The sequence below is a fragment of the Curtobacterium subtropicum genome, assembly GCF_030362975.1.
Classification (GTDB): domain Bacteria; phylum Actinomycetota; class Actinomycetes; order Actinomycetales; family Microbacteriaceae; genus Curtobacterium; species Curtobacterium subtropicum.
The window spans coordinates 1-57671 of sequence record NZ_JAUCMM010000009.1; the positions used below are offsets into that span (position 1 = coordinate 1).

Sequence of the window (57671 nt, forward strand, 5' to 3'; positions counted from 1 at the left end):
CGGGGGGGGCCCCGCTCGGACAGGCCGAGCGGGCACGACGGTGCACTGGTCCTGGGTCTGCGGTCAGGACTCCTCGGACACCGGCGGGACGAACCACGGCGGGAACACCGCGACGCGCGGGCCGGTGACGCGGTGCTCGGCGAGCAGGGACTTGACCTGCTGCCGGACGCGGTCGTTCGGCACGCCGATGACGGCGACCGACGAGAACGGCACGCGGGGCCCGGCGAGCAGCTCGAGACCGTGCATCTCCGGGTCGGTGAAGTCCGTGCGGCGGATCAGGTTCGTCGCCGCCTCGGGTCCGACCGCGAAGCGCACGTCGTCGGCCTCGGCGTCCTGGTCGGCGACGATCACCGATGCACCGAAGGCGGACACCGGCACGACGAGGACGACGTACTCCGTGGCACGCGTGCGACGGGCGGCGTCCGACCAACGGGAGCCCTCGGCCCCGCGCCGGAGTTCGTCCCAGCGCGTGGCGTCGGGCGAGAGCGTGAACGAGACGTGACCGGACACCGGGCCACCGTCCGGCGCAGTCGCCTCGGCGCGCGCGGCACGCGTCTCGGCGGAGCTGACGTCGACGGCCGGGGTGGCCGTGTCGGCGGCGAGGATCGCACCCTCGGCGACGATCGACGGCAGGTTGTCGACGTGGGTGGCGTGGTGTGCCCGGAGCGACGCGAAGACACGGGGCTCGGGCAGTTCGGGAGCGGCCGGCGAGCGGAGCGACGAGGAGCCGCGCGCGGGAGCCGGGGTGGAGCGGAGGTCGGTGGTGATGCGGGTCCGACGGGGGGTCGGTGTGGTGGGGACGGCAGGCACCTCGGCCTGTCGGGGGGAGCAGATGTCGCAGAGTTCGGTGGGGAAACCGTGGATGCACTCGTCGGTCACGACTGGGAGGGGTCCTTCCGTGCCCGGGTGGGGGAGGTCGGGCACGGTGTCCAACCGTACGTCATGAACCGCCCCCGTCCGTCACTGTCGGTAGAGCAGGGCGCGTACCTCGGACTCGGCCGCGTGCAGGCGCTCGGGGTCGATGGTCTCGCCGTGCTGGTAGGCGTCGAGCAGCCGCGGGTCGATGTAGCTCTGCCGGCACACCGTCGGGGTGTTGCCGAGCTCCTCGCTGGCGGCCTTGACGGCGTGCGAGACGGCCTTCTTGCGCTTCGCCTCGCTCGGCTGCGGGCCGGTGCGTGCCAGGTCGACCGCGGCGGCCACGGTGCCGTGCAGGGTCCGGAAGTCCTTCGCGGTGAACTCGTCGCCGGCGCGCTCCTTCACGTACTCGTTGATGTCCTCCGCCGCGAGGGGCTCCCAGTCGGCACCGCGTTCGGCACGGAACGACAGCAGTCGGGCGGTCGGGCCACGTCGCTTCATCCCGGCGATGACCCGCGCCAGGTCGTGGTCGTGGATGGTGGACGACCACTCCTGCCCGCTCTTGCCCGGGAAGTCGAGCTCGATGTCGTCGCCGGACACGTGGGCGTGCGCGCAGAGCAGCGTCGACAGGCCGCGGCTGCCGTGCTCGGTCGCGTAGCGCTCGGACCCGACACGGAGCGAACCCTGGTCGAGCATCCGGAAGGCCGCGGCGAGAGCACGTCGCCGATCGGGCTCAGGCCGTCGGAGGTCCTGTGTCACCATCCGACGGGCGGACGGCAGCGACTCGGCGAGTGCGAGCGCGCGATCGTACTTGATCCGGTCCATCCGCTCACGCCAGCCCGGGTGGTACATGTACTGCCGCCGGCCGGCCCCGTCGATCCCCGTCGCCAGGATGTGCCCGTTGTCGTACGGCGAGATCCAGACGTCGTCCCACGCCGGCGGGATGACGAGTTCGTCCAGGCGCTTGCGGACGTCCTTGTCGGTCACCGTCGCGCCGTCCGGGTCGCGGTACGAGAAGCCCTTGCCGCTGCGGACACGGTGGTACCCACGACCGTTGGTCGCGGAGCGGCGGAGACGGGTCACCCGGACGATGTTGCCCGTCACTGCCTGGGACCGGTCACCGGGAGACGATCCGAGGCCGCGCCGGAGGAGCGGACCGGGGCCACGCCGGGAACGACGAAGCGGGGCCGGGCCCGAAGGCCCGACCCCGCTGACGCAGTGTCTTCCGGAGAACCGGGAGTTACTTGACAATCTCCTCGACCGTACCGGCGCCGACCGTGCGGCCACCCTCACGGATGGCGAAGCGGAGGCCGGCCTCCATGGCGATCGGCTGGATCAGCTCGACCGACATGGCGACGGTGTCGCCGGGCATGACCATCTCGGTGCCCTCGGGCAGCGTGATGACGCCGGTGACGTCCGTGGTGCGGAAGTAGAACTGCGGACGGTAGTTCGCGTAGAACGGGTTGTGACGACCGCCCTCTTCCTTGGTCAGGATGTACGCGTTCGCCTTGAACTCGGTGTGCGGCGTGACCGAACCCGGCTTCACGACGACCTGGCCGCGCTCGACGTCCTCGCGCTTGAGGCCACGGATGAGGAGACCGGTGTTGTCGCCCGCCTCAGCCTTGTCCAGCAGCTTGCGGAACATCTCGATGCCCGTGACCGTGGTCTTCTGCGTCGGGCGGATGCCGACGATCTCGACCTCGGAGTTGAGGTCCAGCGTGCCACGCTCGACACGACCGGTGACGACGGTGCCACGACCGGTGATCGTGAAGACGTCCTCGATCGGCATGAGGAACGGCTGGTCGGTGGCGCGCACCGGGTCCGGGACGTTCTCGTCGACGGCGGACATCAGGTCCTGGACGGACTTGACCCACTTCTCGTCGCCCTCGAGCGCCTTGAGCGCCGAGACCTGCACGACGGGGGCGTCCTCGTCGAACTCCTGCGAGCCGAGGAGCTCACGGACCTCGAGCTCGACGAGCTCCAGGATCTCCTCGTCGTCCACCATGTCGGACTTGTTCAGCGCGACGACGATGTAGGGGACGCCGACCTGGCGGGCGAGCAGCACGTGCTCACGCGTCTGGGGCATCGGGCCGTCGGTGGCGGCGACCACGAGGATCGCGCCGTCCATCTGCGCCGCACCGGTGATCATGTTCTTGACGTAGTCGGCGTGACCCGGAGCGTCGACGTGCGCGTAGTGGCGCTTGTCGGTCTGGTACTCGACGTGCGAGATGTTGATCGTGATGCCGCGGTCGCGCTCCTCGGGAGCGCTGTCGATCTGAGCGAAGTCACGGGCCTCGTTGAGGTCCGGGTACTGGTCGTGCAGAACCTTGGTGATCGCCGCCGTGAGCGTGGTCTTGCCGTGGTCGACGTGACCGATGGTTCCGATGTTGACGTGCGGCTTGGTCCGCTCGAACTTGGCCTTGGCCACTGTGGGTCCTCCTCAGGACTCGGAGAGCATGCCCCCGGTTCGGTGAACCGTTGGCGTGCAGGGTGTGTGTCTAACTGTACTTGGTGACGAGGGGCCCGTCGCCGGGCACCCTCGCCTGTGGAGAGAACGCCGGAGCGTTACTCTCCGCTGTTCTTCGCGATGATCTCCTCGGCGACCTTGGCCGGGACCTGGCTGTAGGTCTCGAAGGTCATCGAGTAGACCGCACGACCAGAGGTCTTGGACCGGAGGTCCCCGACGTAGCCGAACATCTCGGACAGCGGAACGCTCGCGCGGACCACCTTGACGCCCGAGGCGTCCTCCATCGAGGCGATCTGGCCACGACGGGAGTTCAGGTCACCGATGACGTCGCCCATGTACTCCTCAGGAGTACGGACCTCGACGGCCATGATCGGCTCGAGGATGGCGGGGCCGGCCTTGCGGGCGGCCTCCTTGTAGGCGATGGAACCGGCGATCTTGAACGCCATCTCGGACGAGTCGACGTCGTGCGCCGCGCCGTCCTTGAGGATGGCCTTCACACCGACGGTCGGGTACCCGGCGAGGATGCCGACCTGCATGGCGTCCTGGATACCGGCGTCGACCGACGGGATGTACTCACGCGGGACGCGACCACCGGTGACGGCGTTCTCGAACTCGTAGACCTTCTCGGCCGTGACTTCCATCGGCTCGAGGGCGATCTGCACCTTCGCGAACTGGCCGGAACCACCGGTCTGCTTCTTGTGCGTGTAGTCGTAGCGCTCGACGACCTTGGTCAGGGTCTCGCGGTAGGCCACCTGCGGCTTGCCGACCGACGCCTCGACCTTGAACTCGCGCTTCATGCGGTCGACGAGGATGTCGAGGTGGAGCTCGCCCATGCCCTTGATCGTCGTCTGACCGGTCTCGGCGTTGAGCTCGACGCGGAACGTCGGGTCCTCTTCCGCGAGCTTCTGGATGGCCGTGGAGAGCTTCTCCTGGTCGGCCTTCGTGTTCGGCTCGATGGCGACCTCGATCACCGGCTCCGGGAACGTCATCGACTCGAGGACGACCTGGTCGGTCGGGTCGCAGAGCGTGTCACCGGTGGTGGTGTCCTTGAGGCCGATCACCGCGTAGATGTGGCCCGCGGTCACGTTGTCGACCGGGTTCTCCTTGTTGGAGTGCATCTGGAAGATCTTGCCGATGCGCTCCTTCTTGCCCTTGGTCGAGTTGATGACCTGGGCACCGGACTCGATCGAGCCGGAGTACACGCGGACGTAGGTCAGACGACCGAAGAAGGGGTGCACCGCGACCTTGAACGCCAGGGCCGAGAACGGCTCGGTGGCGTCGGGCTTGCGGATGATCTCCTTCTCCTCGTCCTTGACGTCGTGGCCGATCATCGGCGGCACGTCGAGCGGGGACGGGAGGTAGTCGATGACCGCGTCGAGCATCGGCTGGACGCCGCGGTTCTTGAAGGCCGAGCCGCACAGGACCGGGTAGACCTCGGAGGCGATCGTGAGCTTGCGGATCGCGCCCTTGATCTCGTCCTTGGTCAGCTCCTCGCCGCCGAAGAACTTCTCGAGCAGGGCGTCATCGGTCTCGGCGACGCGCTCGATCAGCTTCGCGCGGTACTCCTCGGCACGGTCCTTGAGGTCAGCCGGGATCTCCTGGACCTCGTACTGGGCGCCCATGGTCACGTCACCCTTGGCGTCGCCGGGCCAGACCTTGGCGTGCATCTCGATGAGGTCGATGACGCCGACGAAGTCGTTCTCGGCACCGATCGGGAGCTGGAGCACGAGCGGCTCCGCACCCAGGCGGTTGATGATCGTGTCGACGGTGAAGTAGAAGTCCGCGCCGAGCTTGTCCATCTTGTTGACGAAGCAGATGCGGGGGACGTCGTACTTGTCCGCCTGACGCCACACGGTCTCGGACTGGGGCTCGACGCCCTCCTTGCCGTCGAAGACGGCGACGGCACCGTCGAGGACGCGGAGCGAACGCTCCACCTCGACCGTGAAGTCCACGTGACCGGGGGTGTCGATGATGTTGATCTGGTTGTTGTCCCAGAAGCAGGTCGTCGCGGCCGACGTGATCGTGATGCCGCGCTCCTGCTCCTGCGCCATCCAGTCCATCGTGGCAGCGCCGTCGTGGACCTCACCGATCTTGTGCGTGATGCCCGTGTAGAACAGGATGCGCTCGGTCGTCGTGGTCTTGCCGGCATCGATGTGCGCCATGATGCCGATGTTGCGGACCTTGTTCAGGTCGGTGAGCACGTCCTGTGCCACAGGTTCCTCCGGAAGAGTTGTAGGAGAGGTTGGCGCCCGGGCGGGCGTCGGCGGTGCGTGACCACCGACGCCCGATCGGAGCCGGGACTACCGAGCCGGGATTACCAGCGGTAGTGGGCGAAGGCCTTGTTCGACTCGGCCATCTTGTGGGTGTCCTCACGGCGCTTGACCGCGGCACCGAGACCGTTCGACGCGTCGAGGATCTCGTTCATGAGACGCTCGGTCATCGTCTTCTCGCGACGGGCCTTGGCGTACGAGGTGAGCCAGCGGAGCGCGAGGGTGTTCGCGCGGTGCGGCTTGACCTCGACCGGGACCTGGTAGGTCGAGCCACCGACGCGGCGGCTGCGGACCTCGAGGGTCGGACGGACGTTGTCGAGCGCCTTCTTCAGCGTCGCGACGGCGTCCTGCTGGTTCTTGGCGGAGACGCCCTCGAGTGCATCGTAGACGATGCGCTCGGCGAGGCCCTTCTTGCCGTCCAGGAGGATCTTGTTGACGAGCTGCGAGACGATCGGCGCGCCGTACACCGGGTCGGCGACGACGGGACGCTTCGGGGCGGGACCCTTACGAGGCATCTATCTCAACCCTTCTTCGCGCCGTAGCGGCTGCGGGCCTGCTTACGGTTCTTGACGGCCTGGGTGTCCAGGGCACCGCGGATGATCTTGTAGCGCACACCGGGGAGGTCCTTCACGCGACCGCCGCGGACGAGCACCATCGAGTGCTCCTGCAGGTTGTGGCCCTCACCGGGGATGTAGGCCGTGACCTCGGTGCCGTTCGAGAGCTTCACACGAGCGACCTTGCGCAGGGCCGAGTTCGGCTTCTTGGGGGTGGTGGTGTAGACGCGGGTGCAGACACCACGCTGCTGGGGGTTCGCCTTCAGTGCCGGCGCCTTGGTCTTGACGACCTTGGGCGTACGACCCTTGCGAACGAGCTGCTGGATGGTAGGCAACTGTTCTCCTGGTTCTTCGCTCGTGCTCTGGCCGACGCCTTCCGTCGGCTTCCTCATCCCACGCTGATCACCGCCTGACGGCGGAGGGAGGTCGTGGGATGGATGACCCGGTACGGTCTCGTCGAGGTCGACGAGGGTGACCCGGGATTTCGGGCGCGCCCGAGGGCGCACACCCGGTAGAGACTACCCGCGTCACACGGCGAAATCAATCCGGGCGCGTCGCGCCCGGAGCAGGCCGACGCCGGTGTGGCGAGGCGGGCCCCCGGACCGTCGACCGCCCGGCCGGAGCGGTCCGCGGTGGTGGGACGGGCCTCCAGGCCGGCGACCTGGGCGCGCGTCCGTGTCAGGAGCCGGTGTCGGACGAACCGTTGCCGATGGCGGACTCGAACGTCGCTCCGGCGTCGGAGAAGCCGGAGACGTAGCCGCTCGCGTTGACGTTCATCGGCCCCGCCGAGGCCGTGCCGACGCCGCCCGGCCCGGAGATGTCGGCAGTGAACGTGGCGCGACCGAGACTCGTCGTCGAGACCGCCCACCCGCGCGACAGCCACCCGCCGACCGTCACCTGCGGACGCTGCTCGAGTGTCCACTTCTGGTTCGTGTACGTATAGGCGGGGTCCTCGCCGTAGGCGTAGAAGCTGCAGCCCGCGGGGGCCGGGTCGGTGGAGGCGATGCAGCCGTCGACCCAGCGGTCGACCGCCTGCTGCGCCGCCTGCTCACCGTCGTCCGTGAGCTCCGTCGTCATGGAGACCGGGGCCGAGCTGGTCCCGTCGAAGCCGGAGATGCGGGCGGTCGCACCCGCTGCCGTGAACCACTTGCCGCCGTCGACCGTCACGGCGTACGAGCCAGGGAGTGCGATCAGGTCGGCGATGCCGTCGTCGGACGTCCGGACGCGCTGACCCGCGACCTCGACCGGCGTGCCGCCCGGGCCGCGTACCGAGACCTGTACGCGTCCGAGGTCGGGAGCCTGGAGCTCCCACACGGGGAAGACCCCCCAGTCGGTCCCCGTGCGGTCGAGCGTGAAGGTGGACGCGACGTCCCGGCCGCCCTGCCGCAGGTAGGCGCGCACGGTCGCGGTGTCACCGTCGGTGCGCGTCGCCGCGATGCGGTAGCCGGTGACGCGGTCGGTGGCCTTCGCGTAGGCGGCGTCGGTCAGCAGGACGTCCGCGTCGTCGTGGTCGACACCCGCCAGGCGCAGTGCGTCGTCCACGTGGCCGGCCGTCAGGTCGTCGAGGAAGGCGCGCACCGGCCGGTCGGCCGAGTGCGAGGAGGACTGGACCGCGTACCCGACGACGCCCGTGGCGAGCAGCAGCACCGTGGCCGCACCGCCGGCGATGATGCCCACCAGTGCACCGCGACGCATGCGGCGACGCGGACGGGATGCAGCCGGGACGGTGACGGCCACCGGCGGCTCCTGCGTGCCGCGGAGCGTGTCGACGTGCGGGACCCGTGCCCACCCGTCCGGCTGGTTGTCGGTCATGCGTCCCCCGTCGTGCCTGTGCCTGCTCCGGGATCCTACCGCCGGGCGGTGTCACCCGACCGGGCTGTGGACGGCGAAGGACCTTTGCCCGAGCGGGTCGGGGACGATCCGCTCGCGAGCGACCGGACTCAGCGCCGGTCACCCTCCCCGCCGGGAGCTGCGTCCGCGGAACGCTGGCGAGCCTGGTGGCGGGCGGCGGACACCCCGCCGAGGACGCAGAGCAGCGCGACGACCACCGAGCCGACCACGAACGGACTCAGCGCGGAGCCCGCGGGGAAGACGAGCAGCTCCGTGCCGTCACCACGCGACATCGAGTAGCCCACCGCCCCCGTCGCGAGCATCGCCAAGTAGGTGCCGGCAGCGGCGACGAGTCCGGTGACGCCGGGGTTTCCCTCGCGGATGCCCGCGGCCGTCGCGAGGAACACGACCGCGGCCGCCGCGACCACCATCGTCGGTCCGAGGTAGGGGCTCGCGTCCGGCTGCGGGATCGCCTCGACGTCCGCGAGGAGGGCTTCGAAGCCCATCACCGCGATGACGAGCGCGATGAAGAGGACCGACGTCATCGTCGCGATCAGCCACCGGGACATGGCTCGATCGTACTGCCGGGCACCCTGGATGACGGGCCCGGCGTCGCCGCGTCAGCGGGCGGTGTGCTCCTGGGCGCGCTCGAGCTCGTGCAGCTGCTCGGGCTGCCGCTGGTCGTGCTGCCGCTGGTCGTGCTGCTGCTGCTCGTCCCGCTGCTCGTGCTGCTGCTGCTCGTGCTGCTGCGCGGCCGCGACGAGCGCGAGCGCGATCGTCGCGGTGATGACCGGGACGGACTCGGTCATGGGGGCGACGGGCGTCGACACGGTGTCGTCCTGGAGGCGCGGCTCGGCACGCTCGCCCTCCCCCGGCTCCGCCTCGGGCCGGCTCTCGGCCGGCGCCGCCTCGTGGTCGCGCAGCGCCGGCCCGACGACCGGCAGGACGGCGGTCGTCGTCGGGGGCTCGACGTGCAGGACGGCGACCGTCGGGGACTCGGGGACTCCCCGTCGGGCGGCCCGGCGCGCGCGGCCCATGCGCACCAGGACCACGACGGCGATGACGGCCCAGACGCCGTTCACGATCGTCGACGGGACCGCGTGGTGCGCAGCGACGTTGATGGCGACGGACAGCCCGCCGACCAGGTTGAGGGACTGGTAGAGCGGCCCGTTCGGGATCTTGCCCAGCGAGAACAGCAGGTAACCTGCGAGAACGGTTACTGCTCCGAACCAACCGAGGAACTCCACGATTCCGACAAACACGCGCGACTCCGGGCACGACGAGGAACGGCCGTCCTGAGGCGACCGTCCGAGAGGGGTGTGAGCAGCCGCGAGTGCGGCGTCGGGAGCATCGTAGGCACACCGACGGGTGTCGCGGAAGCGGGTGCGGCGTGGCGTGTCGCACCCACTTCGTGGGGGGCTCTGCGGAGGGGCGTCAGCCGTTCGTCGAGGCGCTCGACGAGGACGCTGCCGCGGCCTGTTCGGCTTGCGTCGAGGCGGCGTCCTTGAACACGTAGATCGTCCCGCTGAAGGTCCACGTCGGCGCCGCTGATCCGGCCGCTGCGTCGGACGACGAGGCCTCGGCGAGCGACGAGGAGATCGAGTCGACCAGGAACAGGCGAGGGTCTGACTGGACCCCCTTCACGAAGGCGAGCGCTTCGGAGAACTCGCCGTCGACCGACACCGAGACCGGGATCACCGAGAAGTTCGTCGCGGTGATGCTGCCGTTCGTGGTCACGCCTGGCGACTTCGGCACAGAGGGCGTCGCAGTCGGGGATGGGGACGCCGACGGGGAGGCCGACGCGGCATCGGTGGACGTACCGGCGTCGGTGGCCGTACCGGCGTCGGTACTCGACGACGCGGGCGGCGCGTACTCCATCGCATCGCCGACGGTGATGGAGGCGATCTTGACACCGCTCGCCTCGGCCGTCGCATTGAGTTCTGTGATGAACGGAGCCACCGCGGCGGAATCGGGGACCGAGGCCTGCAAAGCCGCCAGGTCGGACTGCATCGTGGGGAGCGTCTCCGCCTGCTCCCGCAACCGCTCCAGCTCCTCACGGGTCGTGCGGTTCGTCTGCTCGACGGAAGCCTGCTCCGCGCTGGCGGCTGTCGCCCGGTCGAGCTGCGGCTGGACGCCGAGGAAGAACGCCCCGACCACGACCACGACGGCTGCCACGGACGCGAGCATCAGCATCAGTTTGTTCCTGCTCACGACTTGCCCTTCAGGTCGTACTCGCCGCTGAACGCGTCATCGTCGAGGTGGATGGTCATGTCGACCGTGTAGACGTTCGTCGCGGCGTCGAGGGTCACCGAGTTCGCATTCGCGTCGACGAAGGCCGGGATGCCCTTCAGCGAGTCGAGCCATGCCGGGACGGACGGCAGCGTGGTGCTCGCGGCATCGATCGTGAGGGTCGCGATGCGCTGCCCCTGGAGCGGACTCGTCCCCTGCGGGTAGGCCTCGAGCGGGGTGGCGGAATCGACCTGGACTCCGGTGATCGTCACGCCGGACGGGAGCAGGTCCTGGATCCGCTGCAACGTCGGCTGCCACTCGACCTCGGTCGACCCGCCGACGGCCTGCGCCGCACGGAGGAGCTCCGACTGCTTCTCGATCGCGCGGACGTCACGGAACTGCTGTTGTTGGAGCAAGAGGGCTCCCGTTTCCTGCCGTGCCTGCTCCAGTTGTGCATCGGCCTGCGCCGCGAGCATCGACACCAGGACGACTGCGGTGGCGGCGGCGATCGCCAGGATCAGGACGGCCAGCCAAGCGCGCCGCACGACGGCGCGTTCACGACGATCGACGTGCACCTCGGTGGGCAGGAGGTCGACGGACGGGACGCCACCGACCACGAGCGATCCGCCCGCGGTCTTCCCCTGACGTTTCGTCCGCTGCGCGGTCTCGGCGGCGATGCGGCTCTCCCGTGTCGCGGCACCACGTCGCTTCGGCAGTTCGAGGATCTTGGTCATGCTGCGCTGCTCCCGTTGGCGAGGCCCCAGGCTACGGCGACGGCACTGCCGCGCGAGGTGACGTCTTCTCGACGGATGAACCGGCTCATGGCGGCGTCGGACATCGCATCGCCCAGGACGACGGGGATCCGGGTGTGGCCCTGCAGGGCTTCTGCGAAGCCCGGGAGACTTGCACCACCGCCGGCGATGACCAGACTCGTGATCACCGACCCCTCGCGGGTGCTCGTGAAGTAGTTGACGGTGTTGCGGAGGCTCGTCAGCAGCTCGCTTGCGAGTTCCTGGATGACCGATGCTGCGCGGAGGTCGTCTGCGGTCTGCGCGCGATCACCGAGGCCGATCCACCGCTTCACTGCCTCGGCCTGCTCGACCGGGATGTCCAGGGCGGTAGCCAGCGACTGCGTCAGTCCGTCCCCTCCGGTGGGGATGATCCGGACGAACTGGGGCACACCGTCCGTCGCGATGACCACCGTCGTCGTGTTCGCTCCGATCTCGGCGAGCACGTGCGTCCCCGGGTACTTGGCGGCCGGCAGGTAGACGCGGGAGAGCGCGAACGGGATGAGGTCCACGCCGACCGGGTTCAAGCCAGCCAACTGGACTGCACGCACGTTGGCGAGGACCGCGTCCTTCACCGCGGCGATGAGGAGACCGTGGACGAGCGGTCCGTCCGGTCCGTCGGTCTCCGAGACCGGGTAGAAGTCCAGGATCGCGTCACCGACCGGGACCGGGAGCATGTCCTGGACCTGGAAGGGCAGTGATTCGCGGATCTGCGCGAGCGGAGCGCGAGGCACCGTGAGGTCGCGTGACAGCACCCGCTGGTTGCCCACGCCGAGCACGACGTCCTTGGACCGGAACCGGCCGAGCTTCCAGAGCTCTCGGAGGCTGGCGGCGACCGTGTTCGGCTCGAGCACCTCGCCTCGCTTGGTGGACCCCGAGACGAGGGAGACCTCCGCGATGCGCTGGATCGTCGCCGCCGGCTTGTCGGGGTTCACCACCTCCACTGCCCGGATGCTCTCCCCGCCGATGTCGACGCCGACCACACTCTTGACCATGTCAGGTCCTTCCTCAGGCCAGGCCTGTGAACTGGAGGTACCCGCCGAGGACGGCCTCGCCGGCGAACACGCCGATCCAGGCACCAACGAGCATCCACGGGCCGAAGGGGATGCCGGTTCGACGCTTCGCGCGCCCGGTCGTCAGGAGACCGATCGCGAACGTACCGCCCAGGACGAAGGCGCCGAAAGCTCCCACTGTGAGGGGTCCCCATCCGAGGTACGCGAGGACGAAGCCGAGGACTCCAGCGAGCTTGACGTCCCCGAGCCCCATCCCACCGGGAACCGCGAGTGCGAGCAGGAGGTACCCGCCGCCGAGCCCGACGAGACCGACCAGCGCTCTGCCCAGGGCCGGCCAGTCACCGTCGAGCGCACTGGCCGCGACGAGGAGCGCCCCGATCACGGGGTAGGCCGGCAGGACGAGTGCGTTCGGGAGTCGGTGGACGTCGAGGTCGATGAGTGCGAGGGCCACGGAGATCGACACGAGGTAGAGCAGGGCTCCGAGGACCAGGACGGCGGCAACGACGAGACGCGGTGCCGCAGCGGACACCACGGTCGGTCCGAACCGCACCACCACCGCGACGAAGAGGAGCGCCGTGACCAGTTCCACGAGCGGGTACCGCACGGAGATGGGCAGGGCGCAGTCTCGACAGCGGCCCCGGAGCAGGAGCCAGGAGAGCACCGGCACGTTGTCGCGGGCACGGATCGGGTGGCCGCACCTCGGACAGGTGCTCGCGGGCGCCGCGACGGACACCCCGGCAGGCACCCGGTGGACGACGACGTTGAGGAACGATCCGATCGCGAGCCCGATCGTCCCGCCGACCGTGGTCATGAGGGCGAGGACCGTCACAGCGCCCTGCCGTTCGGGTCGTAGGCCGGTGCGACCTCGATCTGCGAGGTCACCTTGTACGTCGTGACCACGGGCTGTGGGAAGAACGGAGGCGTGTAGCTCGTGAGGCTCGAGTCGTACCCGTACGCCTTCAGGTACCCGTTGTTCCCCTTGCCGACCGCGCCGCGGTACCGCTGGGCGATCGACCCGTTCAGGGTCAGGGTCCCTCGATCGCCGCCGTACGCGTAGTTCTGGACGGTGAAGGTGCCCTGGTTGGAGAGGATCGCGCCGGACACCGTTCGGTCGTCGGTGAGGAACGGGTAGCTCGTGCCGCCCGAGACGTACATCGGGTTCCACACCATCACGGCTTCCTGCCCGACGATGCCGGCGACGGTCGACGCCGCGCGGTTCGTCGTGTACTGGAGGTCGCCGGTGATGTAGACGTAGTTCTCGGCGACGAGTGTGATCGACGCATCGACCTTGCCGGACACGAAGAGGTCACCGTTCGAACAGCCGTACGCCGTGCTGAACGCGATCGAGTTGCCCTGCGCGTCCCTCGGCTTCGACTCCGAGTACGTTCCCGAGTAGCCGGGGATGGAACCGCGGAACGGGAAGCCCAGCCCGTTGTCCGTCACCGACGGCGTCTTCATGCACGCAGAGGGGGCGTTCGACGTCGTGTACCTCGAGAAGTAGTAGTTCGGGTTGGTCGAGCTGCCGCTGCCTGCACTGGCGGGCTCGTCCTGGACGTAGACGAGGTTGTTGGCCAGCAGGCTCGTGCTGACGGTCGCCCCTGCGCCCTGGAGGTCGGAGATGGCACCGCACTTGGACGGTGCTGATCCGTACGGCGACGTCCTCTGCAGGTTCGTCGCGAGTGTCAGCGGCGAGCGGATCTTCATCTGACCGTTGCCGAGGAACGTGATCTGTGTCGGCCCGGTGTAGAGGCACCCGGTACCCGGCGAGGTGCCGGTGACCGTGGAGTCGTCGGAGTACATGCGATCGCGACCGGCGCTGACTGTCGACGGCGGCGTGTACGAACCGACAACCTCGGGCTGGTAGCCGCTGTAGTACTTGAACGACGGCGTTCGCGTCGGGCTGCAGACGCGGTTGCTCCAACCCTGCGCCGACTGGACCGTGTTCATGAACGTTCCGCCGCAGATGAGCATCATGTCGTTCGAGCGGATCGGACCGTTCAACACGTCGCCGTCCTGGAACTGGATGCGACTGCAGGCAGAGCCGCCGTTCGACGGCCTCGCGGTGAAGTCCGCGTTCTGGTACACGTTCGTGCAGGTCTCCCCGGTGATGTCGGGGTCGCCGGACTCGAAGTCGGTCCAGTAGAGGTAGTTCGAGAAGCCGTCCGGCTTCACGTTGGCGACGAGCGTCCGCGTCGTGCTCCCGGCCCTACCGGTCACCTGGACGCGCACGATGCCCTGCTGCCCGTAGATGCTGTTGTCCACGGCGTACCGGTACGACGAGGCCCCGCCCGAACCCGACGAGTCCGGCACCACCACCCAGCTGGTGAAGGCGGCGTTGCCGCCGGTGCCCTTCGGGAAGGTGTCTCCGGTGCTGAACGGTTGACCGGCGTCGCCGTACTTCGTCGCGTAGGTGTTGTCGGCGTTGACCCGCGACTGGTACTCGGCGAGACCGGCGTACGCGGCTGCCATTGCGTTCGCGTAGTCGCGATCCGAGGACGTCTTCGTCGCGCCCGTGGTCGCGATGCCCATCATCGTCGCCGCCAGGATCAGGACGATCATGCCGATGCCGAGCACAGCGACGAGCGCGACCCCTCGGTCGTCGTCCGCCGCGCGGAGTGCGTTCAGTGTCCGCCGCACGATCAGCTCCGGAGGTTGGGCATGCCCACGGTGCTCGTGAGCGTGACGTTGTTGGCTGCCGACGGTCTGGTCGCGTCGCGCTCACCCACCGTGAGCCCGATCGACACCGAGGTGACGGCTTGGAGGTCCGTGGCGCTGAGGCCGTTCGCCGTCGGCGTCAGGACCACGTTCGCAGCGTTGCGGTAGGTGAACAGCGTCGTGGGGACGACCGACTCCGCGAGCCTCAGCGTCGACGTCGGCGTGTTCGGGAGGGTCGGTGTGCTCGCACGCGGGAAGTCGAAGTAGCTGCGCGTGATGTCGGTCGGCGTGCCGTTCCACTTCGTCTCGGTGATCGTGCCGCTCGTGGGATCGAGCGTGAACTGCACCTCGACCGGTTGCACGTCGACCGTCGAGTTCAGGTTGATGTAGGCGAAGAAGCGGACGGACGTCGCCGACGCGTACTGGAACGCGTACTGCGTGTTCACCCCGCTGGCCACGGGGTTGTTGGACGCCACACGGAACATGCGCTGCATCTCGCGCATCGCCGTCGAGGCAACGCGGGTGTTCGAGTCGACCCCGGTCGCGGTGCTCGAAGCACGTGAGACCGATGCGAAGAACGCCCCGACCATCGCGAGCACGAGCGTCGTGACGCTGAGCACGACGATGAGCTCCGCGAGGGAGACGCCGCGATCGTCCTGGTGCAGCCGCCGCAACACGCGCATCACGGTGCGCGCCTCGGGTCGAGCAGGACCTTGTTCCCCGAGACCGACACGCCGACTGCAGGCGACACGGTGGGGGCCCCGCCCGAGTACGAGATCGTGATGACCCCGCCCAGGATCCGCGTCACGGAGCCGGACTGCAGCGTGTAGGTGCCGTACGGCAGCGCGATGGTGACCGTGCCGCCGGCGGGGAGGCCGCTGAAGGTGTAGCTCGCGGCCGTCGCGCAGCCCGGATCCCCCGAGTTCGGTGTCGGCGCGGTCGTCGTCGCGGTGAGCGCGTTGTCACCGTTCCCCGCGAGCTTCACGGTGAGGATCTGCACCGGCGCCCTGACGGCGTTCGTCCCCACGAGGGGTTGTCCGACGCCCCGCGGGGCGACCGACGCACCGTTGGCCGTCGTCCAGTTCTCCGGATCGGTGCTCGCACAGGCGGCGGGGGTGCCGGCAACGGCCTTGTACCCGTCCGTGAACGGGAACACCTGCGCGGTCGTGCCGGCTGCGTACGGTCCGAAGTCAGCGGTCTTCCGACGGAGCGAAACGGGCGCGGACGACGGCGCGGTGAACGCCGTCGTGCTGGCGTTCGGGTCGATCCACTGGGGGGCGACGGTCAGCGCATCGTCGTAGTTGAACGTCGCCGAGGACGTCTGGTTGGCCTGGACGCGCACGGTGGTCGAGGGGGTCCCGGTCTGCGCGCCGAGCGATCCCGAGGACGTACCGTCGTCGATGTTGCCGGACTTCGACAGCGTCACGTCGTAGGACCCGGGCTTGACGTTGAGGGCGTACGTGCACCCGGTCACGTCGGTCGCCGCGATCGTCGACGTGATGGCAGTGGCCCCGTTCGGGTTCGTGCGGTTCGGGCTGATGCCGACGCTGACGCCGGAGTTCCCGCTGCCGTCCACCCGGGATACGGCGACGATGATCGTCCCGAGGTTCGGAGCGGTGACCGACGTGGGCGGAGCGACGAGGCTGTTCATCGAGACGGACTGTCCGTCGCCGCGCCCGCCCGCCGTCCAGCTGACGGTCATCGACACCCGCTTGTACGCCAGCGGGCCACCGCCGGCGCCGCAGGCGTTGGCGGCTCCCGCGGTGGCGACCCAACGCGCTGTCTGCGTGATCGAGTAGTCGACTCCGCCCACCGTCCGCTGTGACGTACCGTCCACCACACCGAAGAGGTTGGTCGAGGTCCGCGCACGGTCGATGGCGTCCTGCGCCAGGTTGATGGCGACCTCGCGCGAGCGGGACCCGTGCGCGAGGTAGAGCGAGCTCGCGATCCCCATCGCGACACCGGCGGCGATCATCGCGAACACCGTCATGGCGACGAGCACCTCGATGATCGAGAACCCGTCGTCACGGTTGCGTGCCTCGTCGACGAGTGTCGAGAGTCGCTGCACGAGATCACCTCCGTGAGACAGCTGGTTCCGGCAGTGAGCCGGACCCGCCCCGTTCGAGGCGAGCCCGGCACGTGTTGGTGGACTACGGGGTCACGGACGGGCAGGCGCCGTCCTTCGCGCCGCCGTCCTGGTCCACGTAGAACTGCTTGGTGGAGTTGCTCGTGACCTGGATGCAGAACGTGCCGTTGGTCGCGTTCGAACGGACGAGCGACGGAGCGGCGCCCTTACCGGACTCGTAGGTTCCGCTCGGGCTGTACCCACTGAGGTTGCTGAGGTTTGCGGGGAAGGCATTGTTCGCCGTGTACGCGGCGATGACCGCCGTCTTCGCGTTCTGGATGTCCGACTTCGCCGATGCGTCCTTCGCGTTGTTCTGCACGTTCAGGTACACCGGGATGGCGATCGCGGCGAGGATGCCGATGATGATCACGACGACCAGGAGTTCGATGAGCGTGAAGCCCTTCTCCTTGTCCTCGAGGAGGCCCTTGCGGCGAGCGTCGAGCTTGCCCATGAGAGCGAAGTACATGGTGGATTCCATTCTTCTGGGGAATGCGATGGGGATGTGCCGCAGAGTGCTCCGCCGCCGCTGGCAAGCGTATTGACGGCCTTTTCCGGGCATAATCCCGAGAACGGGGGTGATCTGCGTTGCGAAATGCCCCCAGTACCGGGGGTGCGGGATTCCTGACGAACCCCCGAACGGAGGGCGTGCGCCGTCGAGTTACTTGACGAGCGAGGTGATCTCGAAGATCGGGAGGTACAGCGCGACGATCATCCCGCCCACAACGACGCCGAGGAATGCGATCAACAGCGGTTCGATCAATGCCGTGAGGGATTCCGTCGTCGCTTCGACCTCGTTGTCGTAGAAGATCGAGATCTTCTCGAGCATGACCTCGAGCGATCCGGCGTCCTCGCCGACCGCCACCATCTGCGAGACCATCTTCGGGAAGACCGTTTCGCGATCGAGCGGCACCGCGATCGATTCACCTTTCCTGACCGATTCGGAAACGCGGCCGAGAGCGCGCTCCACGACGAAGTTGTTCGACACTTCGCCCGCGATCTGGAGCGCTTGCAGGATCGGGACGCCGGCGCCGATCATGTTCGACAGGTTCCGGGCGAACCGTGCGATGACGATCTTCCGGTTCAACTGCCCGAAGACCGGCAGCCTGAGCTTCACCGGGTCGATGAGCCCCCGCACACGGTCCGTGTTCTTGTTGGCCCGCCACCAGAGCCAGATCGCGATCGCGCCGACCAGCAGCACCGGGCCGACGTAGACCATTGCGTGTGACGCGTAGACGAGCACCATGGTCGGCAGCGGGAGGTGCCCCCCGAGCGACGAGAACATCTTCTGGAAGATCGGCACGATGAAGATCAGCATGACCACGACGGCCAGCAGCGACATCACGAGCACCACGACCGGGTAGGTCATGGCCGACCTGATCGTCGACCGGAGCTTGTGCTCCTTCTCGAAGTTCGTCGCGATCGAGTCCATCGCCTGGTCCAGGAACCCGCCCGTCTCGCCGGCTCGGATCATGTTGATCATGATCGGCGGGAAGTCGACCGGGTACTTCGCCACGGCGTCGGAGAACGAGACGCCCCGCTCGACGTCGTCACGGACCTTGCCGAGGATGTCCCTGAGCTTCTTGTTGTCCGTCTGGTCGGCCAGGATCGTGAGTGCACGCAGCAGCGAGAGCCCGGACGACAGCATGGTCGAGGCCTGGCGCGACATGATCGCCAGGTCCTTGAGCCCGACGCCCTTCTCGAACCCCGGGATCTTGATCTCGGTCTGCAGCCCGGTGCCCGGCTTCGCCTCGGTGATCGCGATCGGCGAGACGCCCATCGTCCGGAGCCGCTGCACGACGGCCCCCTCGGACGCTGCGTCGAGCCGACCCTTGACGAGCTTGCCGGCGCCGTCGCGGCCCCGGTAGTCGAACGCGAGTGACATCAGTGGCCTCCGGAGTACTTGTCGCCGAAGTCGATCTCGGAGGCGGCGATCGCCGCGGCGGACGAGTCGGACGGCGACTCGACGCGCTGCACGAGCCGGTCGAAGCCGTCCTCGTCGTGCACCTTCTCCATCGCCGCGGCCCGGGTGACGGTACCGACGTTGACGAGCTCGGCGAGGTCCTGGTCCATCGTGTGCATCCCGGCGTCGCGGCCGGCCTGCATCGCCGAGGTGATCTGGTACGTCTTGCCCTCGCGCACCAGGTTCGCGATCGCGGGCGTCGTCTTCATGATCTCGGTGGCGACGACGCGGCCTGATCCGTTCGCCTTCGGCACGAGGGTCTGGCAGACGACCCCTTCGAGGGTCGCCGCCAGCTGGGTGCGGATCTGCCCCTGCTGGTGCGGCGGGAACACGTCGATGACGCGGTCGATCGTGCCGGGAGCGCTCTGCGTGTGCAGGGTCGCGAAGACCAGGTGGCCGGTCTCGGCGGCGGTCAGGGCGACGGAGATGGTCTCGAGGTCGCGGAGCTCACCGATCAGGATGACGTCGGGGTCCTGCCGCAGCACGTGCTTCAGCGCGGCGGCGAACGAGTGCGTGTCGGCACCGACCTCGCGCTGGTTGATGATCGCCTTCTTGTGCTCGTGCATGAACTCGATCGGGTCCTCGACCGTCACGATGTGGTCGGCACGGGTCTCGTTGACCAGGTCGATGAGCGCAGCGAGGGTCGTCGACTTGCCGGAGCCGGTCGGCCCGGTCACGAGCACGAGTCCGCGGGGCAGCTTCGCGAACTCCCCGACGTGCGCGGGGATGCCGAGCTGCTTGAGCGTCTTGATCTTCGTCGGGATGATGCGGAACGCCGCGCCCCAGTTGCCGCGCTGCTGGTAGTAGTTCACGCGGAAGCGGAACTCCGGCGAGAGCGAGTACGCGAAGTCGAGCTCCTGCTCGTGGTCGAACTGGCCGGCCTGCTCGGGCGTGAGCAGCGTCTTCAGCGCGGCGATGACCTTGTTGCGCGCCCACGGCCCCCCGGGCACCGCGGGACGCAGCGACCCGTCGACCCGCACGGTGGGTGGGGCGTCCGCGGTGACGTGGAGGTCGGACGCTCCCTGGTACACGACCTGCGACAGAGCCGTGATGAGGTCGGCGTCGGCGACCTCGCGAGCGTGGCGCGTGAAGCCGATCTCGGGGTGTGACGCGGGATCGACCCCGGGCCCGGGGACAGCGGTGCCGGTGATCGTGCGACCGGGCACCCCCGGGGAGACGGTCTGGAGGCTCGTGGTCGCCACCGCGGGCGCCACCGGCAGGTGCTCGGTCACCGCATCCGCGTACCCGTACGCCGCGGTCGACGGCGGGACCGCCGCAGGGGGCGTCGCCGGCGCGGCCTGCGGCTGCGCCACCGGCACGGCGACGGGGTCACCGGCGGGCGGCGGCCACGACGACCCACCGGCCGGGGTCGTCCCCGTGGCCACCGTGCCGAGCGGGTCGCCCCAGACAGCCGATGCCTCCCAGCCGCCCTCGGTCGACAGGTCGTAGACGGCGTTGCTCGACGTCGGCACGGCGGCCATGTCGGTCGGCGTCACCGCGTGCGCCGACGCCGCAGCGGCCGCAGCAGCAGCCGCGAGCCGCGCAGCCCGACGGCCACCGACCTCGTTGCCCGGACTCCCGGGGTGCCACCCGGCGACGGGGTCGTCGCCGGCCTCGATGTCGTACACCGATTCGTTCATCGTCCTCGTGCTCCCGGGCTACGCGACCACGCGCAGGATCTCGTCGACGCTGGTCAGGCCGAGCTTGACCTTCTCCCACCCGTCCTGCCGGAGCGTGAGCATGCCCTGCTGCTGGGCGACGCGGCTGATCTCGGCGCTCGAGGCGCGCGCGACCGCGAGGCGCTCGATCTCCTCGGTCACGGTCATGACCTCGTGCAGGGCGATGCGGCCGCGGTACCCGGTGTTCGAGCAGACGGCGCACCCGACCGGCGCGGAGAACTCCGGCACGGGCGCGTCCGGACGGTCGAGGAACCCGAGCGCGTGCAGCTGCTCGGCCTCGTACACGGCAGGGGCCTTGCACCGGTCGCAGAGCCGGCGGGCCAGCCGCTGGGCGACCACCGAGTCGAGCGCGGACCCGACCAGGAAGGGCTCGATGTCCATCTCCGTCAGACGGGTGACGGCCGACGGGGCGTCGTTCGTGTGCAGGGTGGAGAGCACCAGGTGCCCGGTGAGCGAGGCCTCGATCGCGATCTGCGCGGTCTCGTGGTCGCGGATCTCACCGAGGAGCACCACGTCCGGGTCGGATCGAAGGATCGAGCGCAGCGCGGACGCGAAGGTCAGGCCGGCCTTCGGGTTGACCTGCACCTGGTTGATCCCGGCCATCCGGTACTCGACCGGGTCCTCGACCGTGATGACGTTGATCTCGGGCTTCGCGACGGCGTTGAGCGTTGTGTACAGCGTGGTGGACTTGCCCGAACCGGTGGGCCCGGTGACCAGGATCATGCCGTACGGCTTCGAGTAGGACCGCTGGTACGCCTGGAAGTTCTGCTCCAGCAGGTTGAGGTCCTTGAGCGTCAGCGACGTGTTCGTGTTGTCGAGGATGCGCATGACGACCTTCTCGCCCCACACCGTGGGCAGCGTCGCCACGCGCAGGTCGATCTGCCGGCCGCCGTGCCGCACCGACATCCGGCCGTCCTGCGGCTTCCGACGCTCGGCGATGTCGATGTCGCTCATGATCTTGAGCCGGCTGATCACGCCGTTCTGGATGTTCTTCGGGGCGGGAGCCATCTCGTGCAGCACGCCGTCGATGCGGTAGCGCACCCGGACCTCGTGCTCGCCCGGCTCGATGTGGATGTCGGAGGCGTGGTCCTGGATCGCCTGCGACACGAGCAGGTTGACGAAGCGGACGATCGGGACGTCGTCGAGCGCACCGTCGGTCAGGTCCACCTGCTGCTGGCTCTGCACGGCCGACTGGTCCTCGAGCGACGAGGTCAGGTCGTTCAGCTCGTCGTCCGCACGCAGGTACCGGTCGAGGGCGCTGACGAGGTCGCGCTCCTCCACCTGGAGCGGCTTGATCGCGCGACCCGATGCGGTGCGGGCGTCGTCGATCGCGAGCACGTTCGACGGGTTCACCATCGCCAGCACGAGCGTCTCGCCCTCGAACCCGATGCCGAGCACGCCGTGGCGACGGCAGAGCGCCGCAGGCAGCATCGACACCGCGGTGCCGTCGACCGGGTAGTCGGTCAGCGGCACGGTGTGGGAGTTGTTCGAGGCCGCGCGCGCCGTGATGTACTGCGCCTCGCTCACGACGCCCTGGTCCACCAGGGAACGGATGGCACGCTCGTCGATCGCCTCGTCGCCGGTCATGGAGTCGAGGTGTTCGATCGGCAGTGCGCCGTTGAGGATGAGGATCTCGGACAGGGTGGCCATGTGTCCCGGGGCCTCCTTCGGGTCGAGACCGGGTCGTGGGGGTGTGCCCCGCAGCGGCGCGGCGCCCGTCCACGCTACGGCCGCCCGGTCCGGCCCCCGCAGTCCCACAACGAGGGGGCGACGGGGTGGCGTGTGCCCCCAGTGCTGGGGTACCGACTGGTTCCGAGTGGTCCGGCTGGCGGTCGTCATGCGTCGATGCTCCGGCTCCGGCACGTCGGCGCGGGGTCCGGACCGGGTGTCGGTGGACGGGACGTCCACGGCCGTGCCCTGTGGAGGAAGGTGCCGGCACGTGCAGGAAGAACGGTGCAGCGGCCTGGGCACCTGCACGAGGAACCCCTCGACGTGCGGGGCCGCTGCGCGCCATGATGAGACATGGACATCACGAGCGTGACCGTGGGGCTCCCCGTCTCCGACATCGAGGCGTCCTGCCTCTGGTACGGCGCAGTGTTCCAGCGGGCAGATCCGGACCTCGAGCCCGAGGACGGCGTGGTGGAGTACGAGATCGGCGGCATCTGGCTGCAGCTGTACCTCGACGCCGACGCCGAGCGACGCCCCGCGACCGTCCGCTTCGGCGTCGACGACGTCCGGTCGCAGCACGCCCGCATCGGGTCGCTCGGCATCGACGTCGGACCGGTCGAGTGCGTCGACGGCGCCGTCGACTGGTTCGACGTCCGCGACCCCGACGGCAACGTCCTCAGCCTGTACTCGCTGGTCGACGAGAAGGGCCGCACCGCCTGAGACCCGACCGACCGGCGGACGGGAGGCACGGGGCGGGCCCGCCACGAGCCTCCCGTCCGGCCCTGGTTCAGCAACGAGGAAGGCCCCCGCATCCGAGGATGCGGGGGCCTTCCGGGTTCAGCTCAGGCTCAGTTGTAGGTGCCCGGCGTGAAGTCGTCCGACGAGAAGCTGTCGAAGTCGACGAAGCTCAGGTCGGCGTCCGAGAACGAGGAGTCGTCGGCGAAGATGCGGTTGGGGTACCGCTCCGCCTTGGCTTCCTCGGTCGCGGCGACGTCCACGTCACGGTACCGGCTGAGGCCCGTCCCGGCGGGGATGAGCTTACCGATGATGACGTTCTCCTTGAGGCCGACGAGGTGGTCCTGCTTGCCCTCCATGGCCGCCTGCGTGAGGACGCGGGTGGTCTCCTGGAAGGACGCGGCGGACAGCCACGACTCGGTCGCGAGGGACGCCTTCGTGATGCCCATGACCTCCTGGCGAGCCGAGGCGGTCTTGCGACCCTCCTGCAGCGCCGCACGGTTCAGCGCGTTGTAGCGCGACCGGTCGACGAGCTCACCCGGCAGCAGGTCGGTGTCGCCGTGGTCGACGACGGTGACCTTGCGGAGCATCTGGCGGACGATGACCTCGATGTGCTTGTCGTGGATCGGCACGCCCTGCGAGCCGTACACGTCCTGCACACCGTTGACGAGGTGCTTCTGGACCTCGCGCACACCCTTGACCCGGAGGACCTCCTTCGGGTCCACCGTGCCGGCGATGAACTGCTCGCCGAGCTCGACGTGCTGGCCGTCCTCGATGAGGAGGGTCGCACGCTTGAGCACCGGGTAGATGAACGGCTCGTCGCCGTTGTCCGGCGTGAGGATGATCCGACGACCCTTGTCCGTGTCCTCGATCGTGACGCGGCCGGGGGCCTCGGCGATCGGGGACGCGCCCTTCGGGGTGCGGGCCTCGAAGAGCTCGGTCACGCGGGGCAGACCCTGCGTGATGTCGTCGGCCGAGGCCGAACCACCCGTGTGGAAGGTACGCATCGTCAGCTGGGTACCCGGCTCACCGATGGACTGGGCGGCGATGATGCCGACCGCCTCGCCGATGTCGACGAGGTTGCCCGTGGCGAGCGAACGGCCGTAGCACTTCGCGCAGACGCCGACGGCGGACTCACAGGTCAGGACCGAGCGCACCTTGATGCTCTCGACACCCGCCTCGAGCAGCGTGTCCAGCAGGACGTCACCGACGTCCGAGCCGGCCTCGGCGACCACGGTGCCGTTCGCGTCGACGGCCTCGACGGCCAGGGTGCGCGAGTACACCGTGTTCTCGACGCGCGGGTCGCGGACGAGCCCGCCGTCCTCGCCCTTGGTCGCGATCGGGAGCTCGAGGCCACGGGTCGTCCCGCAGTCGTCCTCACGGATGATGACGTCCTGCGACACGTCCACGAGACGACGGGTCAGGTAGCCCGAGTCGGCGGTACGGAGAGCCGTGTCCGCCAGACCCTTGCGGGCACCGTGCGTGGCGATGAAGTACTCCGCCACGGTCAGGCCCTCGCGGTACGAGTTGATGATCGGGCGGGCGATGATCTCACCCTTCGGGTTGTTCACCAGACCACGCATACCGGCGATGTTGCGCACCTGCAGCCAGTTACCACGAGCACCCGACGAGACCATGCGGTTGATGGTGTTGTCGATCGGGAAGTTGTCGCGCATCTCCTGCGCGATCTCGTTCGTGGCCTCGGTCCAGATCTTGATCAGGTCGGCGCGGCGCTCCGCGTCGGTGATCAGACCCTTGTCGAACTCGCCCTGGACCTTGGCGGCCTGGACCTCGTAGCCCGCGATGATCTCCTTCTTGCGAGGAGGCGTCACGACGTCCGACAGCGCCACGGTCACACCGGAGCGCGTGCCCCAGTAGAAGCCCGCGTCCTTGATCCGGTCCAGCGCGGCGGCCGTCTCGGTCTTGGAGTAGCGCTCGGCGAGGTCGTTGACGATCGCGGAGAGGGTGCCCTTGTCGGTGACGCGCTGGACGAACGGGTAGTCCGCCGGCAGCGTCTCGTTGAAGAGCGCACGGCCCAGGGTGGTCTCGAGGAGGATCGGCTGACCGACCTCGTATCCCTCCGGCGCCTCGCCCTCGGCGAAGTGGACACCCGACATGCGGATCTTCACCATCGCGTTGAGGTGCAGCGTGTTCTGGTCCTTGGCCAGGATCGCCTCGGCGACCGACGAGAACGCACGGCCCTCGCCGAGCGCGCCCTCGCGGACGGTCGTCAGGTGGTGCAGACCGATGATCATGTCCTGTGCGGGCAGGGTCACCGGACGGCCGTCCGACGGCTTGAGGATGTTGTTCGAGGCGAGCATCAGGATGCGGGCCTCGGCCTGGGCCTCGACCGACAGCGGCAGGTGCACGGCCATCTGGTCACCGTCGAAGTCCGCGTTGAACGCAGCACACACGAGCGGGTGGAGCTGGATGGCCTTGCCCTCGACGAGCTGCGGCTCGAACGCCTGGATGCCCAGGCGGTGCAGCGTCGGCGCACGGTTCAGCAGGACGGGGCGCTCGCGGATGATCTCCTCGAGCACGTCCCACACCTGCGGACGCGAGCGCTCGACCATGCGCTTGGCCGACTTGATGTTCTGCGCGTGCGACAGGTCGATGAGGCGCTTGATGACGAACGGCTTGAACAGCTCGAGCGCCATCTGCTTCGGCAGACCGCACTGGTGCAGCTTGAGCTGCGGGCCGACGATGATGACCGAACGACCCGAGTAGTCGACGCGCTTGCCGAGCAGGTTCTGGCGGAAGCGACCCTGCTTTCCCTTGAGCATGTCGCTCAGGGACTTCAGGGCGCGGTTGCCGGTACCCGTGACCGGGCGGCCACGACGACCGTTGTCGAACAGCGCGTCGACCGCTTCCTGCAGCATGCGCTTCTCGTTGTTCACGATGATCTCGGGGGCACCGAGGTCGAGCAGGCGGCGGAGACGGTTGTTGCGGTTGATCACACGACGGTAGAGGTCGTTGAGGTCCGACGTGGCGAAGCGGCCACCGTCGAGCTGCACCATCGGGCGGAGCTCCGGCGGGATGACCGGCACGACGTCGAGCACCATCGCGGCCGGCGAGTTGCCGGTGGCGAGGAAGGAGCTGACGACGCGCAGACGCTTGATCGCGCGGATCTTCTTCTGGCCCTTGCCCTCCGCGATCTGCAGGCGCAGCGACTCGGCCTCGGCGGCCAGGTCGAACGCCTCGAGCCGCAGCTTGATCGCCTCGGCGCCCATGTACGCGTCGAAGTAGATCCCGAAGCGGTCCTGCAGCTCGTGGAACACGGCGTCCTCGGGCTTGAGGTCGCCGACCTTGAGGTTGCGGAAGTCCTCCCACACGCGCTCGAGGCGGGTGATGTCCTCGTCGAAGGACTTGCGGACCTGGGACATCTCCTTCTCGGCGGTGTCCTTGGTCCGGCGCTTCACGTCGGCCTTGGCGCCCTCTTCCTCGAGCGCTGCGAGGTCGTCCTCGAGCTTCTTGAGGCGGTCGGCGATGATCGAGTCACGCTGACCCTCGAGGTTCTTGATCTCGAGGCGCATCTCGTTCTCGAGACCGGGCATGTCGGCGTGACGGCCCTCTTCATCGATGTCGATGATCATGTACGCCGCGAAGTAGATGACCTTCTCGAGGTCCTTCGGCGCCATGTCGAGGAGGTACCCGAGGCGCGACGGGACGCCCTTGAAGTACCAGATGTGCGTGACGGGTGCGGCGAGCTCGATGTGGCCCATGCGCTCACGACGGACCGAGGACTTGGTGACCTCGACGCCGCAGCGCTCGCAGACGATGCCCTTGAAGCGGACACGCTTGTACTTGCCGCAGGCGCACTCCCAGTCGCGGGACGGACCGAAGATCTGCTCGCCGAACAGACCGTCCTTCTCGGGCTTCAGGGTGCGGTAGTTGATGGTCTCCGGCTTCTTGACCTCGCCGTACGACCACTGACGGATGTCCTCGGCGGTCGCGAGGCCGATCCGGATGGCGTCAAATGACGTTGCTTCGAGCAATGTTCTTCTCTCTTGCTGAGTTCGAAACGTGTTCGGTACGGGCCGGCTCAGATGTCGTCGACGGACGACGACTCGAACCGCGAGGAGATGTTGATGCCGAGCTCTTCAGCGGCACGGAAGACCTCGTCGTCCGTGTCGCGGAGGCTGACCGCCTGGCCGTCGGCCGAGAGGACCTCGACGTTCAGGCAGAGCGACTGCATCTCCTTCATGAGGACCTTGAACGACTCGGGGATGCCGGGCTCCTGGATGTTCTCGCCCTTGACGATCGCCTCGTAGACCTTCACGCGGCCGAGGATGTCGTCGGACTTGATCGTCAGGAGCTCCTGGAGGGCGTAGGCGGCGCCGTACGCTTCGAGCGCCCACACCTCCATCTCACCGAACCGCTGTCCACCGAACTGCGCCTTACCACCCAGCGGCTGCTGCGTGATCATCGAGTACGGACCGGTCGAACGGGCGTGGATCTTGTCGTCGACCAGGTGGTGCAGCTTGAGGATGTACATGTAGCCGACCGAGACGGGCTCCGGGAACGGCTCGCCGGAGCGGCCGTCGAAGAGCTGCGCCTTGCCGGAGGAACCGATCAGGCGCTCGCCGTCGCGGTTCGGGAGCGTCGAGTCGAGGAGCCCCTCGATCTCGCGCTCGTACGCACCGTCGAACACCGGGGTGGCGACCTTCGTGCCGGGCGCCGCGCTGTGCGCTGCCTCCGGCAGGGCCGATGCCCACTCCTGGATGCCCTCGACGTTCCAGCCCTGCTTCGCGAGCCACCCGAGGTGGATCTCGAGGACCTGGCCGAAGTTCATGCGGCCGGGGACGCCGAGCGGGTTGAGCACGATGTCGACCGGGGTGCCGTCCGCGAGGAACGGCATGTCCTCGACCGGCAGGATCGTCGAGATGACGCCCTTGTTGCCGTGACGACCGGCGAGCTTGTCACCCGCGGTGATCTTGCGCTTCTGGGCGATGTAGACGACCACGCGCTGGTTGACGCCCGAGCCGAGCTCGTCGTCGCCGTCCTGCGCGTCGAACACCTTGACGCCGATGATCGTGCCCTCTTCACCGTGGGGCACCTTCAGCGAGGTGTCGCGCACCTCGCGCGACTTCTCGTTGAAGATCGCGCGGAGGAGGCGCTCCTCGGCCGAGAGCTCGGTCTCGCCCTTCGGCGTGACCTTGCCGACCAGGATGTCGCCGGGGCGGACCTCGGCGCCGATGCGGATGATGCCGCGCTCGTCGAGGTCGGCCAGGAGGTCCGGGCTGACGTTCGGGAGGTCGCGGGTGATCTCCTCCTTGCCGAGCTTCGTGTCGCGGGCGTCGACCTCGTACTCCTCGATGTGGATCGAGGAGAGCGTGTCGTCCTTCACGAGGTTCTGCGACAGGATCATCGCGTCCTCGTAGTTGTAGCCCTCCCACGGCATGAACGCGACGAGGAGGTTCTTGCCGAGCGCGAGCTCGCCGTTCTCCGTCGCGGGGCCGTCGGCGATGACCTCGCCCTGCTCCACGCGCTCGCCTGCGGAGACGATGACGCGGTGGTTGTAGCTCGTGCCCTGGTTCGAGCGGTCGAACTTGCGCAGGTAGTAGGTCTGCGTGCCGCCCTCGTCGAGCTGCAGGGTCACGGCGTCGGCCGAGACCTCGGAGACCACACCGGCCTTGTCGGCGGTGACGACGTCACCGGCGTCGATCGCGGTGTAGCCCTCCATGCCGGTGCCGACGAGCGGCGACTCGGAACGGAGCAGCGGGACGGCCTGACGCTGCATGTTCGCACCCATGAGGGCGCGGTTCGCGTCGTCGTGCTCGAGGAACGGGATGAGCGAGGTCGCGACCGACACCATCTGGCGCGGCGAGACGTCCATGTAGTCGACCTCGTCCTTGCCGACGAGCTCGACCTCGCCGCCCTTCTTCCGGACGAGCACCTTGTCGTCCTGGAAGTGGAAGTCGTCGGTCAGCGGCGCGTTGGCCTGGGCGACGACGAAGTCGTCCTCCTCCGATGCCGTGAGGTAGTCGATGGTCGTGGTGACCTGACCGTTCACGACGCGGCGGTACGGCGTCTCGATGAAGCCGAACGAGTTGATCCGACCGAACGACGCGAGCGAGCCGATCAGGCCGATGTTCGGGCCTTCCGGGGTCTCGATCGGGCACATGCGGCCGTAGTGCGACGGGTGGACGTCGCGGACCTCGACGCCGGCACGCTCACGGGACAGACCACCCGGGCCGAGGGCCGACAGGCGACGCTTGTGCGTCAGACCCGCGAGCGGGTTGTTCTGGTCCATGAACTGCGACAGCTGCGAGGTGCCGAAGAACTCCTTGATCGCGGCGACGACGGGTCGCACGTTGATCAGGGTCTGCGGGGTGATCGCCTCGATGTCCTGCGTGGTCATGCGCTCGCGGACGACGCGCTCCATGCGGGACAGACCCGTGCGGACCTGGTTCTGGATGAGCTCGCCGACGGCGCGGATGCGACGGTTGCCGAAGTGGTCGATGTCGTCCACGTCGAGGCGCAGCTGGACGGGCTCGCCGTCGCGGACACCGTTCAGCGTCGTCTTCTCGGCGTGCAGCGAGACGAGGTACTTGATGGTGCGGACGATGTCCTGCACGGTCAGCACCGAGTCCGAGAGCTGCGCGTCGATGCCGAGCTTGCGGTTCAGCTTGTAGCGACCCACCTTGGCGAGGTCGTAGCGCTTCGGGTTGAAGTAGAAGTTGTCGAGGAGCGCACGCGCGGCCTCGGCGGCGACCTGCTCGCCCGGACGCAGCTTGCGGTAGATGTCCTTGAGCGCCTCTTCCTTGGTGAGGACGGCGTCCTTCTCGAGGGTCGACTCGATCGAGGCGAAGCCCTGGAACTCCTCCATGATCTCCTCGCTCGTCAGGCCGAGGGCCTTGAGGAAGACGGTCACGGACTGCTTGCGCTTGCGGTCGATGCGCACGCCCACCTGGTCGCGCTTGTCGATCTCGAACTCGAGCCAGGCACCACGCGAGGGGATGACGCGGGCGGAGTAGATGTCCTTGTCGGACGTCTTCTCCTGCTGGCGCTCGAAGTACACGCCCGGCGAGCGGACGAGCTGCGAGACGACGACGCGCTCGGTGCCGTTGATGATGAACGTGCCGCGCTCGGTCATGAGCGGGAAGTCGCCCATGAAGACGGTCTGCGTCTTGATCTCACCGGTCATGTGGTTCATGAACTCGGCGTTGACGTACAGCGGCGCGGCGTAGGTCTTGCCACGTTCCTTGCACTCGTCGATGGAGTACTTCGGGTCCTCGAGCTCCGGGGACGTGAACGAGAGCTGCATGGTCTCGCCGAGGTCCTCGATCGGGGAGATCTCCTCGAAGATCTCCTCGAGGCCGGAGTGCAGCGCGAGGTCGGTGCGACCCTGCTCCTGTCCTTCGGCGAGGCGGGCCTTCCAGACGTCGTTGCCGACGAGCCAGTCGAAGCTCTCCGTCTGGAGGGCGAGCAGATCCGGCACCGTGAGGGTGTCCGTGATCTTGGCGAACGAGAGTCGCGAGTGGTTGCGACCGTTCTTGGGGTTGGTGGATGCGTTGGGCGCAGCAGCCAAGGGTGTGACCTCCGGTAGGCCCCGTCGGGCCGGTACTGACGAGCAGCACGTAGGTGAGTGGATTGATCGCTCGGCGCGACCCCGGGACCACCGACACGGAACGCACGACGACAACGACCGTCGAGGACCTGTGGGATGATCGGTGAGCGGGACCCGCCGCCATATACGGGACCGGCTGCACCAGGGCGCGTGTTCGACCGCAATATGACGACACACGAATGCCAGGGAGCGCGAACTGTCATCATAGGTCGCCCCGGCGCGCGCTGTCCAGTCCTGGCTTGACCGGATTCGGCGATGGCGTGTATAAGCACGCAGCCCGCCCCGAGATTCCTCGCATCGCCCGCAGCGACAGCGGGAGCGGCAGCGGCAGCGGGAGCGGCAGCGAGAGCGGCGACCGCGTCAGTCCACGAGCGCGCGCAGCAGCTCCTCCGGGTGCTCGGCCCGCACGAAGGTCACCCGACCCCGGTCGTCCGTGATCCGCAGGCCCCGACCAGGGGTGAGCAGGAGCGCCCGCACGCCACGGCCCAGGCGCAGCCCCACCCCGCCGAAGGTGCGCGCGTCCGCCTCGACGACCGTGACGTCCGCGATCCGGTGCCGGACGATGCGGCGCGCCGGCAGCGGTCGGAAGTGCAGCACCACGTCGGTGTCGGTGACCGCGACGCCGGTCCGCGCGAGCAGCAGCAGGGCTCCGGCGACGAGGGCGACCACGCCCGGCAGCAGCAGCGCGACCTCCGGCGCGTCCCCCGGCCAGCCGAGCACGGCCGCCGTCAGCGCGCCCCCGCCGAGCAGCAGCACGGCACCGACCGCGCGCATCCAGCGGGGAGCGCGCTCACCGTCCGCCACCACCGGCCGGGAGGCACGGTGCAGGCGCGCGGGCAGGTGCACCACCGGCAGGGCGCGGCCGGCCCGGGACGCGCGGCCGGGTCGGTCCGTCCGCGCGGGTCGGGCCGGGGAGCCCGGTCGGAGGGTGGGCAGGCTGAGGGTGTCGGTCATCGCGGTCTCCCGGTGGAGTCGTGGGTCGTGTCGCAGCCGCGGGCGCACGGGACCGTCGGTCGGCGCACGCGTCGTGCCGTGCGCCGTCGCACGCCGGAGGGCGGCGTGCCGGGGTCGAGCGGTGGGGGTGCGGGCACGCCGACGACGGGTCGGCCGCCCGGGCGCGGTGGGGGTCGCGCGGGGCCGGTCCGGTCCACGTCGTGGTCACGTCGACGGGTGGAGCGTCTCGACCTTGCGGCCGGGCACTCGACACCTGTCGGGTGACGACCCCCGGAACGGTACGGCACCGTCCTTGACGTCGGCTGGTCGCCGGGGACCGCCGTCCGATCAGCGCCACGGTCGATCAGCGCCGCTCGATCAGCACCGCCGATCAGCGCAGGACGCGGGCGACGGCCTCGGCACGGGTGCGGACCCCGAGCTTCGCGAAGACCTGGTTCACGTAGGACTTGACGGTCGGCACGGTCAGGAAGAGCTCGGCGGCGATCTCCGGGTTCGTCCGCCCGGCGGCGATCCGTTCGAGCACGTCGGCCTCCCGCGGCGTGAGCTCCGGGAAGCGGTCACGGACCGTGCGGGGTGCCGGCGCGGGCGGACGCTCCGGCACCCCGTCGGGCACGGTCTGCGTCGCCGGGGCCGCACCGAGCTGCGCGACGAGCCGCGCCCCGACCCCGGCGTCGAACGTCGCCTGTCCCGAGGCCACGGCGCGCACGGCGGTCGCGAGCTCCCGTCGGCCCGCGTCCTTCGTCAGGTACCCGCGCGCCCCGGCCCGCAGCGCGCCGACGATCGAGGCGTCGTCGGCGTAGGTCGTGAGCACGAGCACGGCGACCCCCGGGTGCGCGGCCGTGATCGCCGCGGTGGCGGTCGGGCCGTCGGTCCCCGGCATCCGCAGGTCCATCAGCACGACGTCCGGCGGGTCGTCGTCCACCATCGCGATCGCCGCTGCGCCGTCAGCGGCCTCGCCGACGACCTCGAGGTCGGGCTCCAGCGACAGCACCGTCACCAGGCCGTCCCGCACGATCGCCTGGTCGTCCACCACGAGCACCCGGATCGTCATGCCCGTTCCTCCGCCGCCCCGGTCGTCGGCACGCGCATCGCCACCACGAACGAACCACCCTCGACACCGGCGGCGACGGACGAGTCGTCGCCGAGCTCCGCGAACCGCTCCCGCATCCCCACGAGACCGAGTCCCGCCCCGGCACCCGCGGGGTCGAGAGCGGGGTCGAGCGCGTTCGTGACCGTCACGTCGACCGTCGGGCCGGCCGCGCGGACGGACAGCTCCACGGGGCGGCCGGGGGCGTGTCGGCGGGCGTTGCTCAGCGCCTCCCGGGCGGCCGCGACCACGACGGCACGGTGCGCCGCACCGACCGACGGCAGACCCAGGTCACCGCGCGTGGTGAGCACCCCGCCGAAGGCGCGGTGGGCGTCGACCAGCCCCGCCAGGTCCGCCGGCTGCGACGTCGGCACCGCCGTGTCGTCGCGGAGCGCGTACACCGCACGACGGGCCTCGGCGAGCCCCGACGCCGCGAGGGCCCGCGCGGCGCCGGCACGACGCGCTGCCTCGTCGACACGCCCCGCCTCGAGCAGCGCCTCGACGGCGTCGAGCTGCAGGACCAGGCCACCGAGCGAGTGGGCGAGCACGTCGTGGACCTCGCGGGCCGCGCGCGACCGGTCCGCCAGCAGCTCGGCGCGCTGCTGCTCGGCCTCGGCCTGCCGGGTTCGGTCCTCGACCAGGCGGGCCTGCCGGCGGCTGAACCCGACCACGGCCGCCAGGAGGAGTCCGCCGCCGGAGCCGAGCACGAGCGTGACCGGCACGCCGGTCGGCACCGCGGTGGCCGCGACCTCGACCAGCGCCACGACCGCGGCGACGGGTCCTGCCCACGGGGGCTGCAACGCACTCGCCGAGAGGACGACGACGCCCACGAGCGGCACCGCGACCGCCACCGCACCCGTGGCGACGACGACGGCCGCGCCGGCGACGACCATGACCCAGGCTGCGACGAGCAGCACGCGCTCCCGTCGGGCTGCGACCCGGAGCACCCAGGCGGCGAGCGCCACGGTCCCGACCGCCCACACCCACGCGGGCTGCCCGGTGGCCGTCCCGGTGCGCACGGACCAGTAGGTGACCACGAGGACGCCGAGCAGGTTGAGCGCCCTGGTGGTCACCGAGCCGGACCGGCCGCGCACGAGGTCGTCCCGCGCGGCAGCGGTGCGCACCGGGTCCGGACTGCTGCTCACCGGACCATCATGCCGCTGGCGGCGCGCGGCATCCGCTGGTCGACGACCAGGGCCCGCGCGGCCCGGTTCAGCGCCAGGACGAGCAGGATCGCCCCGGTCGAGGTGAGCAGGTGTGCGCCGAGGTGCCCGCCGACGACGTCGAGACCGACGCGGACGGCGATCATGAGCAGCCACAGCCCGGCGCCCGCCCAGCCGGTGCGTGACTGGAGCGTCCGGCCGTGGTCGTCCGGGGTCGGTGCCGTGCGGAAGCGGGTCATCGTCCCCATGGCCAGACCGACCGCGACCGCGAGCAGGGCCTCGACCCCGAGGAGCAGGACGTCGAGCGACGTGACGGCGGCCGAGGACTGCGCCAGCACCACGACGCCCACGACGCCGAGGACGAGCGGGGTGCGCCAGACGCGTGCCGGGTCGAACGCCCGCCAGGTCGCCTGCCGGTACGCCAGGAAGCCGACGAGGACGAGGCCGATGACGGCGTTCGCGATGAGCTGGGTGGACACGGTGTGCCTTCCATCGAGGTGTCCGGCGGGGGTCCCCGACCGGTGCTCCCAGCCTCGCGAGCCGGCGGTCGGCGGCACACCACCCACGGGTGGTGGTCGGGGTGGGGATCACGGTGGTGTTCCATGGACGCATGGCTGATGCGTTCGACGGGTTCCGGATCGGTGCGGGCTGGGCGTCGGTCGAGCCGGACCGGCACCGCCCCGGGTCCTTCACGCTCGTGGTGGACGGCACGCCGCAGTCGCACGTCGACCTCGAGGACCCGACCCACCTGGCGTTCGAGTACATCCGGCGCATCGGGCACGCGATCGACCTGCTGCCGGAGGGTCCGATCACGGCGCTGCACCTCGGCGCGGGTGCGCTGACCCTGCCCCGCTACGTCGCCGTCACCCGTCCGGGTTCGCGGCAGCAGGTCGTCGAGCTGGAGCGGGACCTGGTCGAGCACGTGCGCGAGGTGCTCCCCTTCCCCCGCGGTGCGTCGATCCGCGTGCGGTACGGGGACGCCCGTGAGGTCCTCGGCAAGCTGCCGGCCGGACTCCGCGGCACCGTGGACCTGGCGGTCGTCGACGTGTTCGGCGGCTCGCAGATCCCCGCACACGTGACGAGCGTCGAGTTCTACCGCTCGGTCGCCGAGTTCCTCTCCCCCACCGGCATCGTCGCCGTCAACGTCGCCGACGGAGCCGGACTGGCGTTCGCGCGCGGGCAGGCATCGACCCTGCAGGCGGTGCTGCCGTCGGTCGCCGCGGTCGCCGACACCGGCATGCTGAAGGGGCGGCGCTTCGGGAACATCGTGCTGCTGGGATCGAGGACCGACCTGCCCGTGGCGGACATGCCGCGGCGGTACTCCTCCGATCCGATGCCGGCCAAGGTGGTGCACGGGCAGGAGCTCCGCGCCTTCACGGCGGGGGCACCCATCGTCACCGACGCGACCGCGGTCGCGTCCCCCGAGCCGAACCGCAGCGTCTTCGGCGGCTGACCCCGCGGTCGCGCGCGACCACCCACCGGACGGGAGGCGCGGTGCCGGTCCGGCACCGCGCCTCCAGGCCGCGGAACGGGTACAGGAGCACCGTGTCCCCCTGAACACGTCGGGCGTCCGGCTGCCAGGATGGGGGACAACGACCGCGCAGCTGCGCGACCGACCGAGGGAGTCCCCTGATGACGAACGACGACCGGAGCAACGAGGACCGGACGGGCGACGGCAACGCACCGGTGTGGGGCAGTGCACCGCAGCACGACCGACACGACGCGCCCCGCTACGGCGAGCGCGTCGATCCGGCGCCGGGCTCGGCGCCGCGGTACGGCGAGCGCGACCAGGGTCAGCCGCAGTACGGCCAGCAGCAGCAGTACGGCGAGCGCGACCAGTACGGGCAGCAGCAGTACAGCCAGTCGGCGCAGTACGGCGAGCGCGACCAGCGCGGCGGGTACGACCAGCGTGACGGGCGCCCCGAGTCCCCGACCTGGGGCGAGCACCAGGGCTCGCACCAGCCGTACGCGGCGTCCTCGGCTCCGGCGAGCGCGGGCAGCCCGGCGTGGCAGTCGTACGAGGAGCCGAAGCGGAAGAAGAAGACCGTCGGTCTCGTCGCGTTCGCGCTCGGCATCCTGTCGCTCGTGCTCGGCGTCGTCGGCGGTGCCGTGATGGGTGCCGCCTTCGCCGGCAACGCTGCACTCGAGCAGATCGCGCGGGACGGCGGAGGCACGGCGCAGCAGCAGGAACAGCTGCAGCAGCAGCTCATGAACGACCCGTCCGCGATGAGCCAGATCGGCGGCGGCGGGATCATCGTCCTCATCGCGGCCGTCCTCGGCCTCTGGGCCCTGGTGCAGGGCATCATCGCCGCGGTCGCGGGTCGGGGGCGGGTCTGGGGTGTCCTCGCGATCATCCTCGCCGTCGTCGCCACCTTCGCGACGTTCATCGCGCTCACCGTCGCGGCGGCCGCCGCGGTCACCGGCAGCAACTGACACACGTCCCCCGACGGCCCGTCCCGCTGCAGCGGGGCGGGCTGTTCCGTGTCCGGGTGCCCTGCCGTGTCCGGGTTCCCTGCCGCGTCCGGGCACCCTGCCGCGTTCTCGCACCCCCCGTGCGCGTGGCACCGCTCGCTCACGGGACGCCCCGGTTACCCTCGAACCGATGTCCCTCCCGCCCGACGACAGCCAGCAGCCCGACCGCGCCGACCGCGCTCGGGAACCCCGTCACGCCGCACCGGGTGACTCCGCCCCGGTCACCGCGGGTGTGAGCCCGGGGAGCACCTTCGCGCCGATCAGCCTGCGGCCCGCCGTGGACGCCGACGCCGTGCAGCAGCGGCTGCGCGACCTCGGGCAGAGCCGCAGCACCGAGGCCCTGGCCGAGCGCGCCGAGCTCCTCCGGCTGCTCGGTCGGCTGGACGAGTCGCTCGTCGTCGCCGAGGAGGTCTTCCGCCTGACCATGTTCACCGGCGAGCGGTCGGACAAGGTCGCCGCCCGCATCCGCCGCGCGCACGTGCTGCACGACCTCGGTCGCCACGAGCGCGCCGCCACCGAGGCCGCCATGGCGCGGGACACCGCCCGGACCGAGGAGTGGCCGGAGCTCGAGGGCGCCGCCGCCGAGCTCGAGGGCTGGTCACTGTTCGAGCTGTCCCGCTTCGACGAGGCCCGCTCGGCCCTCTCGCGTGCCTACCAGGCCTTCCGCCAGGCCGGGGCGCCGTCGGAGCGCACCGAGGCACTCCGCACCGCGGTCGAGGCCGCGCTCCGGGCCTCGGTCGCGCAGCCGAAGACCACCGGCGACAAGCCCCGCACCGCGCGCGAGGTCGCCGCCCGCCGCGCCGAGGACGACGAGCCGCAGACGACCCGCGTCGCCGAGCCGGTGAAGCAGGTCCCGCCGGTCCGCCGTCGCGTGCTCGGTGCCCCCGACGCGGCACGCACCGACGCCGACGACATCTGGGGCCGGATCGCGGCGAAGGCGGCGCAGAAGGGGCAGGCGCCGCGCGACGAGCCGACCGACGACCTGCCGGGCACCGACCGCCGGTGACGACGGCGCAGTCTGCGTCCGCGGCTGCTTCCGGTCCGACTCCGGAGTGGGTCCGTTCACGGGCCGAGCAGCTCCTGGCAGCACACCTCGGTCCGGGCGGGTGGACCTTCGCGTTCGACCACGCGAAGACCCGCGCCGGCCAGTGCGACTTCGGCCGTCGACGCATCACGGTGAGCCGGCACATCGCCAGCAGGGTGTCGGAGGAGGACGTCGACCAGGTCCTGCTGCACGAGGTCGCTCACGCGCTGGCCGGTCCCCGCGCCGGACACGGCCCCGTGTGGCGTCGCACCGCCGCGAGCATCGGCTACACCGGGTCCCGCCTGTACGACGGGCCGGTCGCGTCCGAGCTCGCACCCTGGGTCGGCACCTGCCCGGCGGGCCACGAGCACTTCCGCTACCGCACGCCCACCCGACCGCTGGCGTGTGCCCGGTGTTCGCGGCGCTTCGACGGCCGCAACCTCATCACCTGGGAGCGTCGCGCGGCTACCGCATGATCGATCCGCCACGTGGAGGCGCGCCGGGGAGCCGTTAGCCTGGACGGATGCACACGGGGCAGCACATCCGGACGGACAGCGGGTCGTCGTGGTTCTTCGACGCCGGCCGGATCGCCCTCGACTTCGCCCACACCGGTGGCTTCGCGGACGATCCCGACGGCCGACGCCCGCGCGCCCGGCTCGGGGAGCTCCTCGTGACGCCAGCCGACCTGGACGAGTGGCTGAGCGACCACACCGAACCGATCGACGTCGGCGCCACGGCACGGGAGCTGCAGGACGCCCGCGCCCTGCGTTCCGCGATCGGTCGACTGGCCGTCGCCGCGGCCCCGGCCCCGGCCCCGGTCGGGTCGTCGGACGCCGCTGCCCGGACCGCCGTCGCCGTCGGACTCCGCGCGGGGACCGGCCGCACACGACCGGCGCCGGACGACATCGACACCGTGAACCTGTTCGCGGCGCTGCCGGACGTGCCACCGAGCCTGCCCGGGGGCCGACGCCGAGCGGGCGCGAATCGGGTCCGCCTCGCCCAGGCCCTGTCGAGCGTGGCGCGGGACGCCGTGGCGCTCTTCACCGAGGTCGGCTTCGACGACGTCGCCGCCGACGGACAGCCGACCCGCCTGAGCCGCTGCTCGGCCGACGACTGCGGGCTCGTGTTCTACGACTCCTCACGTGGCGGTACCCGGCGGTGGTGCTCCATGCAGCGGTGCGGCAACCGGGCGAAGGTGCGGGCGCACCGAGCTCGGCGCGCCGCAGCCTGAGCGAACTTCCCCAGCCCGAATCTGTGGATTCGGTACACCGAAACCTGGCAGGCTGTCGGCATGACCGACACCGCCGCCGCTCGACGTGCCCACCCCGGTCGATCCGGACACGCCGGTTCCGGTGCACCCGGTCCCGGTCGGCCACGCCGCCGCGCCGCGGGCCCGTCGCTGCTCGGCCCCGCGTTCGTCGCCGCGATCGCGTACGTCGACCCGGGCAACGTCGCGGCGAACCTGACCGCCGGCGCGCAGTACGGGTACCTGCTGCTCTGGGTGCTCGTCGCCGCGAACGCCAGCGCCGTCGTGGTCCAGTACCTGTCGGCGAAGCTCGGGGTCGTCACCGGTCGATCGCTGCCGGAACACCTCGGCCTCCGCATGCGGCGCACGCCCCGACTCCTGTTCTGGGTGCAGGCGGAGGTCGTCGCCGCCGCCACCGACGTCGCCGAGGTCATCGGCGGCGCGCTGGCCCTCCACCTGCTGTTCGGCCTGCCGCTCGTCGTCGGCGGCGTGCTCACCGGCGTCGTGTCGATGGCGATCCTGCTCCTGCACAGCCGTCGGGGCACCCGCACCTTCGAGGCCGTGGTGACGACCATGCTCGCCGTCCTGACGGTCGGCTTCTGCGCCGGACTGCTGTCCGCGCAGGTCTCCCCCGGCGAACTGGTCAGCGGCCTGGTCCCCCGCTTCGAGGGCGCGCAGTCGGTCCTCCTCGCCGCGTCGATGCTCGGCGCGACGGTGATGCCGCACGCGGTCTACCTGCACTCCGCCCTGGCCCGGGACCGCCACGGCGACGTCCCCGCCGGCCCGGAGCGTCGCCGGGTGCTCGTCGCGACGCGGTGGGACGTCGCCCTGGCCCTCGTCGTCGCGGGTGGTGTCAACGTCTGCATGCTCGTGCTCGCCGCGGCCACGCTGCCGGGGGTCGCCGGCACCGACACCATCCCCGGCGCGCAGGCCGCGATCGAGGCGAACGTCGGCCCGGTCGTCGGCGTCCTCTTCGCGGTGGGCCTGCTGGCGTCCGGCCTGGCCTCGACGTCGGTCGGCTGCATGGCCGGTGCGGAGATCATGCACGGGCTGCTGCACGTCCGTGTGCCGCTCGTGGTGCGTCGGCTCGTCACGCTGCTGCCCGCCGTGGTGCTGCTCGCCGTGGGCGCGGACCCGACGATGCTGCTCGTGCTCAGCCAGGTGGTGCTGAGCTTCGGCATCGCCTTCGCGATCGTGCCGCTCGTGGTCTACACCTCGCGGCGGAGCGTCATGGGGGCAGACGCCAACGCGATGACCACCCGCGTGGTCGCGGGGGTCATCGCGCTGGTGATCGTCGCCCTCAACGTGGCACTCGTGGTGCTGACCCTGACCGGGGCCGCCTGAACCGGCGGGCACCGTCGGCCGGGCCGCGGGTCCGTCAGTCGACGACGCGGACGTCCTTCCAGAAGGCGTAGTACCCCGAGTAGTCCTTGCCGACCCGGTCGAACGACGACGGGATCGGCGTCGGGTACGTCCAGGCGCGGTCCGGCAGCTCCTGGCCGTCGACCGTGACGGTGTAGTACTGCGTGTCGCCCTTCCACGGGCAGTGGTACTGGGTGTCGCTCTCCGAGAAGAACTCCGGCTTCACGCTCGACGGCGGGAAGTACCAGTTGCCCTCGATCTGGATGAGGTCCTCCTGCGGAGCCTCCGCGATCACGGTGTCGCCGACGACTGCCTTCATGACGTGCTCCTTGCGATCAGCGGCGTCCTCGCGACGCCTGGTGCGATCCGGAACGCTACGCCCGGACCCCGGATTCCCGCAGGACGACCAGCTCGGGTCCCGCGGCGAGCGCCGTGTGCACCGTCTCGCGGTCCAGGTCCGCGGCGCCCTCGGCGGCGCTGACGAGGTGCTGCACCGCACGGCGGAGTCCCGTGTACGCCGCGCAGGCCGCGGCCGCCTCGGGCGACGTGTGGTCGATCCCGACGGTGACGAGGGCGTCGACCACCGCGCCGGCGGCGAGCAGGTCCTCGACCGCGGGCTCGGGTACCTCGGCGGTGTCGCTCGGCTCGCCGGCCGCGTCCGCGACGGTCGCGGCGCCCCCGGTGGTGCGACCGGCGGCGACGACGGCGACGACGCACCGGTCGCCGCGCTCGGCCTGGAGGCTCGTCACCCGCTCCGCGATCGCCGCCGCGTTCCCCAGGTGGCCGAGCACCACCTCCGGACCGTCCGGCACCAGGGCTGCCGCGGCCCGTGCGCGCGCTGCGTGGTCGTCCCCGCGCCCCGGGTGCGCGGCGGACGGCGCCCGGTCCGGTAGCACGTCCGCCCAGACCACCAGGTGCGTGCCGTGCGCGATGCGGTCGGCACCGGCATTCCCCCACGCGAACCGGACCTGGTACTTCTCCTGGGTGCGTGCTGCCACCGCTCCACGATAACCGCGGTCCGCACCTGATCGTCCCCACAGGACCGCGCTGCGCGGGGCTCGTCCGCCGACCCCGCTGTCGGTCCGGCGACCGTAGGATCGGTGACCATGGAGATCGCCACCGTCCCCACCCTGACCGGCGACCGCATCACCCTCGAGCCCCTGGCTGCCGAGCACGCGGACGACCTGCGGGCGGCGGTGGCGGACGGCGACCTCTGGCGCACCTGGTACACCTCGGTGCCGGCTCCCGATCGCGTCGAGGCCGAGATCGACCGACGGCTCGGCGAGCACGCGGCGGGACGGATGGTGCCCTTCGCGATCCGCGACCGTCCGACCGGTCGGGTCGTCGGGGCCACCACCTTCGCGAACATCGACACCGCCAACCGTCGCGTCGAGATCGGGTACACGTTCCTGGCGCGTGCCGCGCAGCGGAGCGGGATCAACACCGAGGCGAAGCTGCTGCTGCTCTCGCACGCGTTCGACGCCTGGGACTGCATCGCGGTGGAGTTCCGGACCCACTGGCACAACCAGCAGTCGCGGGCGGCGATCGCGTCGCTCGGGGCGAAGCAGGACGGTGTGCTCCGCAGTCACTCGATCGGCCGCGACGGCACGCTCCGCGACACCGTGGTCTTCTCGATCACCGCCGCCGAGTGGCCGACCGTGCGCCTGTCGCTCACCGAGCGGCTGCGCACCCGGGACCGCGCCGAGGGCGCTCGCCGCCGGGCCGCCCGGCACGCCTGACGCCTCGGCCGTCCCCCGTCGGCGCGTCACCCGTCCAGAGCCTCGGCGTAGCGTCCGCGCCATGCACGTCGGTCTCCGCATCGTCCTCGACGCACCCGTCGACGCCGTCCGCGACGCCCTGCTGTCGCCCTCGGTGATGGTCGCCGTCACGAAGCCGTTCCTCGTCTACCGGTCGCGGTCGCCCGAGGGGCTGCCGGAGCGCTGGACCCCCGGCGTCCCGCACCCGATCACCGCCGACGCGTTCGGGGTGGTGCCGAGCGGCGACACACACGTCGACATCGACCTGTACGAGGTCGACGGTGTCCCGGTGCAGCGCGACAACGGGGGTGGTACCTCGGGGCTCTTCGGCCGGATGACCATGCGGCACCGGATGGCCGCCGTCGACCTCGGGGACGGTCGGACCCTGCTGCTCGACCGGCTGACCTACCGGATGCGTCCCGCGGTCCTCGGTGCCGCGCTCTGGCCGGGCATGTGGGTGATCTGGCAGTGGCGTGCGCTCCGGATGCGGCAGCTCGCGCCGTCCTGGCGCCGTCCCGGTAGCTGACGCGGACCGTCCGTCAGGACTTCGGCTGCTCGTCCACCTGCACGTGGACCGAGTAGTCCGTGCCCTCGACGTCGCCGACCTCGACCGTGGAGTCGTACACGGTGGTGTCGCCGTCGGCACCGATCTCGCAGTGCACGGTGTTCCCCTCGACCAGGTCGATCGGGTCCTCGCCGCAGTCGACGAGCGGCCGCTGACCGACCTCGCGCTCGAGCGCGTCGGCCACCGCACGCTCGAAGCCGGGCGGTGACACCGTCCGGTTCGCCGAGGTGGAGACCGTGCACCCTGCCAGGACCGCCACGAGTGCCGTCCCGGTGACGGCGGCGACCGCCGTCCGACCGGCTCGCGGCCAGGCCCGGCCGCTCGTCCTCGCCCTGCTCCGGCTGTCCCGTCCCACCACGTCGTCCGTCCCCTCGTCGGTCGCTGTCCGACCAGTGTGCCAGGGCCCCGCGCGGCCGTCCGCCGGCCGACGAGCGCAGGACGCCGTCCACAGGACCGGCCGGTCGCTGACGGGTCCGGAGCCCCCGGGCGTACGCTCGTCCTCGTGAGCCAGACGCAGGAGCCGAGGGCCCAGGACCGCGTGCACAGCACGCTCGCCACCGTGGACTGGCGGCGGATGACGTTCGACCTGTACCGACGGGTGCGGGCGACGGCCGATCCCGAGACCGCGCACGCGATGTGGCGCGAGACGCGCGACGCGATGTTCGCCGAGCACCCGGCCAGTCCGCTGCTCGACGAGGACGCCCGCGACTTCGAGGCGCTGCCGGTCCCCGACTACGACCCCGAGTGGCGGTTCCGGGCACGCATCGAGTCCGCCGAGCCGCAGGCGATGGACGTCGAGACGGGCACCGACGGCATCGTGCACTTCGACCGGCTCGGCGTCGTCCGACTGCCGGGCATCGGGACGCTCGACGTGTGGTCGCACGGCGGCTACGCGGGCGGGGTCTTCGTCCCGGTGAAGGACGCCAGCGCCGGCCGCGCCCGTGGGACGTACGGCGGCGGCCGCTACCTGCTCGACACGATCAAGGGTGCGGACCTCGGCGGTGACGACGGCGAACTCGTCCTCGACTTCAACTTCGCGTACAACCCCTCGTGCGCGTACGACCCGGCGTGGGCGTGCCCCCTCGCGCCCCCGGGCAACACCGTCGCCGTGCCGATCCCGGTCGGCGAGCAGTACGACTTCTGACACCACGCCGGTACGAGCACACGGACAGGACACAAGGGTGGATCGCATGACGGGACTCGTGGCACTCGACGCGGGCGGCCGGGTGCCGCCGTTCGAGCAGGTCCGTTCGCAGATCGCGGCGCAGATCGCCGCCGGCTACCTGGTGGACGGGGAGCGCCTGCCGAGCGTGCGGGCCCTCGCCGAGGAGCTCTCGCTCGCCCCGGGCACGGTCGCGAAGGCCTACCAGCTGCTCGAGGAGGCCGGGCTCGTGCACACCGCTCGGGGTGCCGGCACGCGGGTCGTGCGCCCGGCCGAGGTGCCCGACGCCGTCGCCACGGCGGCGCACGCCCTGGTGGCCGCTGCGCGCGAGGCCGGGCTGTCCGCCGATCAGGCCGCGGCGGCCCTGCGCGACGCCTGGCCCGCCTGACCCGGCCACCCGCGAGCCGCAGCTCGCGGGGCCGACGCGATCCGCGCCTCCCGGCCGTCCCCGTCCCCCGTCAACAGTGCTCGAAGACGTACTCGTCCGAGGCAGGGGTGACCAGGTCGCGGTCCCGCAGGATCGTCATGGCCGGACGGTCGCGCAGCCGGCACACCGACGCCCACGACCGGTCGAGGGTGTCCGCGTACTCGACGTCGATCACGCGCTTGCCGTACGCCTCCGTGTAGGCCGAGCACTCGTCGTACTGCACGCACTCCTCGGCGACGACGAAGTCGAAGCCCGTCGACTGCCGACCGGCCTTCCCGAGCTGCGGGGTGTTCTTCTGCCCGACGGCCAGGCCGTGCTCGTGCCCGAGTCGGACGAGCGCCTGCGCGAGCGCGAGGTTCCCGGACCGGCTCAGGCGCTTCCCCGACCGCGTCCACGAGTCGAGGTTGTCGAACTCGACGGCGGCGAAGCCCCGGTCGGCGCACCGCGCGATCGCCCGCGAGAGCTCCTGCGTGATCGCGGCGCGCTCCGCGGCGGTCCGGGTGTCGAGGAGCACCTCGTCCGGCCAGCCCGGATCGGCGACGAGTTCCCCCGAGTCGTCGCGCAACAGTGCCGACGGAGCACGGCGCTCCCACTCGGCGAGCGTTCCCGGCTGCGTCTGGAAGCCGTTGACGTAGCAGATCGAGTACTTGCCGGCGGCCGGACGGTCGGTGCTGTCACGCTCGACGATCGTCACGCCCGACGGCGGCGTGTAGCCGCCACCGAGCTGGTAGTCCGGGCGTCCCGAGGTCGGCAGGTCCCGGTGCGAGGGCGCCGACGACGCGGCGGGCGCGGCAGCCTCGGCGCAGCCTCCGCTGCCGAGGACGGCGACCAGCGCGACCGCGGTGGTCAGGAGGACGGATCGCGTGCGCACGAGGGGATCATCGCACGCCGGAGGCGAACGGCCTCCGCTCGTTCGACGGGCACCCGCTATGCTGGTGGTACTCGAGGCGCCGATCGCCTCGTGCGTCGTACGGACGCCCCCGACTCCCGACCCTCATCCGGTCGATGATCGCGCACCGTCACCCGGTGCCAGGCTCTCTGCTGCGGCGACCGCGCCAGCCACGCTGGCGCGGGGATCCCGCCCGCGCGCCGAACCCGAGCGCGCCCACGGCCGGCACGTGCCGGCTCGAAAGGTCACGATGACCGCCACTCCTTCCGACATCCGCTTCTCCGACCTCGGCGTCCCCGCGCCGATGGTCCAGTCCCTCGCCCAGCAGGGCAAGGAGACCGCGTTCCCCATCCAGGCCGACACACTGCCCGACTCCCTGCAGGGCAAGGACGTGCTCGGTCGCGGGCGCACCGGTTCGGGCAAGACCATCGCCTTCGCGATCCCGCTCGCGGCCCGTCTGGCCGCGAGCCGTCGGCCGCGTCGCGCCGGTCGCCCCCGCGCGCTGGTGCTCGCCCCGACCCGTGAGCTCGCGACCCAGATCGACGCGACGCTCGCGCCGCTCGCGAAGTCGATGGGCCTGAACACCACGACGATCTTCGGCGGTGTCGGCCAGGGCCGTCAGGTCGACGCGCTCCGTGCCGGTGTCGACGTGGTCGTCGCCTGCCCGGGTCGCCTCGCCGACCTCATGCAGCAGGGGCACGTGAGCCTCGGCGACATCGAGGTCACCGTCCTCGACGAGGCCGACCACATGGCCGACATGGGCTTCCTGCCCGGTGTGACGAAGATCATGCAGGCGACGCCCGAGCAGGGGCAGCGCCTGCTGTTCTCGGCCACGCTCGACAACGGTGTGGACAAGCTCGTCAAGAAGTTCCTGCACAGCCCGGTGATGCACTCGGTCGACGACGAGACCAGCCCGGTCGAGGCCATGACCCACCACCTGTTCGAGGTCGCCGACGCCGACGCGAAGAAGGACCTCGTCCGCGCGCTCGCCTCGGGCACCGGCCGCCGCATCCTGTTCATGCGCACGAAGCACCACGCGAAGCGCCTGGCGAAGCAGCTCACCAGCCAGGGCATCCCGGCCGTCGACCTGCAGGGCAACCTGTCGCAGGGCGCCCGGGAGCGCAACCTCGCCAAGTTCTCGTCCGGCGAGGCCCTCGTGCTCGTCGCCACCGACGTCGCCGCCCGCGGTGTGCACGTCGACCACGTCGAGCTCGTGGTGCACGTCGACCCGCCGACCGAGCACAAGGCGTACCTGCACCGCTCGGGCCGCACCGCGCGTGCCGGTTCGTCGGGCGACGTCGTCACCGTGACGCTGCCGGCCGAGCGCCGCGACGTCGCGCAGATGATGCGTGCCGCGGCGATCAAGGTCACCCCGCAGCAGGTCACCGCGACCTCGCCGGCCGTCACCGCGCTCGTGGGCGAGGTGGCGCCGATCCGCCACCTCGAGCCGGAGCAGCCGGCGCAGCAGCAGCGCCAGCGGCAGCCGCGCGCGACCGACAGCGGTCGCGCCGAGTCGACGGGCGGCGGTCGTCGTCGTGGTCGCGGCGGACGGTCGGGAGGCTCGACGCAGGCTCCGGAGACCGCCTCGGCAGGTCGCGGCTCGGGTCGCGCCGCCGGTGGTCGCGGTGGCCGTCCGGCCACCGCGGGTGCCCCGGCCGGTGGTGCCGGTCGCGGGAACGGCTCGGGCGCTGCGGCGTCGGGCGGTGCGACCGGTGGCGGTCAGCGCCGTTCGGGCGGCAGCCGTCGGGCGTCGAGCGACGTCGTGCGTGGCGGGTCCGCTCCGGTGTGGTCGTCCGAGGGCGGCTACGCGGCGGGTCGGTCCGGCGCGGGTGAGTCCGGCGGCGGTCGTCGCCGCGGGGGCTCGCGTCGCGCGTCCCGTCCGGCCGGGGCTGCCGACCGCCACTGAGCCGGTGGTCCGTGCTCGCGCTGCTCGGGCTGAGTGATCCGCCGAAGCGACAGGATGCCGCCGATGTTCAGCGGCGTCCTGTCGCTTTCGCGTTGGCATCCGGAACCTGGACGTCCGGTGGGAGCAGCGGGAGTGCTCCCGCGTACGTTCTCCCTCACCGAAGGCGGCGCGAGCTGCCGACGGGGAATCGTCCGTCGTTGGAAGGAGACCGTATGGCTGGCAGCGAAGAGAACCACACCGGCGAGAAGCTCGTCGGCAAGGTCAAGGAGGGTCTCGGCAACCTGACCGGCAACGACAAGCTCAAGGCCGAGGGTCAGACCGACCAGGCCAAGGCGTCGGCCAAGCAGGGCGTCGACGACGTGAAGGATGCGGCGCACGGCGTCGCGGACTCCCTCCGCGACGAGAAGCACTGAAGCCGGTCCACGACCGCGCTGCGAAGCCCCCGGAACCGTGCGGTCCCGGGGGCTTCGTCGTGCGCGCGGGTCGGTCGGAGGGCTAGTGCAGGGCGCCGACCGAGGCGAGGCCGGCGCGCAGGAGTGCCCCGCGACCGCCCTCCATCTCCTCGGCCACCGCGTCGGAAGCTGCCTCCATCGGGCTCATCCACGTGAGCTCGAGGGCGTCCTGGCGCGGCTCGCAGGTCCCGGTGACGGGCACCACGTAGGCGAGGGAGATCGCGTGCTGCCGCTCGTCGGTGAACACCGAGGCACCGGGCAGCGGGAAGTACTCGGCCACCGTGAAGGGTGTCGGGCTCGCGGGCAGCTGCGGGAAGGCCATCGGGCCGAGGTCCTTCTCCAGGTGCCGGAAGAGCGCGGTGCGGATCGACTCGCCGAACATCACGCGGCCGGAGACCAGGGTGCGGGCGATCGAGCCGCTCGGCGCGACGCGGAGCAGGACGCCGACCTCGGTCACGACACCGAGCCCGTCGGTCCGCACGGGCAGTGCCTCGACGTAGCAGATGGGCAGTCGACGACGGACGTTCGCGAGTTCCTCGTCGGACAGCCAGCCGGAGTCGGGGTCGGGGGTGCGGAGCGAGGCCATGCACCGTGTCTACCAGTCGCCCCGGCGAGTTCGGCGGAAGGCGCGGTCGCTGTGGACGGCTAGCGTTGTCCACGTGATCGATGCGGACATCGTGCAGTGGACCCGCCCGGCCGACGAGCGCGCGGGGACACCCCTGCTCGTGGCGATGCACGGGGTCGGTTCGAACGAGCGTGACCTGCTCGGCCTGGCGCCGGCGCTGCCCTCCGCGTGGACGATCGCGTCGCTCCGCGCTCCGATGCCCTGGGGGCCCGGGTTCTCCTGGTACCCGCTCGGGACGCCGGGGTCCCCCGCGCTCGAGCCGGTCGACGACGCCGCCGAGGGTGTCCTCGACTGGATCGACGCCGTGTCCGCCGACCATCCGCGGATCGGACTGCTCGGGTTCTCGCAGGGTGGGTCGATGGCGCTGCAGCTGCTCCGCGCCCGACCCGGGGCGTTCGCGTTCGCCGTGTCGCTCTCCGGGTTCGTGGTGCCCGGGGTGACGGACTCCCGCGACGAGGCCGTCTCGACCGTCCGGCCGCGGGTCTTCCTCGGGCACGGCGACCTCGACCCGGTGATCCCGCCCGATGCCACCGCCCGCACGCAGGCGTGGGCCGCCGCGCACACGGACGTGACCGACCGGACCTACGCCGGCCTGCAGCACGCGGTGTCCGCCGAGGAGCTCGCGGACGTGGCCGCCTTCGTCGACGCGTCCTGACGAGCGGACCCGCGACGGAACCGCGACGGCGACAGCCCGCCGCGATCGGTCTGCGGTGGGCTGTCGCCGTCGTGGACGTGTCCGGGTGACCGGCTGCCGGACGGGAGGCCCGTGGCGGGCCCGCCACGGGCCTCCCGTCCGGTGCTGGGTCGAGCGGACCGCTCGCCGCTACTCGGCGAGGATCTGCAGCAGGTCCTTGCGGAGCTGGTCGACCTTCGCCGTCGCGGCCTTCGTCTGCTCGTCGGAGGCACTGGTGCGGTACACGTGCAGCACCCCCATGGCCTTGCGGAGGGCCTCGACGAACTCGCGCTGCGTGTCGGGCATGCCCGGCGCTGCGTCGAACGCGGCGGCGATCTCGTCCGCCTTCGCCTCGGCCTCGGCGCGACCGGCGTCGGTGAGCTCGAAGAGCGTCTTGCGGCCGTCGCCCGTCGAGACGACGAGGTCCTCGTCGACGAGCTGCTGGAACGTCGGGTAGACCGAGCCGGGGCTCGGCTTCCAGGCGCCGCCGGTGCGCTCGGCGATGGTCTTGATCACGGCGTAGCCGTTCTGCGGGCCCTCGGCGAGCAGGCCGAGGATCGCGAGGCGGACGTCGCCGCGACGGCGGCGTTCGCGTCCGAACCCGGGGCCGCCGCCGAACCCGGGACCGAAGCCCGGGTCGAAGCCGCGTCCGCCGGGGCCGAAGCCGCCGCGACCGCCGTGGTCGTGGTCGCCGCGGTCGCGGCCGGGGAAGCCGTGGCCGTGGTGCTGCCGCGCGCCGCCGAAGCGGGGGCCGCGCGGGCCGGTGCCGCGGGTGCCGCGGCGGGGCGTGGTGCTGTCGAGGTCATCGTACGAGGTGCGCATGATGACTCCTTCCTGTCGTGGTGAAGTGGGCTCGCGATCAGTTGTGTACCAGTCGCGATGCCTCAACGATAGATCGGTAACTATCGCTGTGTCAAGCGATCCTGTTCCTCGGACCGCTGTCGGTGGCGGCGGGCAGGATGGGACGGACCATGACGGACGTCCTCGAGCGCTTCTCCCCCGCGACCGCGGAGTGGTTCCGCGGCGCGTTCCCCGGCCCGACCGCGGCACAGGCCGGCGCCTGGGACGCGATCTCCACCGGACAGCACGCGCTCGTGGTCGCCCCGACCGGCTCCGGCAAGACCCTCGCGTCGTTCCTGTGGTCGATCGACCGACTCATCAGCGCGACCGACCGACCGCCGGCGAAGCAGCGCACCCGCGTGCTGTACGTCTCCCCGCTCAAGGCGCTGGGTGTCGACGTCGAGCGCAACCTCCGCAGCCCGCTGGTCGGCATCACGCAGACCGCCAGGCGCCTCGGGACGGAACCGCCGGAGGTCACGGTGGGTGTCCGGAGCGGTGACACCCCGTCCTCCGACCGGCAGCGGCTCCTGCGGCAGCCGCCGGACATCCTCATCACGACGCCCGAGTCGCTGTACCTGATGCTGACGTCGCAGGCGCGCGAGACCCTGGTGAACGTCGACACGGTCATCGTGGACGAGGTCCACGCGGTCGCGTCGACCAAGCGCGGCGCACACCTGGCGGTCTCGCTGGAACGGCTCGACGACCTGCTCGAGAAGCCCGTGCAGCGCATCGGCCTGTCGGCGACGGTGCGTCCGGCGGAGGAGGTCGCACGGTTCCTCGGGGGCCGGGCCCCCGTGTCGATCATCGCCCCGCCGGCGCAGAAGACCTTCGACCTGCGCGTCGTCGTGCCGGTCGACGACATGACCGAGCTCGGCGCCCCGCCGGTCGGCGCCGACGCGACCGAGTCGCCGACGAACGGGTCGATCTGGCCCCACGTCGAAGAGCGCGTCGTCGACCTGATCGAGGAGCACCGCTCGACGATCGTGTTCGCGAACTCGCGGCGGCTCGCGGAGCGTCTCACCGCCCGTCTCAACGAGATCCACGAGGAGCGGGTGCTCGCCGCCGTCGCGGGGCCGGAGGCCGAGGTCGCGGCCGTGGGCGCGGTCCCGGTAGCACAGTCACCGGGGCGAGCGTCGGCGCACGCCCCGGTCGCACAGCCGAAGCGTCCCCCGGCACAGGTGATCGGGCAGTCCGGGCAGACCGAGGGCGGCGGGTCCGACCCGGCGGTCCCCGCGCTCGCCCGCGCCCACCACGGCTCCGTCTCGAAGGACCAGCGCGCGATCATCGAGGACGACCTGAAGTCCGGGCGCCTGCGCTGCGTCGTCGCGACCAGCTCGCTCGAGCTCGGCATCGACATGGGCGAGGTCGACCTCGTCGTGCAGGTCGAGGCACCGCCCTCGGTCGCCAGCGGCCTGCAGCGCGTCGGTCGTGCCGGGCACCAGGTCGGCGAGATCTCCCGCGGTGTGCTCTTCCCGAAGCACCGCGCCGACCTGGTGAACAGCGCCGTCACCGTCGAGCGCATGGTGTCCGGGCAGATCGAGGCGATCTCGGTGCCCGCGAACCCGCTCGACGTCCTCGCCCAGCACACCGTCGCGGCGGGGTCGGTCGACACGGTCGAGGTCGAGCACTGGTTCGAGCTCGTCCGACGCAGCGCACCCTTCAGCTCGCTGCCCCGGTCGGCGTTCGAGGCGACGCTCGACCTGGTGACCGGGCGCTACCCGAGCGACGAGTTCGCCGAGCTCCGGCCGCGTCTCGTGTGGGACCGTGTGCACGGCACCCTGACCGGCCGTCCCGGTGCCCAGCGGCTCGCGGTGACGAGCGGCGGCACCATCCCCGACCGCGGCATGTTCGGCGTCTTCATGGTGGGCGAGAAGGCCTCGCGCGTCGGGGAGCTCGACGAGGAGATGGTCTACGAGTCCCGCGTCGGTGACGTCTTCGCCCTCGGCGCGACGAGCTGGCGGATCGAGGAGATCACGCACGACCGGGTGATCGTCAGCCCGGCGTTCGGCCAGCCCGGTCGGGTGCCGTTCTGGAAGGGCGACGGCATCGGCCGGCCCGCGGAGCTCGGCCGGGCGACCGGTGCGTTCGTACGCGAGGTCGACGCCGCGTCGGACGACGACGCCCGCACCCGGGTCGCTGCCGGCGGACTCGACGAACGAGCGGTGACGAACCTGCTGACGTTCCTGCGCGACCAGCGCGCCGCCACCGGGCACGTGCCGAACGACACCACGCTCGTGGTCGAGCGGTTCCGCGACGAACTCGGCGACTGGCGGCTCATCCTGCACTCGCCGTACGGCATGCAGGTGCACGCACCGTGGGCCCTGGCGGTCGGCGCCCGCCTGCGCGAACGACACGGCATCGACGGCGACGCGATGGCGGCCGACGACGGCATCGTCGTGCGGATCCCCGAGACCGACGCCGAGCCACCCGGAGCCGACCTGTTCGTCTTCGAGCGCGACGACCTCGAGGCACTGGTCACCGACGAGGTCGGCGGCTCCGCGCTCTTCGCGGCCCGGTTCCGCGAGTGTGCGGCGCGTGCGCTGCTCCTGCCGCGCCGGAACCCCGGGCAGCGCTCCCCGCTCTGGCAGCAGCGCCAGCGGGCGTCGCAGCTGCTCGAGGTCGCCCGGAAGTACCCGACGTTCCCGATCGTGCTCGAGACCGTGCGCGAGGTCCTGCAGGACGTGTACGACGTCCCGGCGCTGCTCGGCATCTCGGACCAGATCGCCGAGCGCCGCATCCGCCTGGTCGAACGCGAGACCGAGCAGCCGTCGCCGTTCGCCCGGTCGATCCTGTTCGGCTACGTCGCGGCGTTCATGTACGAGGGCGACTCGCCCCTGGCCGAACGGCGGGCGGCGGCACTGTCGCTCGACTCCACCCTGCTCGGCGAACTGCTCGGGCGGGCGGAGCTCCGCGAACTCCTCGACCCCGCGGTCATCGCCTCGGTCGAGCGCGACCTGCAGCGGCTCTCCCCCGACCGTCGTGCACGCGACGCCGAGGGGCTCGTCGACGTGCTGCGCCTCGTCGGCGCCCTCGAGCTGGACGAGCTCGTCGCCCGGAGCTGGGTGGCGGACGCGCGCGTAGACGACGCCGACGGCGCGGCCGCCACGGTCCGCACCGCGCTCGAGACGCTCGAGCGCGACCGCCGCGTGCTCTCCTTCTCGCAGGGCGGCACGACGCGCTGGTCCGTGATCGAGGACGCCTCCCGCCTGCGCGACGCCCTGGGCGTCCCGCTGCCGATCGGCGTGCCGACCGCCTTCGTCGAACCCGTCGCGGACCCGCTCGGCGACCTGGTCGGCCGGTACGCCCGGTCCCACGGGCCGTTCTCCGCGCAGGAGGCAGCCATTCGGCTCGGGCTCGGCATCGCCGTCGTGCAGGACACCCTGCGCCGACTGGTCGCCGACCGCCGGGTGGTCGAGGGCGAGTTCCGCCCGGACCGCCAGGGCGCCGAGTGGTGTGACGCCGAGGTGCTCCGCCGCATCCGCACGAAGTCGCTCGCAGCGCTCCGGCACGAGGTCGAGCCGGTCTCGCCGGACACCCTGGCCCGGTTCCTGCCCGCGTGGCAGCACGTCCAGGCACCGGGGACCCGCGGCGGACTCCGGGGCGTGGACGGCGTGCTGCAGGTCATCGACCAGCTGGCCGGGGTCGCCCTGCCCGCGAGCGCGTGGGAGACCCTGGTGCTGCCGTCCCGCGTCACCGACTACTCCACGAGCATGCTCGACGAGCTGACCGCCACCGGCGAGGTCCTCTGGTCCGGCGGAGGCACCCTGCCCGGGAACGACGGGTGGGTGCGCCTGCACCTCGCCGAGACTGCGTCGACGACCCTGGCGGAACCGGACGGCGGCGAGACCACCGAGCTGCAGCGCGACGTGCTCGGGGCCCTGGCCGGCGGCGGCGCCTACTTCTTCCGGCAGCTCGGCCAGGCGGTCGGCAGCACCGACGACCAGGCCCTGACGACCGCGCTGTGGGACCTGGTCTGGGCGGGACAGATCACGAACGACACCTTCGCACCGCTCCGGGCGATGCTCGGGGGCAAGGCGAGGTCGACGAGCGCGCCCCGAGCCCGCGCCTACCGCGGGCGGCGACGGCCGACGCTGCCGTCGCAGTCCGGCCCGCCGTCGGTCGGCGGTCGGTGGTCGATCCTGCCGCTCGCCGAGTCCGACTCGACGCTGCGTGCGGCCGCCACCGCGGAGCAGCTGCTCGAGCGGTACGGGGTCGTGACCCGCGGCGCCGTGCAGGTCGAGGGCGTCCGCGGCGGGTTCGCCGGTGTCTACCGCGTGCTCAGCCGGTTCGAGGAGTCCGGTCGTGCGCGCCGAGGGTACTTCGTCGAGGGCCTCGGGGCGGCGCAGTTCGCGACGAGCCCCACCGTCGACCGGCTCCGGACGTACGCCCGCGACCTCGACGACGACGAACGAGCCGACCCGGACCGCGAGCGCCAGGCACTCACCCTGGCGGCGACGGACCCGGCGAACCCGTACGGCGCGGCGCTGCCGTGGCCCTCCGACGACGCGCCGGCGGACGCGGACGCCGACCCCGCTGCCGCCGCTGCCGGGTCGGACGCCGGCGCCCCGACCGGAGTTCGTGGTGCAGCGGCACCCGCGCCCACCCGCTCGACGGCCACGACCGGCCGCGGCCACCGCCCGGGACGCAAGGCCGGCGCCCTGGTGACCACCGTCGACGGGCGCCTCGCGGTCTACGTGGAGCGCGGCGGCAAGTCCGTCCTGACCTTCACCGACGACCCGGCTGACCTCGCGGTCGCGGCGCGGTCCATCGCCGCCACCGTGCGGAGCGGGCTGCGCAAGCTCTCGGTGGAGCGGGTGGACGGCGACTTCGTGCTCGAGACGCAGCTGGGTTCGGCGTTGCGCGAGGCGGGGTTCACGGCGACCCCGCAGGGGCTGCGGCTGCGTGTCTGAGGCGACCAGGGCCTCCGGGCCGGGGCCCGACCGAGCCGGACCCGGCCGAGCCCGACCCGACCGAGCCCGACCCCACCGAGCCGGGCCCGGCCGAGCCGGACCCGACCGAGCAGAGGCCGACACGGCGGAGTCGGCACGCATGGTCCGGACGGCGAGAGCGGAGGTGGACCGTGCCCGAAGGTGACACCGTCTTCCGCGCCGCCCGCCGCCTGCACACCGCGCTCGCGGGCAAGGTCCTGACCCGCTCGGACTTCCGGGTCCCCGCGTTCGCGACCCTCGACCTGGTCGGACGGACCGTCGACGAGGTCGTGCCGCGCGGCAAGCACCTGCTGCACCGCATCGGCGACCTGACCGTGCACTCGCACCTGAAGATGGAGGGCCGCTGGGACGTCTACGCACCCGGCGAGCGGTGGCGACGACCGGCACACCAGGCCCGCGTGGTGCTCGACGCCGCGGACGTCTCGACCGTCGGGTTCACGTTGGGCGTGCTCGAGGTCGTGCCGCGCGACCAGGAGTCCGAGGTCGTCGGGCACCTCGGTCCGGACCTGCTCGGCCCCGACTGGGACGCCGACCGTGCGCTGGAGAACCTGACGTCCGACCCGGAGCGGCCGATCGGCCTCGCGCTGCTCGACCAGCGGGTGCTGGCCGGCCTCGGCAACGTGTACCGGAACGAGCTCTGCTTCCTGCGCGGCGTGCTGCCCACGCGGCCCGTGGGGCAGGTGGCGGACCCGGCGCGGGCGATCGCGCTGGCGCACCGGCTCATCACGATGAACCGCGACCGCAGCAACCGGGTCACGACCGGGGTCGACCGGCCCGGACGCCGCTTCTGGGTGTACGGCCGCGCGGGCAAGCCCTGTCTGCGGTGCGGGACGCCCGTGCGGTGGGGCGAACTCGGCGACTCGGAGCTCACGCTGCGGGACACCTACTGGTGTCCGCGCTGCCAGACCTGAGCCGACCGGTCCGAGCCGGCCGCGCGGCACTGCACGGCGCGGCGCCTGTTCGCCGCCTCCGGCCGCGCCGCGCCCGGCCGGAGTCCAGCGGAGCGCCCCGTCCGGGTCGAGCCGGGGATCAGCGGTCGGCTGCCTCGACGGCGCAGCTCTCGGCGCGCTTCGCGGCGTCGGAGTCCGCACTGAACGCGCTCGGCGCCGGCGATGCCGACTGCGACTCGTCCGAGGTCGCGTCCTTCGCGGTCTGGTTCACGGCGTAGATCGTCCCGTCCCAGTCCTGCGAGGTCGGGTCGGTCTCCGTCGCCCAGATGGTCAGCTCGTCGTCGTTGGCGTCCTTGCTGTCCGACGGCACGATCGACGCGGCGAGGTACCAGCCGCCGTCACCCTCGGCGACGTTGGCGAAGTCCGTGGTGTCGTGCGGGCCGACGGCCGTGCCGATCGCGTCGACGGCGTTGCTCGAGGCGACGGCGCACTCCGCGGACTGCGACTTCTGCTCGTCCCCCGGGACCTTGCCGACCGGGTCGATGTTCTGGGCGCCGCCCGGGTCGCACGCCGTCAGGAGCAGGGCGAGGGTGGCAGCGCCGAGCAGCGCGGTGGCGGTCTTGGCTCGCGTGGTCATGCCGTGGACGGTAGGCCGCGGTCCCCGTGCAGGACCCCAGAGCGTCCGGGAAGCGAACGACGGGCGGCACCGCGGTCGGGGGACCGCCGTGCCGCCCGTCGGGTCGGCGTGCGAGGACCTGTCGCTACGACCGGTCCCGCGTCATGACCCACGCGAGCAGGTACGACCGCGTGTTCGCCGAGTCGATCACCGCGTCCGGCAGCCGCTCGGCGTCGCGGAGTGCCGCCGCGGCGTCGGACTCCCCGCCGAGCGCGCGGTACATGAGCAGGTAGTCGCCGAACTGCACGTCGTACCGGCCGTCCGGCACGGCCTCGTCGAGCACCCGCTGGATCTGCTGCCGCCCGCCCGCGTCGACGTACTCGCCCGCCATCGCCGGCATCGGGATGAGCTCGATGCCCGCGGGGGCCGCTGCAGCCGCGCTGAACCACGTGGCGTGGTCGCGCTTGCCGCCCCAGTTCAGGGAGACGATCCGGTGCGTGAAGCCCGGGAACGCGGACAGATCGGGGTCGAGCACGTCGCGCTGCGCCGAGGCGGCCTCGTTCGACAGCAGCCACGTGCCGGTCGACTCGAGCGTCGACGACCCGGACACGGCACCCCAGCGTGCGACGCCGTTCCACGCGGACACCGCCTCGGACGACGACTCCTGGTTGTTGCCGTCGGCGAAGGGCGAGTAGCCGGACGCCCACGAGTGCTGCGCGTACGGGTCGTAGACGCGGAGCGCCGGGAAGGACTCCGTCGCGGTCGGCGAGGCGATGTCCGCCGCGACGAAGTCCGCGACGGTGCGCCACTTCTGCACGAGGGAGGCGTCACCGTCGGCCACCATCGCGGCGGCGGACAGCACGTAGCCGTAGTGGAAGTGGTGGTCGTTGAACTCGTCGGAGCCGAACGACGCCTGCTGCCCGACGAGGCCGTGCACCTCGGGGTCGTACGCGAAGCACCGTGCCGTGCGACCACCGCACCCGGCGGGGTCGAGCCACTGGTCGAGCTCGGCGGCGACGGATGTCTTCAGCGCCGCGGCCTGGTCGTCCAGGCCGAGTGCGACGGCGAGCCGGTAGAGCGTCGCGACGCGGTACAGGTCCTTCCCGCCGCCGTACGAGTCTGCGGCGTACGACGATGCGTCGACCTTCGACGCGTCCTGCCGCACCTGCGCCGCCAGGGTGTCCCGCTGGCCGTCGGTCAGGCCGGACAGGTCGAGCCGGTCGGACGGCTGCACCGTGTCGACGGCGTAGCGCAGCGCCGTCCCGGTGCACACCGGCGCCGGCCCCGCGATGGTCGCGACGCGCAGGTCGGTGCACGTCAGTCCCTCGGTGCCCTGACCGGGCTGCGGGACGAGCACACCGGCACCGCCGTCGAAGTCGTACGACAGCGTGGTGCGCTGGGAACCGCGGGACGCGCTGCGCTCCAGGGACGTGCCGGACAGCGGCCGTGCGGCATCGACGAGCCGGGCGACCTGCGACGACGACGCTCCGTCCGGCGTCGGCACGAGCACCACCGACCCGCCGCGGCGCAGGGTCACGCCCGACGCGGAGACGGAGCCGTCGCGCACGACGACCTGCCAGGTGCGCCCGCCGCCCGACATCGTCGCCGTGTCGTCGCCGGTCCGGTCGAGCGGCGAGGTACCGGTCATCGTCTGGTCGCGGTCGGCCGTGTAGGTCACCAGGGGCGAGCCCTCGGCGACGACCGAGTGCCCGAGCACCGTGTCGCCGTCGCGGTGCTCGACGGTCACCGAGACCGCGTCGTACGCGGACACGAGCGTGTCCGTCGCCCCGAGGTCGAAGCCGACCTGGGGCACGGCGCCGCCGGCGATCGTCTTCTCGGTCGCGGTCACGTCCGGCAGCCCGGCCGCGAAGCCGTCGGAGGTGACCTGCCACGAGATCGGCGTCGGGAACACCGGCTGCGGGGCGTCCCCGAACACCAGGCCGGAGAACCAGCGGTTCGTCGGCGGCAGGAGCCCCTCGGCCAGACGCATCGTGCCGACCGTGGACGACGCGATGTCGCCCAAAGCGGCGACCGCGCGCGCCTGGGCCGCCGAGTCGGTCGCGGTGGCCGACGGGGTCGGGCGGTCCGTGCCTCCCGTCCCGGTGCACGCGCTCAGCAGCAGGGCGACGGCCGTCACCAGGGGGACGACCAGGAGCGCCGGTCGGGAGGCCCGGTGTGCGCCCGCAGGGCGGCCGCCGCGGTGCAGGTGGTGCC

At 71.2% G+C, this 57671-nt stretch carries 50 protein-coding genes; 16 read left to right on the forward strand and 34 right to left on the reverse strand.

All coding sequences use genetic code 11. From position 1 onward, the window contains the following. Positions 1 to 63 precede the first annotated feature (63 nt). The 20 genes from QUG98_RS12480 to QUG98_RS12575 all read right to left on the reverse strand — a co-directional run bounded on the left by QUG98_RS12480 (position 64) and on the right by QUG98_RS12575 (position 22075). Positions 64 to 879, reverse strand: coding sequence for a DarT ssDNA thymidine ADP-ribosyltransferase family protein (locus tag QUG98_RS12480; protein WP_289470848.1), 816 nt, complete (start codon positions 877 to 879; stop codon positions 64 to 66). An 81-nt stretch (positions 880 to 960) separates the two neighbouring features. Next, positions 961 to 1938 carry a DNA topoisomerase IB gene (locus QUG98_RS12485; RefSeq protein WP_289470849.1) on the reverse strand — a complete coding sequence of 326 codons (978 nt, stop codon included), beginning with the start codon at positions 1936 to 1938 and terminating at the stop codon, positions 961 to 963. A gap of 157 nt (positions 1939 to 2095) precedes the next feature. Continuing rightward, positions 2096 to 3283 (reverse strand): elongation factor Tu, encoded by a 1188-nt coding sequence (gene tuf, locus QUG98_RS12490; RefSeq protein ID WP_058728450.1) that lies wholly within the window; start codon positions 3281 to 3283, stop codon positions 2096 to 2098. A 137-nt stretch (positions 3284 to 3420) separates the two neighbouring features. Then, a complete protein-coding gene (fusA, locus tag QUG98_RS12495; RefSeq protein ID WP_126890947.1) occupies positions 3421 to 5535 on the reverse strand; it encodes an elongation factor G in 2115 nt (704 codons plus the stop codon). Between the two features lie 101 nt (positions 5536 to 5636). Further along, the gene (gene rpsG, locus QUG98_RS12500) at positions 5637 to 6107 is read right to left on the reverse strand and encodes a 30S ribosomal protein S7 (RefSeq protein WP_058728452.1); all 471 of its coding nucleotides are present in this window, start codon (positions 6105 to 6107) and stop codon (positions 5637 to 5639) included. Between the two features lie 5 nt (positions 6108 to 6112). Then, positions 6113 to 6481 carry a 30S ribosomal protein S12 gene (gene rpsL, locus QUG98_RS12505; RefSeq protein WP_058728453.1) on the reverse strand — a complete coding sequence of 123 codons (369 nt, stop codon included), beginning with the start codon at positions 6479 to 6481 and terminating at the stop codon, positions 6113 to 6115. 343 nt (positions 6482 to 6824) lie between these two features. Next, positions 6825 to 7958, reverse strand: a complete 1134-nt coding sequence (locus tag QUG98_RS12510) for a hypothetical protein (protein WP_289470851.1) — start codon at positions 7956 to 7958, stop codon at positions 6825 to 6827. A gap of 128 nt (positions 7959 to 8086) precedes the next feature. Continuing rightward, positions 8087 to 8545, reverse strand: coding sequence for a DUF6121 family protein (locus QUG98_RS12515; RefSeq protein WP_289470852.1), 459 nt, complete (start codon positions 8543 to 8545; stop codon positions 8087 to 8089). Positions 8546 to 8596: 51 nt separating this feature from the next. After that, a complete protein-coding gene (locus tag QUG98_RS12520) occupies positions 8597 to 9238 on the reverse strand; it encodes a CBU_0592 family membrane protein (protein ID WP_289470853.1) in 642 nt (213 codons plus the stop codon). Between the two features lie 172 nt (positions 9239 to 9410). Continuing rightward, complete coding sequence (locus tag QUG98_RS12525) at positions 9411 to 10187, reverse strand: hypothetical protein (protein WP_289470854.1); 777 nt, start codon at positions 10185 to 10187, stop codon at positions 9411 to 9413. Further along, on the reverse strand, positions 10184 to 10939 hold the full coding sequence (locus QUG98_RS12530) for a hypothetical protein (RefSeq protein WP_289470855.1): 756 nt from the start codon (positions 10937 to 10939) through the stop codon (positions 10184 to 10186). The genes QUG98_RS12525 and QUG98_RS12530 overlap by 4 nt, the downstream gene beginning before the upstream one ends. Then, positions 10936 to 11988 (reverse strand): type IV pilus assembly protein PilM, encoded by a 1053-nt coding sequence (pilM, locus tag QUG98_RS12535; RefSeq protein WP_289470856.1) that lies wholly within the window; start codon positions 11986 to 11988, stop codon positions 10936 to 10938. The genes QUG98_RS12530 and pilM overlap by 4 nt, the downstream gene beginning before the upstream one ends. Positions 11989 to 12001: 13 nt before the next feature. Beyond that, entirely contained in the window at positions 12002 to 12835 is an 834-nt protein-coding gene (locus QUG98_RS12540; RefSeq protein ID WP_434533443.1) for a prepilin peptidase, read from the reverse strand. Beyond that, on the reverse strand, positions 12832 to 14643 hold the full coding sequence (locus tag QUG98_RS12545) for a hypothetical protein (RefSeq protein ID WP_289470857.1): 1812 nt from the start codon (positions 14641 to 14643) through the stop codon (positions 12832 to 12834). Before QUG98_RS12545 ends, QUG98_RS12540 begins: the two co-directional genes overlap by 4 nt. A 2-nt stretch (positions 14644 to 14645) precedes the next feature. After that, a complete protein-coding gene (locus QUG98_RS12550) occupies positions 14646 to 15347 on the reverse strand; it encodes a type II secretion system protein (RefSeq protein ID WP_289470858.1) in 702 nt (233 codons plus the stop codon). Further along, on the reverse strand, positions 15344 to 16729 hold the full coding sequence (locus tag QUG98_RS12555; protein WP_289470859.1) for a type IV pilus modification PilV family protein: 1386 nt from the start codon (positions 16727 to 16729) through the stop codon (positions 15344 to 15346). The genes QUG98_RS12550 and QUG98_RS12555 overlap by 4 nt, the downstream gene beginning before the upstream one ends. Before the next feature lie 82 nt (positions 16730 to 16811). After that, a complete protein-coding gene (locus QUG98_RS16600; RefSeq protein WP_353067849.1) occupies positions 16812 to 17252 on the reverse strand; it encodes a type II secretion system protein in 441 nt (146 codons plus the stop codon). Positions 17253 to 17444: 192 nt separating this feature from the next. Beyond that, positions 17445 to 18668, reverse strand: a complete 1224-nt coding sequence (locus QUG98_RS12565) for a type II secretion system F family protein (RefSeq protein WP_289470860.1) — start codon at positions 18666 to 18668, stop codon at positions 17445 to 17447. Continuing rightward, positions 18668 to 20386 carry a type IV pilus twitching motility protein PilT gene (locus tag QUG98_RS12570; RefSeq protein WP_289470861.1) on the reverse strand — a complete coding sequence of 573 codons (1719 nt, stop codon included), beginning with the start codon at positions 20384 to 20386 and terminating at the stop codon, positions 18668 to 18670. Before QUG98_RS12570 ends, QUG98_RS12565 begins: the two co-directional genes overlap by 1 nt. Before the next feature lie 18 nt (positions 20387 to 20404). Further along, a complete protein-coding gene (locus QUG98_RS12575) occupies positions 20405 to 22075 on the reverse strand; it encodes a GspE/PulE family protein (RefSeq protein ID WP_289470862.1) in 1671 nt (556 codons plus the stop codon). 372 nt (positions 22076 to 22447) lie between these two features. On the opposite strand from QUG98_RS12575, the gene QUG98_RS12580 reads away from it, so the two are divergent. Continuing rightward, the gene (locus QUG98_RS12580) at positions 22448 to 22813 is read left to right on the forward strand and encodes a VOC family protein (protein ID WP_058728464.1); all 366 of its coding nucleotides are present in this window, start codon (positions 22448 to 22450) and stop codon (positions 22811 to 22813) included. 128 nt (positions 22814 to 22941) lie between these two features. On the opposite strand, the gene QUG98_RS12585 is transcribed toward QUG98_RS12580, so the two are convergent. The 6 genes from QUG98_RS12585 to QUG98_RS12610 form a co-directional block, all read right to left on the reverse strand. Beyond that, positions 22942 to 26823, reverse strand: a complete 3882-nt coding sequence (locus QUG98_RS12585) for a DNA-directed RNA polymerase subunit beta' (protein WP_289470863.1) — start codon at positions 26821 to 26823, stop codon at positions 22942 to 22944. A 47-nt stretch (positions 26824 to 26870) separates the two neighbouring features. Further along, on the reverse strand, positions 26871 to 30359 hold the full coding sequence (gene rpoB, locus QUG98_RS12590; RefSeq protein ID WP_289470864.1) for a DNA-directed RNA polymerase subunit beta: 3489 nt from the start codon (positions 30357 to 30359) through the stop codon (positions 26871 to 26873). 399 nt (positions 30360 to 30758) lie between these two features. Continuing rightward, on the reverse strand, positions 30759 to 31352 hold the full coding sequence (locus QUG98_RS12595; RefSeq protein ID WP_289470865.1) for a hypothetical protein: 594 nt from the start codon (positions 31350 to 31352) through the stop codon (positions 30759 to 30761). 370 nt (positions 31353 to 31722) lie between these two features. After that, positions 31723 to 32403 (reverse strand): response regulator transcription factor, encoded by a 681-nt coding sequence (locus tag QUG98_RS12600; RefSeq protein WP_289470866.1) that lies wholly within the window; start codon positions 32401 to 32403, stop codon positions 31723 to 31725. Beyond that, complete coding sequence (locus QUG98_RS12605) at positions 32400 to 33584, reverse strand: histidine kinase (RefSeq protein ID WP_289470867.1); 1185 nt, start codon at positions 33582 to 33584, stop codon at positions 32400 to 32402. Before QUG98_RS12605 ends, QUG98_RS12600 begins: the two co-directional genes overlap by 4 nt. Next, positions 33581 to 34081, reverse strand: a complete 501-nt coding sequence (locus tag QUG98_RS12610) for a hypothetical protein (protein ID WP_289470868.1) — start codon at positions 34079 to 34081, stop codon at positions 33581 to 33583. The genes QUG98_RS12605 and QUG98_RS12610 overlap by 4 nt, the downstream gene beginning before the upstream one ends. 131 nt (positions 34082 to 34212) lie before the next feature. On the opposite strand from QUG98_RS12610, the gene QUG98_RS12615 reads away from it, so the two are divergent. The 6 genes from QUG98_RS12615 to QUG98_RS12640 all read left to right on the forward strand — a co-directional run bounded on the left by QUG98_RS12615 (position 34213) and on the right by QUG98_RS12640 (position 39688). Further along, a complete protein-coding gene (locus QUG98_RS12615) occupies positions 34213 to 35055 on the forward strand; it encodes a spermidine synthase (protein WP_066657081.1) in 843 nt (280 codons plus the stop codon). Between the two features lie 179 nt (positions 35056 to 35234). Next, positions 35235 to 36035, forward strand: a complete 801-nt coding sequence (locus QUG98_RS12620) for a DUF4064 domain-containing protein (RefSeq protein WP_289470869.1) — start codon at positions 35235 to 35237, stop codon at positions 36033 to 36035. A 169-nt stretch (positions 36036 to 36204) separates the two neighbouring features. Beyond that, positions 36205 to 37080 carry a hypothetical protein gene (locus QUG98_RS12625; RefSeq protein ID WP_289470870.1) on the forward strand — a complete coding sequence of 292 codons (876 nt, stop codon included), beginning with the start codon at positions 36205 to 36207 and terminating at the stop codon, positions 37078 to 37080. Further along, a complete protein-coding gene (locus QUG98_RS12630; protein WP_289470871.1) occupies positions 37077 to 37574 on the forward strand; it encodes a SprT-like domain-containing protein in 498 nt (165 codons plus the stop codon). Before QUG98_RS12625 ends, QUG98_RS12630 begins: the two co-directional genes overlap by 4 nt. A gap of 47 nt (positions 37575 to 37621) precedes the next feature. Next, positions 37622 to 38329 (forward strand): CGNR zinc finger domain-containing protein, encoded by a 708-nt coding sequence (locus tag QUG98_RS12635; protein WP_289470872.1) that lies wholly within the window; start codon positions 37622 to 37624, stop codon positions 38327 to 38329. A 60-nt stretch (positions 38330 to 38389) separates the two neighbouring features. Further along, complete coding sequence (locus tag QUG98_RS12640) at positions 38390 to 39688, forward strand: Nramp family divalent metal transporter (RefSeq protein ID WP_289470874.1); 1299 nt, start codon at positions 38390 to 38392, stop codon at positions 39686 to 39688. A 34-nt stretch (positions 39689 to 39722) separates the two neighbouring features. Here QUG98_RS12640 and QUG98_RS12645 read toward each other — a convergent pair whose 3' ends face one another. Both QUG98_RS12645 and QUG98_RS12650 read right to left on the reverse strand, forming a co-directional pair. Continuing rightward, positions 39723 to 40025, reverse strand: a complete 303-nt coding sequence (locus QUG98_RS12645; protein WP_058729567.1) for a DUF427 domain-containing protein — start codon at positions 40023 to 40025, stop codon at positions 39723 to 39725. Positions 40026 to 40080: 55 nt separating this feature from the next. Continuing rightward, complete coding sequence (locus QUG98_RS12650; RefSeq protein WP_289470875.1) at positions 40081 to 40704, reverse strand: hypothetical protein; 624 nt, start codon at positions 40702 to 40704, stop codon at positions 40081 to 40083. A gap of 108 nt (positions 40705 to 40812) precedes the next feature. On the opposite strand from QUG98_RS12650, the gene QUG98_RS12655 reads away from it, so the two are divergent. Next, complete coding sequence (locus tag QUG98_RS12655) at positions 40813 to 41445, forward strand: GNAT family N-acetyltransferase (RefSeq protein WP_289470877.1); 633 nt, start codon at positions 40813 to 40815, stop codon at positions 41443 to 41445. 61 nt (positions 41446 to 41506) lie between these two features. Continuing rightward, positions 41507 to 41989 (forward strand): hypothetical protein, encoded by a 483-nt coding sequence (locus tag QUG98_RS12660; protein ID WP_289470878.1) that lies wholly within the window; start codon positions 41507 to 41509, stop codon positions 41987 to 41989. 13 nt (positions 41990 to 42002) lie between these two features. On the opposite strand, the gene QUG98_RS12665 is transcribed toward QUG98_RS12660, so the two are convergent. Continuing rightward, positions 42003 to 42287 (reverse strand): DUF4333 domain-containing protein, encoded by a 285-nt coding sequence (locus QUG98_RS12665; RefSeq protein ID WP_289470879.1) that lies wholly within the window; start codon positions 42285 to 42287, stop codon positions 42003 to 42005. A 315-nt stretch (positions 42288 to 42602) separates the two neighbouring features. Here QUG98_RS12665 and QUG98_RS12670 point away from each other — a divergent pair, with 315 nt between their 5' ends. Beyond that, entirely contained in the window at positions 42603 to 43172 is a 570-nt protein-coding gene (locus tag QUG98_RS12670) for a DUF1684 domain-containing protein (RefSeq protein WP_289470969.1), read from the forward strand. A gap of 46 nt (positions 43173 to 43218) precedes the next feature. Beyond that, positions 43219 to 43578: a GntR family transcriptional regulator gene (locus QUG98_RS12675; RefSeq protein WP_289470880.1), complete on the forward strand. Its 360-nt coding sequence runs from the start codon at positions 43219 to 43221 to the stop codon at positions 43576 to 43578. 70 nt (positions 43579 to 43648) lie between these two features. Here QUG98_RS12675 and QUG98_RS12680 read toward each other — a convergent pair whose 3' ends face one another. After that, positions 43649 to 44488, reverse strand: coding sequence for an endo alpha-1,4 polygalactosaminidase (locus QUG98_RS12680; RefSeq protein WP_289470881.1), 840 nt, complete (start codon positions 44486 to 44488; stop codon positions 43649 to 43651). A 268-nt stretch (positions 44489 to 44756) separates the two neighbouring features. Between QUG98_RS12680 and QUG98_RS12685 the strand changes: the two genes are divergently transcribed. Both QUG98_RS12685 and QUG98_RS12690 read left to right on the forward strand, forming a co-directional pair. Continuing rightward, a complete protein-coding gene (locus QUG98_RS12685) occupies positions 44757 to 46412 on the forward strand; it encodes a DEAD/DEAH box helicase (protein WP_289470882.1) in 1656 nt (551 codons plus the stop codon). A 212-nt stretch (positions 46413 to 46624) separates the two neighbouring features. Further along, positions 46625 to 46825, forward strand: a complete 201-nt coding sequence (locus QUG98_RS12690; protein ID WP_058750558.1) for a CsbD family protein — start codon at positions 46625 to 46627, stop codon at positions 46823 to 46825. 82 nt (positions 46826 to 46907) lie between these two features. On the opposite strand, the gene QUG98_RS12695 is transcribed toward QUG98_RS12690, so the two are convergent. Beyond that, a complete protein-coding gene (locus QUG98_RS12695) occupies positions 46908 to 47450 on the reverse strand; it encodes an NUDIX hydrolase family protein (protein WP_058729559.1) in 543 nt (180 codons plus the stop codon). Positions 47451 to 47523: 73 nt separating this feature from the next. Here QUG98_RS12695 and QUG98_RS12700 point away from each other — a divergent pair, with 73 nt between their 5' ends. Next, positions 47524 to 48144 carry an alpha/beta hydrolase gene (locus QUG98_RS12700; RefSeq protein ID WP_289470883.1) on the forward strand — a complete coding sequence of 207 codons (621 nt, stop codon included), beginning with the start codon at positions 47524 to 47526 and terminating at the stop codon, positions 48142 to 48144. A 168-nt stretch (positions 48145 to 48312) separates the two neighbouring features. Here QUG98_RS12700 and QUG98_RS12705 read toward each other — a convergent pair whose 3' ends face one another. Further along, positions 48313 to 48984: a PadR family transcriptional regulator gene (locus QUG98_RS12705; protein ID WP_289470884.1), complete on the reverse strand. Its 672-nt coding sequence runs from the start codon at positions 48982 to 48984 to the stop codon at positions 48313 to 48315. Between the two features lie 149 nt (positions 48985 to 49133). On the opposite strand from QUG98_RS12705, the gene QUG98_RS12710 reads away from it, so the two are divergent. After that, positions 49134 to 53912: an ATP-dependent helicase gene (locus QUG98_RS12710; RefSeq protein ID WP_289470885.1), complete on the forward strand. Its 4779-nt coding sequence runs from the start codon at positions 49134 to 49136 to the stop codon at positions 53910 to 53912. 170 nt (positions 53913 to 54082) lie between these two features. Then, positions 54083 to 54862 (forward strand): Fpg/Nei family DNA glycosylase, encoded by a 780-nt coding sequence (locus QUG98_RS12715; RefSeq protein WP_289470886.1) that lies wholly within the window; start codon positions 54083 to 54085, stop codon positions 54860 to 54862. 118 nt (positions 54863 to 54980) lie between these two features. Here QUG98_RS12715 and QUG98_RS12720 read toward each other — a convergent pair whose 3' ends face one another. Both QUG98_RS12720 and QUG98_RS12725 read right to left on the reverse strand, forming a co-directional pair. Continuing rightward, positions 54981 to 55478 carry a hypothetical protein gene (locus QUG98_RS12720; RefSeq protein WP_289470887.1) on the reverse strand — a complete coding sequence of 166 codons (498 nt, stop codon included), beginning with the start codon at positions 55476 to 55478 and terminating at the stop codon, positions 54981 to 54983. Between the two features lie 124 nt (positions 55479 to 55602). Then, positions 55603 to 57594, reverse strand: coding sequence for a glycosyl hydrolase (locus QUG98_RS12725; protein WP_289470889.1), 1992 nt, complete (start codon positions 57592 to 57594; stop codon positions 55603 to 55605). Positions 57595 to 57671: the final 77 nt, after the last annotated feature.

Bases quoted from the DNA above. Each gene is read 5' to 3' on its own strand.
- QUG98_RS12655 (WP_289470877.1), top strand. From the start codon at position 40,813: ATGGAGATCGCCACCGTCCCCACCCTGACCGGCGACCGCATCACCCTC.
- QUG98_RS12625 (WP_289470870.1), top strand. From the start codon at position 36,205: ATGTCCCTCCCGCCCGACGACAGCCAGCAGCCCGACCGCGCCGACCGC.
- QUG98_RS12710 (WP_289470885.1), top strand. From the start codon at position 49,134: ATGACGGACGTCCTCGAGCGCTTCTCCCCCGCGACCGCGGAGTGGTTC.
- pilM (WP_289470856.1), bottom strand. From the start codon at position 11,988: ATGGTCAAGAGTGTGGTCGGCGTCGACATCGGCGGGGAGAGCATCCGG.
- QUG98_RS12645 (WP_058729567.1), bottom strand. From the start codon at position 40,025: ATGAAGGCAGTCGTCGGCGACACCGTGATCGCGGAGGCTCCGCAGGAG.
- QUG98_RS12615 (WP_066657081.1), top strand. From the start codon at position 34,213: ATGGCTGATGCGTTCGACGGGTTCCGGATCGGTGCGGGCTGGGCGTCG.
- QUG98_RS16600 (WP_353067849.1), bottom strand. From the start codon at position 17,252: ATGTACTTCGCTCTCATGGGCAAGCTCGACGCTCGCCGCAAGGGCCTC.
- rpsG (WP_058728452.1), bottom strand. From the start codon at position 6,107: ATGCCTCGTAAGGGTCCCGCCCCGAAGCGTCCCGTCGTCGCCGACCCG.
- QUG98_RS12570 (WP_289470861.1), bottom strand. From the start codon at position 20,386: ATGAACGAATCGGTGTACGACATCGAGGCCGGCGACGACCCCGTCGCC.
- QUG98_RS12670 (WP_289470969.1), top strand. From the start codon at position 42,603: ATGACGTTCGACCTGTACCGACGGGTGCGGGCGACGGCCGATCCCGAG.
- QUG98_RS12580 (WP_058728464.1), top strand. From the start codon at position 22,448: ATGGACATCACGAGCGTGACCGTGGGGCTCCCCGTCTCCGACATCGAG.
- QUG98_RS12695 (WP_058729559.1), bottom strand. From the start codon at position 47,450: ATGGCCTCGCTCCGCACCCCCGACCCCGACTCCGGCTGGCTGTCCGAC.
- QUG98_RS12690 (WP_058750558.1), top strand. From the start codon at position 46,625: ATGGCTGGCAGCGAAGAGAACCACACCGGCGAGAAGCTCGTCGGCAAG.
- QUG98_RS12510 (WP_289470851.1), bottom strand. From the start codon at position 7,958: ATGACCGACAACCAGCCGGACGGGTGGGCACGGGTCCCGCACGTCGAC.
- QUG98_RS12640 (WP_289470874.1), top strand. From the start codon at position 38,390: ATGACCGACACCGCCGCCGCTCGACGTGCCCACCCCGGTCGATCCGGA.
- QUG98_RS12620 (WP_289470869.1), top strand. From the start codon at position 35,235: ATGACGAACGACGACCGGAGCAACGAGGACCGGACGGGCGACGGCAAC.
- QUG98_RS12565 (WP_289470860.1), bottom strand. From the start codon at position 18,668: ATGTCACTCGCGTTCGACTACCGGGGCCGCGACGGCGCCGGCAAGCTC.
- QUG98_RS12575 (WP_289470862.1), bottom strand. From the start codon at position 22,075: ATGGCCACCCTGTCCGAGATCCTCATCCTCAACGGCGCACTGCCGATC.
- QUG98_RS12595 (WP_289470865.1), bottom strand. From the start codon at position 31,352: ATGACCGACACCCTCAGCCTGCCCACCCTCCGACCGGGCTCCCCGGCC.
- QUG98_RS12600 (WP_289470866.1), bottom strand. From the start codon at position 32,403: ATGACGATCCGGGTGCTCGTGGTGGACGACCAGGCGATCGTGCGGGAC.
- QUG98_RS12515 (WP_289470852.1), bottom strand. From the start codon at position 8,545: ATGTCCCGGTGGCTGATCGCGACGATGACGTCGGTCCTCTTCATCGCG.
- QUG98_RS12685 (WP_289470882.1), top strand. From the start codon at position 44,757: ATGACCGCCACTCCTTCCGACATCCGCTTCTCCGACCTCGGCGTCCCC.
- QUG98_RS12635 (WP_289470872.1), top strand. From the start codon at position 37,622: ATGCACACGGGGCAGCACATCCGGACGGACAGCGGGTCGTCGTGGTTC.
- QUG98_RS12705 (WP_289470884.1), bottom strand. From the start codon at position 48,984: ATGCGCACCTCGTACGATGACCTCGACAGCACCACGCCCCGCCGCGGC.
- QUG98_RS12530 (WP_289470855.1), bottom strand. From the start codon at position 10,939: ATGACCAAGATCCTCGAACTGCCGAAGCGACGTGGTGCCGCGACACGG.
- QUG98_RS12675 (WP_289470880.1), top strand. From the start codon at position 43,219: ATGACGGGACTCGTGGCACTCGACGCGGGCGGCCGGGTGCCGCCGTTC.
- QUG98_RS12660 (WP_289470878.1), top strand. From the start codon at position 41,507: ATGCACGTCGGTCTCCGCATCGTCCTCGACGCACCCGTCGACGCCGTC.
- QUG98_RS12720 (WP_289470887.1), bottom strand. From the start codon at position 55,478: ATGACCACGCGAGCCAAGACCGCCACCGCGCTGCTCGGCGCTGCCACC.